Source organism: Kitasatospora sp. NPDC101801 (genome assembly GCF_044766665.1).
Lineage (GTDB): Bacteria > Actinomycetota > Actinomycetes > Streptomycetales > Streptomycetaceae > Kitasatospora.
Window position 1 is genome coordinate 162786 of the sequence record NZ_JBIWML010000007.1, and the last position, 56608, is coordinate 219393.

The 56608-nt window shown below is 73.4% G+C and carries 48 protein-coding genes; 36 read left to right on the plus strand and 12 right to left on the minus strand.

What is annotated here, in order from left to right; translation table 11 throughout:
- Positions 1 to 155 precede the first annotated feature (155 nt).
- From alr to ACIRPK_RS12380, 4 genes are all read left to right on the plus strand, one after another.
- Positions 156 to 1337: an alanine racemase gene (gene alr / locus ACIRPK_RS12365; protein ID WP_403036722.1), complete on the plus strand. Its 1182-nt coding sequence runs from the start codon at positions 156 to 158 to the stop codon at positions 1335 to 1337.
- A complete protein-coding gene (locus ACIRPK_RS12370; protein ID WP_403036725.1) occupies positions 1334 to 2419 on the plus strand; it encodes an alpha/beta fold hydrolase in 1086 nt (361 codons plus the stop codon). Before alr ends, ACIRPK_RS12370 begins: the two co-directional genes overlap by 4 nt.
- Positions 2416 to 2910: a tRNA (adenosine(37)-N6)-threonylcarbamoyltransferase complex ATPase subunit type 1 TsaE gene (gene tsaE, locus ACIRPK_RS12375; protein WP_403036728.1), complete on the plus strand. Its 495-nt coding sequence runs from the start codon at positions 2416 to 2418 to the stop codon at positions 2908 to 2910. Before ACIRPK_RS12370 ends, tsaE begins: the two co-directional genes overlap by 4 nt.
- A 96-nt stretch (positions 2911 to 3006) precedes the next feature.
- Positions 3007 to 3147: a hypothetical protein gene (locus tag ACIRPK_RS12380; RefSeq protein WP_403036730.1), complete on the plus strand. Its 141-nt coding sequence runs from the start codon at positions 3007 to 3009 to the stop codon at positions 3145 to 3147.
- A gap of 7 nt (positions 3148 to 3154) precedes the next feature.
- On the opposite strand, the gene ACIRPK_RS12385 is transcribed toward ACIRPK_RS12380, so the two are convergent.
- Positions 3155 to 3709 carry a hypothetical protein gene (locus tag ACIRPK_RS12385; protein WP_403036733.1) on the minus strand — a complete coding sequence of 185 codons (555 nt, stop codon included), beginning with the start codon at positions 3707 to 3709 and terminating at the stop codon, positions 3155 to 3157.
- A gap of 140 nt (positions 3710 to 3849) precedes the next feature.
- Here ACIRPK_RS12385 and tsaB point away from each other — a divergent pair, with 140 nt between their 5' ends.
- From tsaB to ACIRPK_RS12410, 5 genes are read left to right on the plus strand one after another with little or no spacing between them, the layout of a single operon-like run.
- The gene (gene tsaB / locus ACIRPK_RS12390; protein ID WP_403036736.1) at positions 3850 to 4494 is read left to right on the plus strand and encodes a tRNA (adenosine(37)-N6)-threonylcarbamoyltransferase complex dimerization subunit type 1 TsaB; all 645 of its coding nucleotides are present in this window, start codon (positions 3850 to 3852) and stop codon (positions 4492 to 4494) included.
- A complete protein-coding gene (rimI, locus tag ACIRPK_RS12395; RefSeq protein ID WP_403036739.1) occupies positions 4491 to 4973 on the plus strand; it encodes a ribosomal protein S18-alanine N-acetyltransferase in 483 nt (160 codons plus the stop codon). The genes tsaB and rimI overlap by 4 nt, the downstream gene beginning before the upstream one ends.
- On the plus strand, positions 4966 to 6045 hold the full coding sequence (tsaD, locus tag ACIRPK_RS12400) for a tRNA (adenosine(37)-N6)-threonylcarbamoyltransferase complex transferase subunit TsaD (RefSeq protein ID WP_403036741.1): 1080 nt from the start codon (positions 4966 to 4968) through the stop codon (positions 6043 to 6045). The genes rimI and tsaD overlap by 8 nt, the downstream gene beginning before the upstream one ends.
- Positions 6042 to 6305: a hypothetical protein gene (locus ACIRPK_RS12405; protein ID WP_403036744.1), complete on the plus strand. Its 264-nt coding sequence runs from the start codon at positions 6042 to 6044 to the stop codon at positions 6303 to 6305. Before tsaD ends, ACIRPK_RS12405 begins: the two co-directional genes overlap by 4 nt.
- A gap of 35 nt (positions 6306 to 6340) precedes the next feature.
- A complete protein-coding gene (locus tag ACIRPK_RS12410) occupies positions 6341 to 7204 on the plus strand; it encodes a polysaccharide deacetylase family protein (protein WP_403036747.1) in 864 nt (287 codons plus the stop codon).
- Here the strand turns inward: ACIRPK_RS12410 and ACIRPK_RS12415 are convergent.
- Positions 7180 to 8358 carry an SAM-dependent methyltransferase gene (locus tag ACIRPK_RS12415; protein ID WP_403036749.1) on the minus strand — a complete coding sequence of 393 codons (1179 nt, stop codon included), beginning with the start codon at positions 8356 to 8358 and terminating at the stop codon, positions 7180 to 7182. The genes ACIRPK_RS12410 and ACIRPK_RS12415 overlap by 25 nt on opposite strands.
- A 22-nt stretch (positions 8359 to 8380) precedes the next feature.
- A complete protein-coding gene (locus ACIRPK_RS12420; RefSeq protein ID WP_403036752.1) occupies positions 8381 to 8773 on the minus strand; it encodes a DUF6234 family protein in 393 nt (130 codons plus the stop codon).
- 249 nt (positions 8774 to 9022) lie between these two features.
- Here ACIRPK_RS12420 and groES point away from each other — a divergent pair, with 249 nt between their 5' ends.
- From groES to ACIRPK_RS12435, 3 genes are all read left to right on the plus strand, one after another.
- On the plus strand, positions 9023 to 9328 hold the full coding sequence (gene groES, locus ACIRPK_RS12425; protein WP_057231242.1) for a co-chaperone GroES: 306 nt from the start codon (positions 9023 to 9025) through the stop codon (positions 9326 to 9328).
- 99 nt (positions 9329 to 9427) lie between these two features.
- Positions 9428 to 11056 (plus strand): chaperonin GroEL, encoded by a 1629-nt coding sequence (gene groL / locus ACIRPK_RS12430; RefSeq protein WP_403036755.1) that lies wholly within the window; start codon positions 9428 to 9430, stop codon positions 11054 to 11056.
- Between the two features lie 375 nt (positions 11057 to 11431).
- The gene (locus tag ACIRPK_RS12435) at positions 11432 to 12433 is read left to right on the plus strand and encodes a LysR substrate-binding domain-containing protein (RefSeq protein ID WP_403036757.1); all 1002 of its coding nucleotides are present in this window, start codon (positions 11432 to 11434) and stop codon (positions 12431 to 12433) included.
- A 49-nt stretch (positions 12434 to 12482) separates the two neighbouring features.
- Here the strand turns inward: ACIRPK_RS12435 and ACIRPK_RS12440 are convergent, their stop codons facing one another.
- Complete coding sequence (locus ACIRPK_RS12440) at positions 12483 to 12809, minus strand: WhiB family transcriptional regulator (RefSeq protein WP_057231235.1); 327 nt, start codon at positions 12807 to 12809, stop codon at positions 12483 to 12485.
- A gap of 534 nt (positions 12810 to 13343) precedes the next feature.
- Between ACIRPK_RS12440 and ACIRPK_RS12445 the strand changes: the two genes are divergently transcribed.
- From ACIRPK_RS12445 to ACIRPK_RS12460, 4 genes are all read left to right on the plus strand, one after another.
- Positions 13344 to 13955, plus strand: coding sequence for a response regulator transcription factor (locus ACIRPK_RS12445; protein ID WP_014136228.1), 612 nt, complete (start codon positions 13344 to 13346; stop codon positions 13953 to 13955).
- 195 nt (positions 13956 to 14150) lie between these two features.
- Complete coding sequence (locus ACIRPK_RS12450; protein ID WP_403036761.1) at positions 14151 to 14780, plus strand: sigma-70 family RNA polymerase sigma factor; 630 nt, start codon at positions 14151 to 14153, stop codon at positions 14778 to 14780.
- 252 nt (positions 14781 to 15032) lie between these two features.
- Entirely contained in the window at positions 15033 to 16535 is a 1503-nt protein-coding gene (gene guaB, locus ACIRPK_RS12455; protein ID WP_403036764.1) for an IMP dehydrogenase, read from the plus strand.
- 151 nt (positions 16536 to 16686) lie between these two features.
- Positions 16687 to 17811: a GuaB3 family IMP dehydrogenase-related protein gene (locus ACIRPK_RS12460; protein ID WP_403036767.1), complete on the plus strand. Its 1125-nt coding sequence runs from the start codon at positions 16687 to 16689 to the stop codon at positions 17809 to 17811.
- A gap of 55 nt (positions 17812 to 17866) precedes the next feature.
- Here ACIRPK_RS12460 and ACIRPK_RS12465 read toward each other — a convergent pair whose 3' ends face one another.
- Positions 17867 to 18337, minus strand: coding sequence for a hypothetical protein (locus ACIRPK_RS12465; protein ID WP_403036769.1), 471 nt, complete (start codon positions 18335 to 18337; stop codon positions 17867 to 17869).
- Between the two features lie 171 nt (positions 18338 to 18508).
- On the opposite strand from ACIRPK_RS12465, the gene ACIRPK_RS12470 reads away from it, so the two are divergent.
- Entirely contained in the window at positions 18509 to 20092 is a 1584-nt protein-coding gene (locus ACIRPK_RS12470) for a serine/threonine-protein kinase (protein ID WP_403036893.1), read from the plus strand.
- A 1-nt stretch (position 20093) separates the two neighbouring features.
- Here the strand turns inward: ACIRPK_RS12470 and ACIRPK_RS12475 are convergent, their stop codons facing one another.
- Positions 20094 to 20594, minus strand: coding sequence for an SHOCT domain-containing protein (locus ACIRPK_RS12475; RefSeq protein WP_403036772.1), 501 nt, complete (start codon positions 20592 to 20594; stop codon positions 20094 to 20096).
- Between the two features lie 50 nt (positions 20595 to 20644).
- Here ACIRPK_RS12475 and ACIRPK_RS12480 point away from each other — a divergent pair, with 50 nt between their 5' ends.
- The 7 genes from ACIRPK_RS12480 to ACIRPK_RS12510 all read left to right on the plus strand — a co-directional run bounded on the left by ACIRPK_RS12480 (position 20645) and on the right by ACIRPK_RS12510 (position 31949).
- Positions 20645 to 21670, plus strand: a complete 1026-nt coding sequence (locus ACIRPK_RS12480) for a hypothetical protein (RefSeq protein WP_403036774.1) — start codon at positions 20645 to 20647, stop codon at positions 21668 to 21670.
- Positions 21671 to 21724: 54 nt separating this feature from the next.
- Positions 21725 to 23293: a protein kinase gene (locus tag ACIRPK_RS12485; RefSeq protein WP_403036777.1), complete on the plus strand. Its 1569-nt coding sequence runs from the start codon at positions 21725 to 21727 to the stop codon at positions 23291 to 23293.
- Positions 23294 to 23364: 71 nt separating this feature from the next.
- Positions 23365 to 24984 carry a succinic semialdehyde dehydrogenase gene (locus ACIRPK_RS12490; protein WP_403036779.1) on the plus strand — a complete coding sequence of 540 codons (1620 nt, stop codon included), beginning with the start codon at positions 23365 to 23367 and terminating at the stop codon, positions 24982 to 24984.
- 26 nt (positions 24985 to 25010) lie between these two features.
- Positions 25011 to 26777, plus strand: a complete 1767-nt coding sequence (locus ACIRPK_RS12495) for a GMC oxidoreductase (RefSeq protein WP_403036782.1) — start codon at positions 25011 to 25013, stop codon at positions 26775 to 26777.
- A 60-nt stretch (positions 26778 to 26837) separates the two neighbouring features.
- Entirely contained in the window at positions 26838 to 28406 is a 1569-nt protein-coding gene (locus ACIRPK_RS12500) for a hypothetical protein (protein WP_403036784.1), read from the plus strand.
- 743 nt (positions 28407 to 29149) lie between these two features.
- On the plus strand, positions 29150 to 30745 hold the full coding sequence (gene guaA / locus ACIRPK_RS12505; RefSeq protein ID WP_403036787.1) for a glutamine-hydrolyzing GMP synthase: 1596 nt from the start codon (positions 29150 to 29152) through the stop codon (positions 30743 to 30745).
- Positions 30746 to 30908: 163 nt separating this feature from the next.
- On the plus strand, positions 30909 to 31949 hold the full coding sequence (locus ACIRPK_RS12510; protein ID WP_403036790.1) for a Rieske 2Fe-2S domain-containing protein: 1041 nt from the start codon (positions 30909 to 30911) through the stop codon (positions 31947 to 31949).
- Positions 31950 to 31961: 12 nt separating this feature from the next.
- Here the strand turns inward: ACIRPK_RS12510 and ACIRPK_RS12515 are convergent, their stop codons facing one another.
- Positions 31962 to 32189 carry a hypothetical protein gene (locus ACIRPK_RS12515; protein WP_403036792.1) on the minus strand — a complete coding sequence of 76 codons (228 nt, stop codon included), beginning with the start codon at positions 32187 to 32189 and terminating at the stop codon, positions 31962 to 31964.
- Entirely contained in the window at positions 32186 to 33652 is a 1467-nt protein-coding gene (locus ACIRPK_RS12520) for a PspC domain-containing protein (RefSeq protein ID WP_403036795.1), read from the minus strand. Before ACIRPK_RS12520 ends, ACIRPK_RS12515 begins: the two co-directional genes overlap by 4 nt.
- A 133-nt stretch (positions 33653 to 33785) precedes the next feature.
- Here ACIRPK_RS12520 and ACIRPK_RS12525 point away from each other — a divergent pair, with 133 nt between their 5' ends.
- The 4 genes from ACIRPK_RS12525 to ACIRPK_RS12540 all read left to right on the plus strand — a co-directional run bounded on the left by ACIRPK_RS12525 (position 33786) and on the right by ACIRPK_RS12540 (position 39243).
- Positions 33786 to 35231, plus strand: a complete 1446-nt coding sequence (locus ACIRPK_RS12525) for a PspC domain-containing protein (RefSeq protein WP_403036798.1) — start codon at positions 33786 to 33788, stop codon at positions 35229 to 35231.
- Positions 35224 to 35913, plus strand: coding sequence for a LuxR C-terminal-related transcriptional regulator (locus tag ACIRPK_RS12530; RefSeq protein ID WP_403036801.1), 690 nt, complete (start codon positions 35224 to 35226; stop codon positions 35911 to 35913). The genes ACIRPK_RS12525 and ACIRPK_RS12530 overlap by 8 nt, the downstream gene beginning before the upstream one ends.
- Positions 35914 to 36022: 109 nt before the next feature.
- Positions 36023 to 38641, plus strand: coding sequence for a DNA helicase PcrA (pcrA, locus tag ACIRPK_RS12535; RefSeq protein WP_403036804.1), 2619 nt, complete (start codon positions 36023 to 36025; stop codon positions 38639 to 38641).
- A 194-nt stretch (positions 38642 to 38835) separates the two neighbouring features.
- Positions 38836 to 39243 (plus strand): cobalamin B12-binding domain-containing protein, encoded by a 408-nt coding sequence (locus ACIRPK_RS12540; RefSeq protein ID WP_403036807.1) that lies wholly within the window; start codon positions 38836 to 38838, stop codon positions 39241 to 39243.
- 72 nt (positions 39244 to 39315) lie between these two features.
- Here the strand turns inward: ACIRPK_RS12540 and ACIRPK_RS12545 are convergent, their stop codons facing one another.
- Positions 39316 to 40890 carry a DUF5691 domain-containing protein gene (locus ACIRPK_RS12545; RefSeq protein ID WP_403036809.1) on the minus strand — a complete coding sequence of 525 codons (1575 nt, stop codon included), beginning with the start codon at positions 40888 to 40890 and terminating at the stop codon, positions 39316 to 39318.
- A 422-nt stretch (positions 40891 to 41312) separates the two neighbouring features.
- Positions 41313 to 42611 carry an SWIM zinc finger family protein gene (locus tag ACIRPK_RS12550; RefSeq protein WP_403036812.1) on the minus strand — a complete coding sequence of 433 codons (1299 nt, stop codon included), beginning with the start codon at positions 42609 to 42611 and terminating at the stop codon, positions 41313 to 41315.
- 257 nt (positions 42612 to 42868) lie between these two features.
- On the opposite strand from ACIRPK_RS12550, the gene ACIRPK_RS12555 reads away from it, so the two are divergent.
- From ACIRPK_RS12555 to sucD, 5 genes are all read left to right on the plus strand, one after another.
- Positions 42869 to 43978 carry an AAA family ATPase gene (locus tag ACIRPK_RS12555; RefSeq protein ID WP_403036814.1) on the plus strand — a complete coding sequence of 370 codons (1110 nt, stop codon included), beginning with the start codon at positions 42869 to 42871 and terminating at the stop codon, positions 43976 to 43978.
- 54 nt (positions 43979 to 44032) lie between these two features.
- Complete coding sequence (locus ACIRPK_RS12560) at positions 44033 to 46549, plus strand: DUF5682 family protein (RefSeq protein ID WP_403036817.1); 2517 nt, start codon at positions 44033 to 44035, stop codon at positions 46547 to 46549.
- A complete protein-coding gene (locus ACIRPK_RS12565; protein ID WP_403036819.1) occupies positions 46546 to 47739 on the plus strand; it encodes a VWA domain-containing protein in 1194 nt (397 codons plus the stop codon). Before ACIRPK_RS12560 ends, ACIRPK_RS12565 begins: the two co-directional genes overlap by 4 nt.
- A gap of 352 nt (positions 47740 to 48091) precedes the next feature.
- A complete protein-coding gene (gene sucC, locus ACIRPK_RS12570; protein WP_403036821.1) occupies positions 48092 to 49264 on the plus strand; it encodes an ADP-forming succinate--CoA ligase subunit beta in 1173 nt (390 codons plus the stop codon).
- Between the two features lie 16 nt (positions 49265 to 49280).
- Positions 49281 to 50165, plus strand: coding sequence for a succinate--CoA ligase subunit alpha (gene sucD / locus ACIRPK_RS12575; RefSeq protein WP_403036824.1), 885 nt, complete (start codon positions 49281 to 49283; stop codon positions 50163 to 50165).
- 122 nt (positions 50166 to 50287) lie between these two features.
- Here the strand turns inward: sucD and ACIRPK_RS12580 are convergent, their stop codons facing one another.
- Positions 50288 to 51790: a sigma factor-like helix-turn-helix DNA-binding protein gene (locus tag ACIRPK_RS12580; RefSeq protein WP_403036827.1), complete on the minus strand. Its 1503-nt coding sequence runs from the start codon at positions 51788 to 51790 to the stop codon at positions 50288 to 50290.
- A 78-nt stretch (positions 51791 to 51868) separates the two neighbouring features.
- Here ACIRPK_RS12580 and ACIRPK_RS12585 point away from each other — a divergent pair, with 78 nt between their 5' ends.
- Positions 51869 to 53245, plus strand: a complete 1377-nt coding sequence (locus tag ACIRPK_RS12585) for a DUF6350 family protein (protein WP_403036830.1) — start codon at positions 51869 to 51871, stop codon at positions 53243 to 53245.
- 38 nt (positions 53246 to 53283) lie between these two features.
- On the opposite strand, the gene ACIRPK_RS12590 is transcribed toward ACIRPK_RS12585, so the two are convergent.
- A complete protein-coding gene (locus tag ACIRPK_RS12590; protein ID WP_403036832.1) occupies positions 53284 to 53961 on the minus strand; it encodes a hypothetical protein in 678 nt (225 codons plus the stop codon).
- Between the two features lie 405 nt (positions 53962 to 54366).
- Here ACIRPK_RS12590 and purN point away from each other — a divergent pair, with 405 nt between their 5' ends.
- Positions 54367 to 55005, plus strand: a complete 639-nt coding sequence (gene purN, locus ACIRPK_RS12595; protein ID WP_403036895.1) for a phosphoribosylglycinamide formyltransferase — start codon at positions 54367 to 54369, stop codon at positions 55003 to 55005.
- Positions 55002 to 56582 carry a bifunctional phosphoribosylaminoimidazolecarboxamide formyltransferase/IMP cyclohydrolase gene (gene purH / locus ACIRPK_RS12600; RefSeq protein WP_403036834.1) on the plus strand — a complete coding sequence of 527 codons (1581 nt, stop codon included), beginning with the start codon at positions 55002 to 55004 and terminating at the stop codon, positions 56580 to 56582. Before purN ends, purH begins: the two co-directional genes overlap by 4 nt.
- Positions 56583 to 56608: the final 26 nt, after the last annotated feature.

Consider the following 56608-nt stretch of genomic DNA (forward strand, 5'->3'; position numbering starts at 1 on the left):
CGGAGCACCTGCCAAAGGGCCGGCGGGCCCGCGCGGCGGAGCCGCACATCAGCACAGCCCCGGGCCCCTGGCTGCCGCACCATGTGCCCGAACCTGACGGCGTAGCCGTGTGCCAATGGCGGGGCATATGGGGCGGTCTGGGAGACTGATACGCGATGACGACTGCGAACACGACCGGGACGGCCCTGCTCACCGATGGGGTCCGCGCCGAGGCGACCATCGATCTGGCCGCCCTGCGCGGGAACCTCGCTGCGCTGCGCGAGCGCACCCACGGCCCCGAGCTGATGGCGGTGGTCAAGGCGGACGCCTACGGCCACGGCGCCGTTCGCTGTGCCCAGGAGGCGGTGGCAGCGGGGGCCCGCTGGCTGGGGACGGCGACGCCGGAAGAGGCGTTGGCGCTGCGGGCGGCGGGGATCGGGGCGGACCGGGCCCGGGTGCTGTGCTGGCTGTGGACACCGGGCGGGCCGTGGGCGCAGGCGTTGCGGGCCGAGATCGACATCTCGGTCAGCGACCGATGGGCGTTGGACGAACTGCTCGTGGCCGTCCGGGACACCGGGATCACGGGCCGGGTGCACCTGAAGGCCGACACCGGCCTCGGCCGGAACGGCTGTCAGCCCCGGGACTGGCCCGCCCTGGTGGCGGCGGCCCGGGCGGCCGAGGCGGAGGGCCTGCTGAAGGTGGTCGGCGTGTGGTCGCACTTCGCCGCCGCCGACGAGCCCGGCCACCCCTCGATCCGGCTCCAGCTGGACGGCTTCGCGGCGGCGCTGGCCGTGGCCGAACGGGCCGGGCTGCGCCCGGAGGTGCGGCACCTGGCGAACTCGCCCGCGACCCTGCTGCTCCCGGAGTCGTACTACGACCTGGTCCGGCCCGGGCTGGCGATGTACGGGCTCTCGCCGGTGCCCGAGGTCGGCGGTCCGGCGGACTTCGGGCTGCGTCCGGTGATGGCACTGACCGCCAGGCTCGCCCTGGTGAAGCACGTGCCCGGCGGACACGGTGTCAGTTACGGCCACCACTACACGACTTCGGGGGAGACCACGCTCGGCCTGGTGCCGGTCGGCTACGCGGACGGCATCCCCCGGCACGCCAGCGGCACCGGGCCGGTGCAGGTCGGCGGCAAGTGGTACACGGTGGCCGGCCGGGTGGCGATGGACCAGTTCGTGGTCGACCTCGGCGGGGACACCGCCCGGGTGGGCGACGAGGTGCGGGTGTTCGGCAACGGCGAGCACGGTGAGCCGACCGCCGAGGACTGGGGCCGGGCCTGCGGGACCATCTCGTACGAGATCGTCACCCGGATCGGTGCGCGGGTGCCGCGGCGCTACCTGGGGGCGTCGTCGTGACCGAGCGCGCGCCGGGAGTGGGCCGGGCGGCCGGGCTGATCGGGATCTCGGTCGGTCTGCTGGCCGCCGGTGCCGCGGCCGGGGTCGCGGTGGAGCGGCTGACGGTGGGCCGGGCGACCCGGCGCCGGGCCCGCGAGGAGCTGGACGCCGCCGCCCCGTACGGGTCGCTGCGCGGCCGCCCGGTGAAGGTGGCGGCCGCCGACGGGACCGAGCTGTACGTCGAGCTGGACGGGGTCGAGGACGCGCCGCTCACGGTGGTGTTCAGCCACGGGTACTGCCTGAACCAGGACAGCTGGCACTTCCAGCGCGCCGCGCTGCGCGACAGCGCCCGGCTGGTGTTCTGGGACCAGCGCAGCCACGGCCGGTCCGAGCGCTCGCGGTCCTACCTGGCGGGGGAGCCGGCCGGCATCGACCTGCTGGGGGCGGACCTGGCGGCGGTGCTGGCCGCCGTCGCGCCGACCGGGCCGCTGGTGCTGGTCGGGCACTCGATGGGCGGGATGACCGTGATGGCGTTGGCCGACCGGCACCCTGAGCTGTTCCGGGACCGGGTGGCCGGGGTGGCGCTGATCGGCACCCTGGCGGCGGGCTGGGACGCCGTCCCGCTCGGCCTGCCGGTCGGGCTGGCGAAGCCGATGAAGCGGCTCGCGCCGGGCGTGGTGAAGCTGCTGGGCCGTCAGGTCGGCCTGGTCGAGGCGACCAAGCGGCTCGGCGCGGACGTGACGGCGCTGCTGTACCGGCGGTACTCGTTCGGGAGTCCGGACGTCGACCCCGGGGTGTCCCGGTTCGCCGAGCAGATGCTGGACGCCACCCCGTTCGACGTGGTGGCCGAGTTCTACCCGGCGTTCAGCGGGCACGACAAGCTCGGCGCGCTGGCCGCGATGGCCGGCCGCCCGGCCCTGGTGCTGGCCGGGACGAAGGACCTGCTGACCCCGCCCGAGTACAGCGAGGCGATCGCCGCCGCGCTGCCCGGCGCTGACCTGGTCCTGGTGCCGGACGCGGGGCACCTGGTGATGTTGGAGCGGCCGGAGCTGGTGGACCGTCACCTGACGGAGCTGCTGGCGGCCGCCGGAGCGAAGGAGTGACCGCGGTGATCACAGTGGAGACCCCCGAACGGATGAACCGGCTCGGGCGGGCGCTGGCGGGCGTGCTGCGCCCCGGCGACCTGGTGCTGCTCTCCGGCGAGCTGGGCGCGGGCAAGACCACGCTGACCCGGGGGCTCGGCGAGGGCCTCGGGGTGCGCGGCGCGGTCACCTCGCCGACCTTCGTGATCGCCCGGGTGCACCCCTCGCTGACCGGGGGGCCGGCGCTGGTGCACGTGGACGCGTACCGGCTCGGCGGCGGTCTGGACGAGATGGAGGACCTCGACCTCGACGTCTCGCTGCCGGAGTCGGTGGTGGTGGTCGAGTGGGGTGAAGGCAAGGTCGAGCGGTTGACGGACGACCGGCTGGAGGTCCGGATCGAACGGGCGATCGGTGCCGAGGCCGAGGACGACGCCGACCCGCGACAGGTCCGGCTGACCGGCATCGGCCCGCGCTGGGCGGACGTCGACCTGGCGGGGCTCGGTACGGTCTGAGTTTCCGACGGAGTGTCGGCAAGGTGTTGTCGGTGGGGTCCCCGGTGTGGTGGGATGGACCCTGCGGTTAGGTGTGCCTAACTAGGGAGACGCATCATGTCCAGCACGAAGCCCGCTCCGACGCCGGACCCGCAGGCCCCGATGCGGGCGCTGCTCGCGGCCGCCGCGGCCGCCCGCGCGGTCTCCACCCCGCCGAAGCCGGCGGCGGCCGAGTCCGGGGCGAAGAAGGCGGCCTGACCCCGGGTCAGGGGATCACCACGACCTTGGTGCCGTTCTGCGCGAAGTCCCAGAGGCTCTGGCTGTCGGCCCGGCCGGACCGGATGCCACCGGTCTTGGTCTTCGGATCGGCCGACGGGGTCGCCCCGTCCAGGGCCGCGCTGAAGCCGAACACCACGTTGTTCTGCTGGGCGAACCGGACCACGTGCTCGATCTGCCGCCCGTCGGTGCCGGTCCCGGCGGGCGTCCGGCTGTAGACCGTGTAGCTGCCGGCCGTGGGCTCGACCGAGCCCGGGGTGACCGGGAAGGCGGACTGGGTCGGCGGGGTCTTCTTCGGGTCGACCAGCCAGACGTAGTGGCTGCCCGCCGAGTAGACCACCCGGCGGCCGGTGCCGGAGGCGGCGGGCAGGGCGGGCGCCGAGGGGCTGGCGGCGGCGCTCGGGCTCGGAGCGGCGGACGAACTCGTGGCGGGCTTGGCCACGGGGGTCCGGGTCGCCGCGCCGTTGGCCTGGAAGGCCAGCAGGCCGACCGTCGCCAGTGCCGCCAGGGTCAGACCGGTGACCACCACTCCAGGACGTGACACGTCTGCTCCCGCCAGGCTCGTACCCGCTCGTGCTGTCCGCTCATCGTGCCAGGTCTGGTACGTCCGTCCGGACCGTCGTGGCCGTGTGTTCCGGCCCGGTATGAAATACCGACCCCCGCGCACCCCTTAACCTTGACCCCGTGCTGCTGCTTGCGTTCGACACCGCCACCCCCGCCGTCACGGCCGCCGTCCACGACGGCACCGAGGTGCTGGCCGAGGCCCACCAGGTGGATGCCCGACGGCACGGGGAACTGCTGATGCCCTCGATCGACCGGGTGCTGCGGGAGGCGGGTGTGGACAAGCACGCGCTGACCGGCATCGCGGTCGGCGTCGGCCCGGGCCCGTACACCGGCCTGCGGGTCGGCCTGGTCACCGCGGCCACCCTGGGCCACGTGCTCGGTCTGCCGGTGTACGGCGTCTGCACGCTGGACGCGATCGCGCACCAGGCCGAGGTGACCGGACCGTTCACGGTGGCCACCGACGCCAGGCGCAAGGAGGTCTACTGGGCCTCGTACGACGCCGACAAGCGGCGGACGGCGGGCCCCGAGGTGGGTCGCGCCGCCGAGCTGACCGCCGAGGCGGTCGCGGTCGGCGCGGGTGCGCTGCTGTACCCCGAGAGCTTCCCGCAGGTGACCGGGCCCGAGCACGTGTCGGCCGGCTGGCTGGCCGACTTCGCGGCCCGGGAGCTGGCGGCCGGGCGGGAGTTGCTGCCCAACGTGCCGCTCTACCTGCGGCGTCCGGACGCCCAGGTGCCGGCCGGCTACAAGGCGGTGCTCCCGGCATGACCGCCGCCCGGCTGCGGCCGATGCGCTGGTGGGACATCGAGCCGGTGATGGAGCTGGAGCTCCGGCTCTTCCCCGAGGACGCCTGGTCGCGCGGCATGTACTGGTCCGAGCTGGCCGACACCGGCCCCGGCGGGACCCGGCACTACACGGTCGCGGTCGACGAGGGCGGCGCCCTGCTCGGCTACGCCGGGCTGATGGTCGTCGGCGCCGAGGGCGACGTGCAGACCATCGCGGTCGCCGAGGACCAGCAGGGCGCCGGGCTCGGTGCCCGGCTGCTCGCCGACCTGGTGGCCGAGGCCGCCCGGCGCGAGTGCGCCGAACTGCTGCTGGAGGTGCGGATGGACAACCCGCGTGCCCAGCGGCTTTACGAACGCTTCGGCTTCGAGCCGGTCGGCATCCGCCGCGGCTACTACCAACCCGCCAACGTGGACGCACTGGTGATGCGTCTCGACAACCCCAAGGAGCCGGCCGATGGCTGACGAACCGTTGGTCCTCGGTATCGAGACCTCCTGCGACGAGACCGGCGTCGGGATCGTCCGGGGCACCACCCTGCTGGCCGACGCGGTCGCCTCCAGCGTGAACGACCACGCCCGGTTCGGCGGCGTGGTCCCGGAGATCGCCAGCCGGGCGCACCTGGAGGCGATGGTCCCGACCATCCAGCGCGCGCTGGACACCGCCGGGATCAAGGGCTCCGACCTGGACGGCATCGCCGTCACCGCGGGCCCGGGCCTGGCCGGCGCGCTGCTGGTCGGCGTCTCGGCCGCGAAGGCGTACGCCTGGGCGCTGGACAAGCCGCTGTACGGGGTGAACCACCTGGCCTCGCACATCTGCGTGGACCAGCTGGAGCACGGCCGGCTGCCGCAGCCCACGATGGCGCTGCTGGTCTCCGGCGGGCACTCCTCGCTGCTGCTCAGCGCGGACATCACCACCGACATCCGCCCGCTCGGCGCGACCATCGACGACGCGGCGGGCGAGGCCTTCGACAAGATCGCCCGGGTGCTCGGACTGGGCTTCCCCGGCGGCCCGGTGGTGGACCGGATGGCCCGGGACGGCGACCCGAAGGCGATCCGCTTCCCGCGCGGACTGAGCGGTCCGAAGGACCCGGAGTACGACTTCTCGTTCTCCGGCCTGAAGACCGCGGTGGCCCGCTGGGTGGAGGCCAAGCGGCGGGCCGGCGAGACGGTGCCGATCGCCGACGTGGCGGCCTCCTTCCAGGAGGCGGTCACCGACGTGCTGACCCGCAAGGCGGTCAAGGCCTGCAAGGACAACGGCGTCGACCACCTGATGATCGGCGGCGGGGTGGCGGCCAACTCCCGGCTGCGCGAGATGGCCCGGCAGCGCTGCGAGAAGGCGGGCATCGTGCTGCGGGTGCCGCGCCCGGGCCTGTGCACCGACAACGGCGCGATGGTGGCGGCGCTCGGCTCCGAGATGGTCTGGCGGGACCGCGCGCCGTCCTCCTTCGACCTGTCGGCCGACTCCTCGCTGCCGGTCACCGAGGTCTCCGTCCCGCACACCGATCTGCACGCGGCCGCGCACGAGGCGCTGCGGTGACCGTCGCGCAGATGTGGGAGGCCCGGGCCGTGGACGGTCGGGCCGGTGAACTCTCGTCCTGGGTGCGGGAGTTCGTGCTGCCCGCACTGCGCGGCTCGGCCGGGCTGGTGCGCACCGAGCTGTTCGCCGCGCCCGGCGACCGGGTGCTGCTGATCACCTGGTGGCAGGACGCCGACCCGGTCCCGGTCGCCGACCCGCCGGCCGGGCTGCTGGCGCGCCCCGTCCATCGGTGGGGGTTCACCAGCGAGCACGTCGAGTAGCCTTCCTGGGAGTTCGCTGAACGACGGGGAGCACGGTGAAGAAGACGTACGGGGTGGCTGCGCTGGCCCTGCTGCTGGTGGCCGGATGCGGCAGTGGAGCGGCGGAGCCCCCGGCGGCTCCGGCGGCCTCGACCCCCGCCGCCGGCAAGGCCGCTGACGCCGCGTCGGCCACGCCCTCGGCCACGCCCGTGCAGGCGGCGGGCAACTGGTCCAAGTGGGGCCTGACCGCCCTGCCCCCGGCCCCCGCCGCCCCGGCCGACAAGCCGGTGAAGCTGACCGCCACCGGCCCGGTGCCGGTCTTCAGCGAGGTGCCGACCAAGGACAAGGTGGTCTTCGTGACCATCGACGACGGGGCCGAGAAGGACCCGAAGTTCGTCGAGATGATCACTGACCTGAAGATCCCGATCTCGATGTTCCTGACCCGGGACATCGTCAAGGACGACTACGGCTACTTCAAGCCGCTTCAGGCGCTCGGCAACCACGTGCACAACCACACCACCGACCACGCCCAGCTCAGCAAGGTCTCGGCGGAGAAGCAGAAGTCCGAGGTCTGCGACGCCCAGACCGCGCTCACCCAGCAGTACGGCAAGGCCCCGCTGCTGTTCCGCCCGCCGTACGGCGACGGCGCGCACACCCCGCAGCTGAACACCTCGGTGCAGCAGTGCGGCCCGCGCGCGATCGTGCTCTGGCGCGAGTCGATGCAGATCCACGACATGCAGTACCAGGCCGCCGACAAGAAGCTCAAGCCCGGTGACATCGTGCTCGCGCACTTCCGGGGGCCCAAGGACCTCAAGGGCGAGACGATGACCGAGATGTTCGCCGAGCTGCTGCGCCGGATCCAGGAGCAGGGCTTCGCGGTGGCCCGGCTGGAGGACTACATCCAGGCCCCGACCGGCTGACCCAGCATCATCAGCGGGCCCCGGTCGGTCCGGCAGAGGATCACCGTGACGCTGTGCGGACCGCTCGGCTTCAGCTGCTTGCGCAGCTCCTCCGGGGTGATCGCGATGCCGCGCTTCTTGATCACCACGGTGCCGACGCCGCGCTCGCGGAGCAGCGCCTTGAGCTTCTTGACGTGGAACGGCAGTACGTCGGTCAGCTCGTAGGCGTGCGCGTACGGCGTCGCGACCAGCCGGTCCGAGGTCAGGTAGGCGATCATCGGGTCGATCAGCCGGCCGTCCACCTGCCCGGCCACCTCGGCCACCTGGTGGGCCCGGATCACCGCGCCGTCCGGCTCGTACAGGTAGCGCCCGACCGGCCCGGCCGCCGGGTCGGGCAGCTGACCGCCCGTCAGGGTGTGCGGGCCCGGCAGCAGGGTGGCCCGGTGCGGTTCGACGGCTCCGGTGCCGAACCAGAGCACCGCCTCCTTGACCTCCCCGTGGTCGGACACCCACTCCGCCTCGGCACCGGCGGGCACCAGCTCGTGCGGGATGCCGGGCGCCACCTTGAGCGCCCCGTACGGGGTCCGGCGGGCCGCGTCGACCGCCCAGGAGAGCGGCGGGGAGTACGCCTCCGGATCGAAGACCCGCCCGCGCGCCGTCCGGCGCGCCGGGTCGGTGAAGACCGCGTCGTACCCGGTGACGTCCACCTCGGTGACGTCCGCGCAGCGCACCTCGATCAGCCCGGCCAGGCCCAGTGCGGCGGCGTTCGCCTCGGCCACCGCGCAGGTCAGTTCGTCCCGGTCGACCGCCAGCACCGCGATCCCGGCCCTGGCCAGCGCGATCGCGTCCCCGCCGATCCCGCAGCACAGGTCGGCCAGCCGCTTCACCCCGAGCCCGGCGAACCGCTGTGCCCGCCACTCGGCGACGCTGCGGCGGGTGGCCTGCTCCACCCCGTTCGGGGTGAAGTACAGCGCGTCGGCGTCGTCGCCGAACTTCGCCCTGGCCCGCTGCCGCAGCCTGGCCTGTTCGAGTGCCGCGCCGACCAGCTCGGCCGGGTGCGTCCGGCGCAGCCGGGTGGCCAGCGCCAGCTCCTCGTCGGGCTTGAACTCCCGCAGTTCGGCGAGCAGCGCCTGCCCCTGGTCGGTCAGCAGGGCCCGGAACGATTCGATCTCCACGGGCCCATTCTGCCGCTCCGGGTCAGTTGCACCGGCCGCTGCCGCTGAAGCAGGGCTGGTAGTTCGAGGGGAGCGGCTCGGGCTTGGGGTCGTGGTCGTGCCGGTGCTGGTAGGCGTAGTTCGCCCCGCCGGTCAGCAGCACCGCGGTCAGCAGCAGCCCGTGCAGCACGGCGGTGACCCGCAGCCGCCCGCGCCAGGCGAGCGCCGTCACGGCCAGCAGCCAGAGGGCCAGCGCGCCGATCGTCAGGATCGGCGTCCAGTCGTACGGCTCCGGCCCGGCGTCCTGGTCACCCCAGTGCCGGAAGGCCAGCGAGACGAAGGCGAACCAGCCGCCCACTGCGGAGAGCAGCAGGAACAGGAACGCCGAGACGAGGTCCGTCGCGAGGTCCGGACGAGGGCGGGTGGCAGCCGGCATGGTGCCGATCCTGCCCGGCCGGGGCGGGCTCGCGCATGAGTACGGGTACTCGTTTCCGGCGGTTCTCCGGGCCACGCCGTTGGCACTCTGGTTGACTGAGTGCTAACGGCCGCCTATGGTCGTTCCTGGCACTCCCCACCGGGTGAGTGCTAACGCGATGAAGCGAGTCTGACCCCCGCGACGGCAGACCCGTTCCCATCGCCACCTACCTGAAGAACAACCCCGTAATCTCCGAAGGGGAGCTCGGACGTGACCGCCAGCAGCAAGGTTGCCATCAAGCCGCTCGAGGACCGCATTGTGGTCCAGCCGCTCGACGCCGAGACCACCACGGCCTCCGGCCTGGTCATCCCGGACACGGCGAAGGAGAAGCCCCAGGAGGGCGTCGTCCTGGCCGTCGGCCCGGGTCGCTTCGAGGACGGCCAGCGTCTCCCGCTGGACGTCGCCGTCGGCGACATCGTCCTGTACTCGAAGTACGGCGGCACCGAGGTCAAGTACCAGGGTGAGGAATACCTGGTCCTCTCGGCGCGCGACGTTCTCGCCATCATCGAGAAGTAAGACGTACCAGCCCGCCCCGGATTCTTGTCACCAGTGACAGGGGCCCGGGGCGCGGTTGTTGGCTCACGCCGTCAGTAGACCCCTTTAGGAAACGGAATCATGCCGAAGATCCTGCAGTTCGACGAGGACGCCCGCCGCTCGCTCGAGCGTGGCGTGAACAAGCTGGCCGACACCGTCAAGGTGACCATCGGTCCCAAGGGCCGCAACGTCGTCATCGACAAGAAGTTCGGCGCCCCGACCATCACGAACGACGGCGTCACCATCGCCCGTGAGATCGAGCTGGACGACCCGTACGAGAACCTTGGCGCGCAGCTCGTCAAGGAGGTCGCCACCAAGACCAACGACGTCGCGGGCGACGGCACCACCACCGCCACCGTGCTGGCCCAGGCCCTGGTCAACGAGGGTCTCCGGAACGTCGCCGCCGGCGCCGGCCCGGCCGCCCTGAAGAAGGGCATCGACAAGGCCGTCGCCGCCGTCTCCGCGCACCTGCTCGCCAGTGCCCGGGAGATCGAGGGCAAGGAGGACGTGGCTGCCGTCGCGTCCCTGTCCGCCCAGGACCAGCAGGTCGGCGACCTGATCGCCGAGGCGATCGACAAGGTCGGCAAGGACGGTGTCATCACCGTCGAGGAGTCGAACACCTTCGGCGTGGAGCTCGACTTCACCGAGGGCATGCAGTTCGACAAGGGCTACCTGTCGCCGTACTTCGTCACCGACGCCGAGCGTCAGGAAGCGGTCCTCGAGGACCCGTACATCCTGATCAACCAGGGCAAGATCTCCTCGATCCAGGAGCTCCTCCCGCTGCTCGAGAAGATCCTGCAGGGCGGCACCTCCAAGCCGCTGCTGATCATCGCCGAGGACGTGGACGGCGAGGCGCTCTCCACCCTCGTGGTCAACAAGATCCGTGGCACCTTCAACGCCGTCGCGGTGAAGGCCCCCGGCTTCGGCGACCGCCGCAAGGCCATCCTCGGCGACCTGGCCACCCTCACCGGTGCCACCGTCATCTCCGAGGAGGTCGGCCTCAAGCTCGACCAGGCCGGCCTGGACGTGCTGGGCACCGCCCGCCGCATCACCATCACCAAGGACGACACCACGGTCGTCGACGGTGCCGGTGACTCGGAGGCCGTGGCCGGTCGCGTCAACCAGATCAAGGCCGAGATCGCCAACACCGACTCGGACTGGGACCGCGAGAAGCTGCAGGAGCGCCTGGCCAAGCTGGCCGGCGGCGTCTGCGTGATCAAGGTCGGCGCGGCCACCGAGGTCGAGCTCAAGGAGCGCAAGCACCGTCTCGAGGACGCCATCTCGGCGACCCGCGCGGCGGTCGAGGAGGGCATCGTCGCCGGTGGCGGCGCCTCCCTCGTGCACGCCCAGAAGGTTCTCGACGGCGGCCTCGGCCTGACCGGCGACGAGGCGACCGGTGTCGCCGTGGTCCGCAAGGCGCTCGCCGAGCCGCTGCGCTGGATCGCCCAGAACGCCGGCCTCGAGGGCTACGTCATCACCCACAAGGTCGCGGAGCTGGAGGCCGGTCACGGCTTCAACGCCGCCACCGGCGAGTACGGCGACCTGCTGAAGGCCGGCGTCATCGACCCGGTCAAGGTCACTCGCTCCGCCCTGGAGAACGCGGCCTCGATCGCGTCCCTGCTGCTCACCACCGAGACCCTCGTGGTCGAGAAGCCCGCCGACGAGGAGCCGGCCGGCCACTCGCACGGCGGCCACGGCCACGCGCACTGACGTCCCGTCAGGTCTCACCCGAGGCCCGGCCCCCCGTTCCGACGGGGAGCCGGGCCTCCGGCGTTCCCGGGCGGCCCACGCTGTGGCAGTCAGGGGCTCGGGGCTGTGCTGATGTGCGGCTCCGCCGCATGGGCGACGCCGGCGGCACACGCTGCGGCAGCCAGGGGCTCGGGGAACTGCGACGCCCACCCCGGGACGGGAGCACAGTGCGGGAGCGGTCAACCCCGGGCGTGGCTGAGGTCTGCGATAGGTGCGGGTTCAGGCGAAAGTGCCTGACCCTGCACGCGGCGATCACGCTTTGGAGGCCGACGTCGCAGTTCCCCGAGCCCCTGAGGTGGTTGGCCATTCGCTCAAAGCATCGCTTATAACTGAGGCATGATCGAGGCCCGTCATCTCCGTGTCCTGCGCGCCGTCGCCCGCAGCGGTTCGTTCTCCGCCGCCGCCCGGGAGCTGGGCTGCACGCAGCCCGCGGTGAGCCAGCAGATGAAGGCGCTGGAGAAGTCGGTGGCGACCCCGTTGGTGGCCCGGTCGGGCAAGGGAATGCAGCTGACCGAGGCGGGCCAGGTGCTGTTGAAGCACGCGAACGGGATCCTCTCCGGCCTGTCGGCCGCCGAGGAGGAGGTGGCCGCGATCGCGGGACTGCGGGCCGGACGGGTGCGGTTGGTGTCGTTCCCGACCGCGAGTTCCACCCTGGTGCCGCCGGCGGTGGCCCGTCTGCGGGGCGCCCGTCCGGGGGTGCGCGTGTCGCTGGTGGAGGCGGAGCCGCCGGAGTCGCTGGCGATGCTGCGGGGCGGCGAGTGCGAGGTGGCGCTGGCGTTCCGGTACCCGGACTCGCACGGCGGGGCCGCCCTGCCCGCCCCGTACACCACCGCCCGGGAGGCGCGGGCCGAGGCGACCCTGGAGGCGGCCGCCAGTCTGGCCGCGAACGACTGGTCGGACCTGGTGGTCCGGCCACTGCTGGACGACCCGCTGATCGGCCTGCTCCCGATCGGCCACCCGTTGGCGGCCAGGGACGAGAGCAGGCCGGTGGACCTGGCGGAGCTGGCGGCCGAGCAGTGGATCGCGGGCTGTCCGCAGTGTCGGGGGCACCTGGTGGAGCTGTGCGCGGGGGCGGGCTTCGAGCCGCGGATCGACTTCGCCACCGACGACTACCCGGCGGTGGTCGGGCTGGTGGCGGCCGGGCTCGGGGTGGCGGTGCTGCCGGGCCTCGCGCTGGAGGCGGTGCGGCACTCGGGGGTGGCCGCGGTACCGGTGCGGGCCGCCTCGGGAGCCCCGGCGGTGCGGCAGGTGGTCGCGCTGACCCTGCCGGATCTGGCGGAGGTCCCGGCCGTGGCGCTGATGCTGGACCAGCTCGCCGGGGCGGCCGCCGACCGGTAGTCGGGGCGGGGTTCGATGATGAAACGTTTCTGCACTACCTGACGCGGGATCAGCGCCTGATCGTGGCCGGCAGGGTGAGCGGAACCTCGACCAGCCGGTTGCGCGAACGGCCCATCAGTTCCTCGCGCTCGTCCTCGGTGAGGCCGCCCCACACGCCGTACGGCTCGCGGACCGCCAGCGCGTGCGCCGCGCACTCGGTCCGGACCGGGCAGCGCATGCAGACCTCCTTGGCGCTTGCCTCGCGCGAACTGCGCGCGGCCCCGCGCTCGCCCTCCGGGTGGAAGAAGAGCGAACTGTCCACACCGCGGCAGGCGGCGGAGAGCTGCCAGTCCCAGAGGTCTGCGTTGGGGCCGGGGAGGCGGGAGAAGTCTGCCATGGCTCTTGTATCCCTTCATGGACTGCTGGAGGAGTCTCGGTCTGCGCGGCGAGGCTGCTCGGAGCCGGTATGGACACCTGGAAATATGACTTACGGCAACCACTGGGACAAGTCACTCACAGAGGTACACAACAGTCAATGACCGCACAGAAGCTATAAAACCGGACAAACGGGGCATGACGTTTGCAGGTACCGGCGTGGCATTCGGGTGGCGCCGGGGGCGTGAGCCTGTCCCCGAGGGCGCTGGTGGTGCGCGGCATGCGTGTGATCAGCACAAATGCGCGGCGTGTGCACCGCGATGCGGCTGATCGGTAACGGGTCGGCCACGTACAGTGGTGGAGATGGCCCTGAAAGCCGTAACTCATTCGAGTGACGGTCGTTGGAAGTGCGGAGGCGGTTAGCAGGCGCTGGACGTCGGGAACGATCGCGGGAGACCGTCGGTCCGACCGGAGTCCTCCGTCGTTCGGCCGTGTCGGAGAGATTCGTACCAGCCAGGAGGCTCAACGTGACGCGGATCAGCTGCGGAGGACGGTCATGACATCCGTACTCGTCTGCGACGATTCCCCCCTCGCCCGGGAGGCGCTTCGCCGCGCGGTGGCGACGGTCCCCGGTGTCGACCGGGTGACCACGGCGACGAACGGTGAGGAGGTCCTCCGCCGTTGGGTGGCCGACCGCTCCGATCTCGTCCTGATGGATGTCCGGATGCCCGGCCTGGGTGGGGTGGAGACGGTCCGTCGGCTGCTCTCGGCCGACCCGGGGGCCCGGATCATCATGCTCACGGTGGCCGAGGACCTGGACGGGGTCGCGCTCGCGGTCGCCGCCGGGGCCCGGGGCTACCTGCACAAGGACGCCTCGCGCGCCGAGCTGCGGGCCACCGTCACCCAGGCCCTGGCCGACCCGACCTGGCGGCTCGCCCCGCGCCGGCTGCGCAGCCCCGACATGGGCGCCGCACCGACTCTGACGGCGCGTGAGATCCAGGTGCTCGAAGGGATGAGCCACGGCCGGAGCAACGCCGAGATCGGGCGCGAGCTGTTCCTCTCCGAGGACACCGTGAAGACGCACGCCAGGCGGCTGTTCAAGAAGCTCGGCGCCTCGGACCGCGCGCACGCGGTGGCGCTCGGTTTCCGCTGGGGCCTGGTCCGCTGACCGGTCCTCATCGGCCCGGCGGCACTTGTGCTCGCTCAGACGTATGACGTTACGGTCCCGAGGCTGCACCATGGAGTAGTGGAGCACCTCGGGGACCAGCGGGCGGAGGCGGCGGTGGGGGAGGCGCATAACGTTCCGATGCACAACTCCGGACGCGGTGCCATGTTTTCCGCTCCGACCAGGCACCATGGACCGATGCGCGACGACGATCCTCCCCGAGTCGGCGGTTCGCCCTCGGCAGGGGTGGGCTCGGTCGAGCTGAGCTCCCTGGTCGCGGCGGCGGTGGCGGGCGAGGGCCCGGCCGTCGAGGCCCTGCTGGCGTACGTCCACCCGCTGGCCCTGCGTTACTGCCGGGGTCGGCTGGTCAGGCTGCCCGGCGGCGCCAGGCACCACGTGGACGACGTGGCCCAGGAAGTCTGTGTGGCCGTGCTCTGCGCGCTGCCCCGGTACAAGGACGAGGGGCGTCCGTTCGAGGCGTTCGTCTACGGGATCGCCGCGCACAAGGTGGCCGACCTGCAGCGGGCCGCGATGCGCGGGCCCGGTTCGACCGCGATCCCGCCGGACGACCTGCCGGAGCTGCCGGACGACGCGCTCGGCCCCGAGGAGCGGGCGCTGCTGAGCAGTGACGCGGCCTGGGCCAAGGAGCTGCTCTCCAATCTGCCGGCCCGTCAGCGCGAGCTGGTGCTGCTCCGGGTGGCCGCCGGGCTGTCGGCGGAGGAGACCGGGGAGGTGCTCGGGATGTCGCCGGGCGCGGTCCGGGTGGCCCAGCACCGGGCGCTCAGCCGGCTCCGCGCGCTGGCCGAGCTGACCGAGGAACCTTCCTGACCTGGAAGGGTTCCGGGCCCGGCGGCGTTGTCAAGGGGGCGCGAGTTCGGCATTCGGGATGCCAGTACCATGGGGTATCGGCGCCTGGGCAGGTCGCCAAAGTTTCGCGGGTGCGCGCGGGGTTCCGTTGGAGGTTCCTCCAGGGCCCGGGTGTCTTGGCGGTCTTAGCTGGTGCCGGTTCGAGAGCAGCGTGCCCGGCACCCTCACCGGGCGCGGCATCAGATCGACGGCCGCCACGGAAGGTCCCCACTCATGTCCTACAACGCCGCAGGCGTACCCGAGAAGTTCGCGATGCTCGGACTGACCTACGACGATGTCCTGCTGCTGCCCGGTGCCTCCGAGGTGCTCCCGAACCAGGTCGACACCTCCTCCCGGGTCTCCCGCAACGTCCGCGTGAACATCCCGCTGCTCTCGGCCGCGATGGACAAGGTGACCGAGGCCCGGATGGCGATCGCGATGGCCCGGCAGGGCGGCGTCGGCGTGCTGCACCGCAACCTGTCGGTCGAGGACCAGGCCAACCAGGTCGACCTGGTCAAGCGTTCCGAGTCCGGCATGGTGACCGACCCGATCACGGTCGGCCCGGAGACCACGCTCGGCGAGGCGGACGCGCTCTGTGCCAAGTTCCGGATCTCCGGGGTGCCGATCGCGGACGAGGCGGGCAAGCTGCTCGGCATCGTCACCAACCGCGACATGGCCTTCGAGTCAGACCGGCACCGCAAGGTCCGCGAGATCATGACCCCGATGCCGCTGATCACCGGCAAGGTCGGCATCTCCGGTGAGGACGCGATGGCGCTGCTCCGCCGTCACAAGATCGAGAAGCTCCCGCTGGTCGACGACGAGGGCCGGATCAAGGGCCTGATCACGGTCAAGGACTTCGTCAAGGCCGAGAAGTACCCGAACGCCGCCAAGGACGCCGAGGGCCGCCTGCTGGTCGGTGCCGCCGTCGGCGCCTCCGCCGAGGCCTTCGACCGGGCCCAGGCCCTGGTCGCCGCCGGGGTGGACTTCCTGGTGGTGGACACCTCGCACGGCCACAGCCACAACGCGCTGTCCTGGATCTCCAAGATCAAGTCGGCCGTCGCGGTCGACGTGGTCGGCGGCAACGTGGCCACCCGGGACGGCGCCCAGGCGCTGATCGACGCCGGCGTGGACGGCGTGAAGGTCGGCGTCGGCCCGGGCTCGATCTGCACCACCCGGGTGGTGGCCGGCATCGGCGTCCCGCAGGTGACGGCGATCTACGAGGCCGCGGTGGCCTGCCAGGCGGCCGGTGTGCCGGTGATCGGTGACGGCGGCCTGCAGTACTCGGGCGACATCGGCAAGGCGCTGGCCGCCGGTGCCGACACGGTGATGCTCGGTTCGCTGCTGGCGGGCTGCGAGGAGTCGCCGGGCGAGCTGCTGTTCATCAACGGCAAGCAGTTCAAGTCCTACCGGGGCATGGGTTCGCTGGGCGCGATGCAGTCCCGCGGCCAGGGCCGCTCGTACTCCAAGGACCGCTACTTCCAGGCCGAGGTCTCCTCGGACGAGAAGCTGATCGCCGAGGGCATCGAGGGCCAGGTCCCCTACCGCGGCCCGCTCTCCACGGTGCTGTTCCAGCTGGTCGGCGGTCTGCGGCAGACCATGGGCTACGTCGGCGCGGCCACCGTCGCCGAGATGGAGTCCAAGGGCCGGTTCGTCCGGATCACCTCGGCGGGGCTCAAGGAGAGCCACCCGCACGACATCCAGATGACGGTCGAGGCGCCGAACTACCACGGGCGCTGAGCCTTCGGATCACCACGGCAGGGCACCACCCGCGGCACTTCCGCAGGTGGTGCCCTGCCGTTTCGGGTGTCCATGGTGCGGTCGTGGCGAGGGCCACGTGGCCGAGTGCGGGATACTTGGGGCGACCAGCAAGCAGCAGGAAGGGCTCGAAGTGACTGAGATCGAGATCGGGCGAGGCAAGCGCGGCCGCCGGGCGTATTCCTTCGACGACATCGCCGTCGTCCCCAGCCGCCGTACCCGCGACCCGAAGGAGGTCTCGATCGCGTGGCAGATCGACGCCTACCGGTTCGAGCTGCCGTTCCTGGCGGCGCCGATGGACAGCGTGGTCTCGCCCGCGCAGGCCATCGCGATCGGCCAGCTGGGCGGGCTCGGGGTGCTCAACCTGGAGGGTCTGTGGACCCGTTACGAGGACCCGCAGCCGCTGCTGGACGAGATCGCCACCATCTCGGACGAAGCCCAGGCCACCCGTCGGCTGCAGGAGATCTACGCCGCGCCGATCGACCCCGAGCTGATCAAGCAGCGGATCAACGAGGTGCGTGACTCCGGTGTGGTCACCGCCGCCGCGCTCTCGCCGCAGCGCACCGCCGAGTTCTCCAAGGCCGTGGTCGACGCGGGCGTGGACGTCTTCGTGATCCGCGGCACCACGGTCTCCGCCGAGCACGTCTCGGGCGCGGCCGAGCCGCTGAACCTGAAGCAGTTCATCTACGAGCTGGACGTCCCGGTGATCGTCGGTGGCTGCGCCACCTACACCGCCGCGCTGCACCTGATGCGGACCGGCGCCGCCGGTGTGCTGGTCGGCTTCGGCGGCGGCGCCGCGCACACCACCCGGAACGTGCTGGGCATCCAGGTCCCGATGGCCACCGCGGTGGCCGACGTCGCGGCCGCGCGCCGGGACTACATGGACGAGTCCGGCGGCCGGTACGTGCACGTGATCGCGGACGGCGGGGTCGGCTACAGCGGCGACCTGGCCAAGGCGATCGCCTGCGGCGCCGACGCGGTGATGATCGGTGCCGCACTGGCCCGGGGCACCGACGCGCCCGGCAAGGGCTTCCACTGGGGCATGGAGGCCGTGCACGAGGAGCTGCCGCGCGGGAAGCGGGTGGACCTCGGCACCGTGGGCACCACGGCGGAGATCCTCACCGGCCCGTCGCACACCCCCGACGGCACCATGAACCTGTTCGGCGCGCTGCGCCGGGCGATGGCCACCACCGGCTACTCGGAGCTCAAGGAGTTCCAGCGCGTCGAGGTGACGGTCAACCCCGCGCAGCACCGCTGACGGTGCGTCGACGCCGAAGGCCCCCGCTCGACGAGCGGGGGCCTTCGGCGTCGCGTCACTTGGCGAACTTGGTGGTGTAGGTGTAGCCGAAGTACACCGCGAAGGCGTAGAACAGCACGTCGATGATGTCGCGGCCGTCCTTCCACACGTCGAAGGTGAGGTCCAGCCGACTGGTCAGCAGCTCGGTGACGGAGAGGCCGACCTCCTGGTGGCCGAACAGCGCCATCGTGAAGAGCTGGCCGAAGAACAGGCCGAGGACGCTGAGCACCGCGCCGGCCACCGGCAGCACCGGGTTCCGGCCGCCGAGCCTGCCGAGGGTGAAGGTGACGGCGGCGGCGATGCCGATCACGGCCCAGCCGATCTCGCGCTCGATCGCCTTGGCGACGAAGCCGTACGCCAGCCCGGCGACGATCGCGGCACCGAGGGCGGCGACGAGGGCGACGCCCGCCGCCTGCGGGGCGGCCGGGGCGGGCGCCGGGGTGGCCGGCGGGGCGGGCAGGTCGGCGTTGGGCAGGTTGGTGCTCATGATGGGTGTCCCGTGGGGAGAAGAAGTGAACGACGGCGAACGCTAGCAGTGCGGAAGTGACCGGGAACAGCCATTTTCGATCACGGGTCGAGTACGAACTCCGTTCTGCCCGGGGGCGGCTGACGCGCGGTCGGGGTGACACGACATGATGGGGGCTTGGCCGACCGCACTATGGGGGACGTGGCGATGACCGAGACCGGCGGACGTCTGTTGGGCGGGCGTTACCGGCTGACCGGAGTGCTCGGGCGCGGTGGCATGGGCACCGTCTGGCGGGCCGAGGACGAGATGCTCGGCCGGACGGTCGCGGTCAAGGAACTGCGGATGCACGACGGCGTCGACGAGCAGGACCGGCACCGCCTGGTGGTCCGGACCCTGCGCGAGGCCAAGGCGACCGCCCGGATCAGGCACACGGCGGCGGTGACGGTCTTCGACGTGGTCGAGGAGGACGACCGGCCGTGGATCGTGATGGAGCTGGTCGGCGGCCGCTCGCTGGCCGAGGTGATCAAGGAGGACGGCCCGCTGCCGCCGGTGCGGGCCGCCGAGATCGCCCTTGAGGTGCTCGGAGTGCTGGGCGAGGCCCACGAGTTGGGCATCCTGCACCGGGACGTGAAGCCGTCCAACGTGCTGATCGGCGACGACGGCCGGGTGGTGCTGACCGACTTCGGCATCGCCAGCGTGGAGGGCGACACCTCGGTCACCTCCACCGGCATGCTGGTCGGCGCGCCCTCCTACATCTCGCCTGAGCGGGCCCGGGGCCAGAAGCCCGGACCGCCGGCCGACCTGTGGTCGCTGGGCGGCACGCTGTACGCGATGGTCGAGGGCCGGCCCCCGTACGACCGGGGCTCCGCGCTGGCCACCCTGACGGCGGTGATGACCGAGCCGCTGGCCCCGCCGGTGTGCGCCGGGCGGCTGTTGACGCCGCTGATCGAGGGGCTGTTGGAGAAGGACCCGGCGCTCCGGGTGGACGCGGCGGCGGCCCGGGTGGTGCTGCGCCGGGTGGTGGCCGAGGGGACGGTCCGGGCGGAGTCCACCACCGAGGTGGCGGCGATACCGAAGCCGGCACCGTCCCGGCGGACCCTGCTGGCGGTGGCGGCGGTGTTGGTGGTCGCGGTGCTGGTGGCCGGTGCGCTGATGTGGCAGCCGTGGAAGAAGAAGGGCGGCGGCTCGGCGGACACGGCGAAGACGCCCGCCGTGGCGAGCGGCCCGGCCGCGTCCGGTGGGGCGGCGGCCGCTCCGGCGGCGGCCTCCCCGGGGGTGTCCACGGCTCCGTCCGCCGCCGCGCCGACCCCGGCCGCGCCTCCGCTGCCGACGCCGGGTCAGCCGGCGGGCTATCGGGAGGTGCGCAGCCCGCAGGGCTTCAGCATCAAGGTGCCTGACTGGCTCAAGGACGCCGGCATCGACGGCGCCCAGCACACCTTCCGGGGCAACGGCAGCACGCTGATCGTGGAGTGGACCGACCGTCCGAAGGCGAGCGCGCTGAAGGAGTGGCAGGCGAGCGATCGGAACGCCAAATTCCCCGGCTACAAGAGCCTGGGCACCCAGGGCCTCACCTACCGCTCGTGGACCAACGCGGCCGACTGGGAGTGGACGTTCGACGGGCAGAGCGGTACCCGCCAGCACTCCCTGGACCGGGGCTTCGTGACCGGCAAGTACGGCTACGCGATCTACTGGACCACCCCGGACGCGACCTGGTCGGCCGCCGATCCGGTGCAGGCCCGGCAGGTGTCCTTCGACAGCTTCCAGCCGGCCGGCTAGCTCAGTCCGCCAGCAGCTTGGCCTTGGCCAGCGCGAACTCCGCGTCGGTGAGCGCCCCTGCGGTGCGCAGGGCGGCCAGCCGCTCCAGGCTGTCCAGCAGGTCGGGGGCCGGGGCGTGGTGGCGGTCGCGGGCGGCCCGGGCGGTGCCGCGGAGCTGCTCGGCGAAGAACTCGGCCTTGCTCACGTCCTCGAAGCGCTGGGCGCCGGTGAGGGCGACCACCTGGAGGATCTCCCCGTTCAACCGGCTCCTGGTGACGGTCACGTCGGTGACGCCCTCCAGCGGAACCGGGAGCGGGGGCTTGCCGTCCTTCAGGAAGAGCAGGCGGTGCGTGGTGAGGACCAGCGCACCCTTGCGGAAGTGGTCGGGGTGCCGGCCGGCCGTGGCGGCGACGGGCAGTTCACCGGGCAGAGCGGCCTGCTGCACCGAGTGCAGGGCTGAGCTCTTGTTGTTGTCGCTGCCCAGGGCGCCGAAGGCCACGTCGATCAGATCGGTCCAGTCCATGCTTTCGAGGGTAGCCCGCGTACTGTGGCACCCCTAGGGAGGGACGACGCATGCTGGCCCCGGGGCAGGTGGTGGGCGGGCGGTACCGGGTGACGGACCGTCCGATCGGTGCTGCGGTGCGGGCGGTGGAGCTGCACAGCGGTGAGCTGACCCGGCTGGCGGCGCTCGACCTGCCGGAGCTGTTGAACGAGGAGGACTGGGACGCCGAGCCGTGGACGGGGCTGGCCGAGCGGCTGGCGGCAGGGCTGGCGACGGTGCCGGTGCACCCCCGGCTGCTGCGCGGCTTCGGGGCCTTCGTCGAGGGGCGGCGGCTCTGGGTGGCGGAGGAACTGCCGGCCGGGGTGCCGCTGGCGGAGCTGACCGAGCGGCCCTGGCCGCCGTACCGGGTGGCGGAGTTGGCGGCGGACCTGGCGGGCGCGCTGGGCGCGCTGCACCGGGCCGGTCTGGTGCACGGGAACGTCTCGGCGGATTCGGTGCTGATCGGCGAGGACGGGGCGGCGCTGCTCGGCGGGCTGCTGGCCGGGGCCGCGGAGGAGGGCTTCTGCGGCGCGCTGGGCGGCCCGGTGGCGCGACGGGTGTACGAGGCCAGGGCGGTGCTGCTCGGGGTGCGGGCCGAACGCTGGGCGCCGGTCGGCGGGGCGGCCGGTGACGGTTGGGCGCTCGGGGTGCTGATGTACCGGCTGTTGACCGGCCACGCACCGTACCCGGAGCGGGAGTTGGGCGAGCTGCTGGCGGCGGTCCGGGACGGGCGGGCGGCTCCGGCGGACGGCTGCGGGCCGCTCCGCCCGGTGGTGGAGGGCCTGTTGGCCGGGGGGCTGACGCTGGGACAGCTGCGGTCCTGGCTGGCCGGTTTCCTGGCCGGGGCGCCGGAGCCGTTCGAGCGGGTGACACCCCTGCTGCCGGTGGTCCGGCCGCGCGGCCCGATGGTGCGCAGGCCGCGGGCGAAGGTCCCGGTGGTGACCGGGGGACGGTCCGGACGGCGGGTCCCCCCGCTGCTGCTCGGCCCGCTGCTGGTGGGTGGAGTGCTGGTGCTGCTGGCAGCAGCCCTGGCGGCGGTGGTCGCGTTCGGCGGCTGATCTAACCTGTGCAGGGAACGTGAATCGAACGCCTGGTACGGGGGAGCAGCCACTGTGGACGCAGGGGACGGGCAGCGGCTGTTGGCCGGCAGATACGCGCTGGGCGAGCGGCTCGGCCGGGGCGGGATGGGGACCGTCTGGCAGGCCAGGGACGAGCTGCTCGACCGCGAGGTGGCGGTCAAGGAACTGACGGTCAGCCACCTGCCGGAGGAGGAGTTGGAGATCCTCCAGTCCCGGATGAAGCGCGAGGCCAGGGCGGCCGCCCGGATCAAGCACCCCGGCGTGATCACCATCCACGACGTGCTGGAGCAGGACGGCCGGCCGTGGATCGTGATGGAGCTGATCGACGGCCGCTCGCTGGCCGATGTGATCAGCCAGGACGGCACCCTGACGCCCCGGGAGGCGGCCGAGGTCGGCACCCAGGTGCTGGCCGCGCTGCACCGGGGGCACCAACTCGGCGTGCTGCACCGCGACGTGAAGCCCGCCAACGTCCTGCTGGAGCACCACACCGGCCGGGTGGTGCTGCTGGACTTCGGGATCGCCACCTTCGAGGGCTCGGCCGAACTGACCAGGCCGGGGGACCTGGTCGGCTCGCCGGACTACCTGGCGCCGGAGCGGGCCCAGGGCGAGCGGCCCGGCCCCGCCTCGGACCTGTGGGGGCTGGGCGCGACGCTGTACGCGGCGGTCGAGGGGACCTCGCCGTTCCGGCGCAGCTCGCCGATCACCACGCTGGCCGCCGTGGTCGGCGACCCGCTGCCGGAGCCGCGCCGGGCGGGCGCGCTCGGCCCGGTGCTGGCGGCCCTGATGGCCAAGGACCCGGCCGACCGGCCGGGCGCGGACCAGGCGCTGCGGATGCTGGCGGAGGTGACGGCCGGTCACACCGTGGAGATCAAGGCCGCACCGGCGGTCCGGCCGCAGGTGGAGCCGACCCAGTCCGTCCCGGTGGTGGACCGGTCGGAGCCGGCCGAGCAGGTGGCCGCGCCGGAGCCGCCGACCGAGCGGCTGACCCGCCGTCGGTTCTGGCCCCGGGTGCTGGTGGCCGGGCTGGCCACGGCGGTGCTGGCCGGGGGCGTCACGTACGCACTGACCAGCGGGACCAAGGGCGGTGCGGCGGCGCAGGAGCAGGTTCCGCCGACGCCGGGCGCCTCGGTGCCGGCGGTCGCGCCGAAGGGCTACCGCTGGGTGGACGACCCGGCCGGGTTCCGCTTCCTGCTGCCGACCGAGGGCGGCCGGTGGGAGCGTTCGGCGGAGAACAACCAGATCTACTACTCGCCGGACCCGGTGACGAACCGGCAGCGCTACCTGCAGTTCGCGGTGGCGGTCGGTCAGTCGCTGGAGCCGATCGCGCACTTCCGGGAGATGGAGCAGTCGGTCAGCAAGGTGAGCAAGGACTACCGGCAGATCGAGCTGACCAAGGTGGACGTGAACGGGTCGGTGGGCGCCGTCTGGGAGTTCACCTACACCAAGGACGGCAGCCGACGACACGTCAAGGACGTGGAGTTCCGGGACGCCAAGGGCACCTCGTACACCCTGCTGGTGGCCACCCCGGACGTCGACAAGGACTGGGTCGCCGGACAGCGGATCCTGACCACGGTGTTGAACGAGTTCGTCCCGACCCGATAAAGATCTGCCACAGATAGTTTCCTGTTACCGACGGGTACCGTTCGGGGCCCCGAGCGCCTAGGCTGCGCCCCATGACGGACATCACGGCAGTCGGACAGACCACCGGACGCAACCCCGCCGCCCCGGGCGCGGCCCGGACGGTCGCCTCGGCGGTTCCGGCGGCGCTGGTCGCCCGGCTCGCCCAGGGCGTCACCGCGACCGGGGAGCCCGAGCTGGTGCACACCACCGCCCCGCTCACCGGCGAGCGGCTGGCCACCCTGCCGCAGTCCACCCCGGCCGACGTCGAGGTGGCGTACCAGCTGGCCCGGCGGGCCCAGAAGGCGTGGGCCGCGCTGCCGGTCCGGCGCCGGGCCGGGGTGCTGCTGCGCTTCCACGACCTGCTGCTGAAGCGGCAGGACGAGGTGCTGGACCTGATCCAGGCCGAGACCGGCAAGGCCAGGCTGCACGCCTTCGAGGAGGTGCTCGGCGCCGCGCTGGCCGCCCGGCACTACGGCCGCAAGGCCCCGTCCTACCTGCGCGACCGCCGGCGCGGCGGTGCCATGCCGGTGCTCACGCACACTGTCGAGGCCCGCCGCCCGAAGGGCGTGATCGGCCAGATCTCGCCGTGGAACTACCCGTTGGAGCTCTCGGTCGGCGACGCGCTGCCCGCCTTCGTGGCCGGCAACGCGGTGGTCAACAAGCCGGACACGCAGACCGCGCTGACCGCGCTCTGGGCCCGCGAGCTGCTGATCGAGGCCGGGCTGCCCGCCGACCTCTGGCAGATCGTGATCGGCGACGGCCCGGTCATCGGCCCGGCCGTGGTCGAGCACGCCGACTACGTCTCGTTCACCGGCTCCACCCGGACCGGCCGCGAGGTGGCCCAGCGGGCGGCCGCCCGGCTGATCGGCGCCTCGCTCGAACTCGGCGGGAAGAACGCCCTTTTGGTGCTCGCCGACGCCGACCTGGACAAGGCCGCCGAAGGCGCCGTCCGGGCCTGCTTCTCCTCCGCCGGGCAGCTCTGCATCTCGATCGAGCGGCTCTACGTGCACCGCTCGGTGGCCGAGGAGTTCCTCCGCCGGTTCGCCGAGCGGACCAGCGCGCTGCGGCTCGGCGGCGGCCTGGCCTACGGCGCGGACATGGGATCGCTGGTCTCCGACCGGCAGTTGGAGACCGTCACCCGGCACGTCGAGGAGGCCGTCAAGGCCGGCGCCACCGTGCTGGCGGGCGGTCAGGCCCGCCCCGACCTCGGCCCGCTGTTCTTCGAGCCGACCATCCTGGACGGGGTCACCCCCGGTATGGCGGTCTGTGGCGAGGAGACCTTCGGCCCGGTGGTCTCGGTCTACCGCTTCGACACCGAGGACGAGGCGGTCGAGGCGGCCAACTCGACCACGTACGGCCTGAATTCGAGCGTCTGGACGAAGGACGCCCGGCGCGGCCGGGCGATCGCGGCCCGGCTGCACACCGGCACCGTCAACGTGAACGAGGCGTACGCCGCCGCCTACGGCTCGGTGGCCGCGCCGATGGGCGGCATGGGCGACTCCGGGCTCGGCCGCCGGCACGGCTCGGACGGCATCCTGCGCTACACCGAGGCGCAGACCATCGCCACCCAGCGGATGCTGCCGATCGCCCCCTCGCTCGGCCTGGACGACGAGAAGTTCGCCGCGATGTTCACCACCAGCCTGAAGGCGCTCAAGGTCCTGCGGTTCAAGTAGTGCCAGCCCTCTAGGAGTTGCAGCTCATGACGCAGGACGCTTTCGACTACGACGTGGTCGTGGTCGGCTCGGGTTTCGGTGGGTCGGTGGCGGCGCTGCGGCTGACCGAGAAGGGCTACCGGGTCGCGGTGCTGGAGGCCGGCCGGCGGTTCGGCCGGGACGAACTGCCGAAGAACTCCTGGGACACCAGGAACTACCTCTGGGCCCCCGCCCTCGGCCTGTACGGCATCCAGCGGATCCACCTGCTGGCCAACGTGCTGGTGCTGGGCGGGGCCGGGGTCGGCGGCGGTTCGCTGAACTACGCGAACACCCTCTACGTCCCGCCGAAGCCGTTCTTCGAGGACCGGCAGTGGAAGCACATCACCGACTGGCAGGAGGAGTTGGGCCCGTTCTACGACCAGGCCCAGCGGATGCTCGGGGTGCGCACCAACCCGACCGTCACCCCCTCCGACGTCCACCTCAAGGCCGCCGCCGAGACGATGGGCGTCGGCGACACCTTCCACCTGGCCCCGGTCGGGGTCTTCTTCGGCGACGGCCGGGACGCCGACGGCGAGGCCAGGGTGGCGCCGGGCGCCGAGGTCGAGGACCCGTACTTCGGCGGTGCCGGGCCGAAGCGGAAGTCCTGCATCGAGTGCGGCGAGTGCATGACCGGCTGCCGGCACGGGGCGAAGAACACCCTGACCGAGAACTACCTCTACCTGGCCGAGCGGAACGGCGCCGAGATCCACCCGCTCACCACGGTCGCCCGGCTGCGCGAGATCGAGGGCGGCTTCGCGGTCGACGTCCGGCGCACCGACTCCCGCTCCAAGGACCGGGAGAAGGCGGGCGCCCGGACCGTCACCGCCGCCAAGGTGGTGGTCGCGGCCGGCACCTACGGCACCCAGACGCTGCTGCACCGGATGCGCGACACCGGCCACCTGCCGGGCATCTCGGCCCGGCTGGGCGAGCTGACCCGGACCAACTCGGAGGCGCTGGTGGGGGCTTCCACCACCGACCGGCGGTACGGCGAGCGGGTCGACTTCACCAAGGGCGTGGCGATCACCTCCTCGATCCACCCGGACGAGAACACCCACATCGAGCCGGTCCGGTACGGCCGGGGCTCCAACGCGATGGGCGCGCTCAGCGTGCAGCAGGTCCCCGGGGTCGGGCGCGGGCCGCGCTGGCTGCGGTACGCCGTCACGGCGGCCACCCACCCGGTGATCTTCGCCCGGTCGATGAACCAGCACCGCTGGTCGGAGAAGACCATCATCGGCCTGGTGATGCAGTCGCTGGACAACTCGATCACCGTCTCGCTGAAGAAGTCCGGCCTCGGCAAGGGCAAGCTGACCTCCCGGCAGGGGCACGGCGCACCGAACCCGACGTACATCCCGGCCGCCGAGGCGGGTGCCCGGGCGCTGGCCGAGTCGATCAACGGCTTCGCCGGCAGCACGGTCGGCGAGATCTTCGACATCCCGATGACCGCCCACTTCCTCGGCGGCTGCCCGATCGGCGACAGCCCCGAGCACGGCGTGGTCGACCCGTACCACCGGCTCTTCGGTCACCCCGGGATCAGTGTGGTGGACGGTTCGGCGATCTCCGCCAACCTCGGGGTCAACCCCTCGCTCACCATCACCGCGCAGGCCGAGCGGGCGATGTCGATGTGGCCGAACAAGGGTGACGCGGACACCCGGCCCGCGCAGGGCGAGGAGTACCGGCGGGTTCCGGCGGTCGCCCCGCACGCCCCGGCCGTCCCGAAGGGGGCCTTCGGCGAGCTGCTGATCCCGGTGCCGAAGGTGCCGAAGCGGCAGGCTTGACGGCTGGTTGACACCCGATCAGGGGCGGTGGGATAAACGGCCCCTGACGAGGGGGGACGAATGACGGTCTGTGAGGGGTGCGGCGCGGCCTCGGCCGCGGGGGCACCGCGCTGCGCGGCGTGCGGGCGTTCGTTCGCGATCGGCGAGGTCGAGTTCGGCGGCGGTGGCCTCACCGCCCCGTCGCAGCAAGGCAGTTGGGGCGCCGGGGTGGTGGTCGAACCGTCGCGCCGGCCGGCCGTGCTGCGCTGGTTCGTCGAGGCCGACTGGCGCCCGGCCCTGCGGGTGGTGGCCGGCCCGACCGCGCTGCTCCTGGTGGCCGCGCTGTTGCTGGCGTTCGGCCTGGACAGCGGGGTGAGCACCGGTTTCGGCACCCGCTTCGGGGTCGGACTCGCCGTCGTGCCGGCCGCCTTCGGCGGCCCGGTCACCACCGGCTCGCAGATCGGTGGCGGCAGCTTCGCCCCGGAGCTGGTCAGCCGGGTCCAGGTACTGCCGATGACGGTGACGCTGCTCTGGGTGCTGGCGTTCGGCCTCGGCCTCCGGGCGGACCGGCGGCGCCTGGCCCCCGGGCAGACCGGGCGCGAGCTGTTCGCCCGGGCCGCGCGCCCGGTGCTGCTGGCCGTCCTGGCCATCGCCCTGCTCGGGCTGCTCGCCGGGGCCGACGACAGCCCGGGCCGGCCGTCCGGCACGGGGGCGGGGACCGAAGCCGGGGCCGGCCTGCTCGGGTGGCTGTTCTCGTACGGCTACGCCGACCACGTGGTGGTCTCGGCGGGCACCGGCTGGGCCGTGCTCGGCACCGCGCTGCTGGCCGGGCTGACGGCCGCCGCGGTGTACGGCGCGGACAACTGGCGTCGGCTGGCGGGCGGTTGGGCGGCGAGCGGCGCGGCGGCGGGCCGCGCGCTGCTGGGGTCGGTGGGCGCGGCGGCCCTGGTGGCACTGCTGCTGGCCGGGGCCCGGCTGCCGCTGGAGGTGACGCTGGTCGGCCTGGCCGTGCTGCCCAACGCGGGGCTGGCCCTGCTCGGGTTCGGCTCCGGCGCGACGGCGGGCTTCCGGACCGAACGCAGCGGGATGGCGGGGTACGACCTGCGGACCGCCGAGAACGACGGCTTCTCCCTCTTCGACCTGGGCGGGCAGAGCGGACACTGGCGGTGGACGGTGCTGCTCGCGCTGGCCGGGGCCGCGCTGCTCGGCTGGACGGTGCGCCGGTTCGACCTGGCCGGACGGGTGCGGGCGGCGGGCCTGTACTGGGCCGGGGCGAGTCTGCTGACGGCGGTCGGCGGGATGGTCCAGCAGAGCTCCTTCCGGCTGCCGGGGCCGCCCGGGCGGGAACTGGGCTCCGAAGCCCGGGAGCTGGCCGAGCTGACCTCGCGGACCACGCTCGGGCTGACCCTGGGCTCGGTCCTGCTGGCCCAGCTGTGCTGGACGGTGCTGGGCGCGTTCGTGCTGCCGGCGCTGCTCGGCCGGCGGCGCGGCCGGCCGGCCGCCGCCCCGGTGACACCCGGTCAGGGGGCCGGTCCCGGCCCGGTGGTGGTGCCGCCCAGACCCACGGCCGCGCCCGTCGAGGTGCCGCGGCAGCCCCCGCACCTGCCGTTCGCCGGTGAGGTGCTGGACTCGCACGCGTCGGACCGGTAGCCGGACGGGCAAAGGGCCCCGCGGGGGAACGGGGCCCTTTGTCGTTCAGCACACGGCGTCAGGGCGGCGCCGGTGCTGCGGTGACGGCGCCGGGGGATGAGCGCCGTCCGGAAGGATGGTCCGGGTGCGGGGCGGTCCTTAACGGAGCGTGATGTTCAGGCTGACGACAGGTCAACCCCGCACCCAGCATCGTGCTGGACGGAGCCCCGGGTCTGCAACCGGTTCGACGCAGTTCGGTACAGTCCGTCTCGTACTCGGTCGGACCGGCGTACCCTGCCCGACGGTTCGGATGCGGGCGAGTCGGGCCGGAAGGTCGACTACGCTCCGTAGTAGTGGCTTGTTGGGACGGGTCGGGAGCTCCGGAGGTACGGCGGCCGGAGCCCGGCGTCCCGGACGTCGGCCGCCGTACCTCTTTCACTGGTTTCAGTCGTGCCCGGGCGGCTGTCCCCTGCCGATCCGGTCACACCACCCGCGCACGGTCCCACGGCGAGCCGTCCCCGACAGGGGAGCGGCGCGCCACGCGCGCCGGTGGACTGAGAGATCCACGCGCATGGGTCGGGTTTCGACCGCCCGGCCGGCTCCGCGCCTGGCAGGCGCGACCCGGAAGGTGCGGTCGTCAGGAGCAACGATCCTGCGCGGCGCCGGTCACGCCGGGCGGTGCGGGCATGCGGGTGAAACAGGGCCGGTGCGGCGGCCGGTAGAATCGGCAGTGACACCCCCACACCGCTGCCGGAAGGCCGTCCGTGTCCTCTGCTACTCCCGACCAGTCCGCTGCCGAGCTCGACACCGTGCTGGTGGTCGACTTCGGCGCCCAGTACGCCCAGCTCATCGCCCGTCGGGTGCGTGAGGCCCGGGTCTACAGCGAGATCGTCCCGAGCACCATGCCGGTGGCCGAGATGCTCGCCAAGAACCCGAAGGCGATCATCCTGTCCGGTGGCCCCTCCTCGGTCTACGAGGACGGCGCGCCCCGCCTGGACCGCGCGATCTTCGAGGCCGGGGTCCCGGTCTTCGGCATGTGCTACGGCTTCCAGCTGATGGCCATCACGCTCGGCGGCACCGTCGACAACTCCGGTGCCCGTGAGTACGGCCGCACCGAACTGCACGTCAGCAAGTCCGGCTCGACCCTGTTCGAGGGCACCCCGGCCGAGCAGTCGGTCTGGATGTCGCACGGCGACGCCTGCTCGGCCGCCCCCGAGGGCTTCACCGTCACCGCGTCCACCGACGTGGTCCCGGTCGCCGCCTTCGAGAACGACGAGAAGAAGCTGTACGGCGTCCAGTACCACCCCGAGGTGCTGCACTCCACGCACGGCCAGCAGATCCTGGAGCACTTCCTCTACCGGGGTGCCGGGATCGCGCCGAACTGGACCACCGTCAACGTGGTGGACGAGCAGGTCGCGCTGATCCGCGAGCAGGTCGGCTCCAAGCGCGCCATCTGCGGCCTCTCCGGCGGCGTGGACTCCGCGGTCGCGGCCGCGCTGGTGCAGCGGGCCATCGGTTCGCAGCTCACCTGCGTCTACGTGGACCACGGTCTGATGCGCAAGGGCGAGACCGAGCAGGTCGAGAAGGACTTCGTCGCCGCCACCGGCATCCAGCTCAAGGTGGTCGACGCCCAGGAGCGCTTCCTGACCGCGCTGGCCGGGGTCACCGACCCCGAGGAGAAGCGCAAGATCATCGGCCGGGAGTTCATCCGGGTCTTCGAGCAGGCCCAGGCCGAGATCGTGGCCGAGGCCGGCGAGCACGGCGAAGAGGTCGAGTTCCTGGTCCAGGGCACCCTGTACCCGGACGTGGTGGAGTCCGGTGGCGGCACCGGCACCGCCAACATCAAGTCGCACCACAACGTCGGCGGGCTGCCCGAGGACCTGCAGTTCAAGCTGATCGAGCCGCTGCGCAAGCTGTTCAAGGACGAGGTCCGGATGGTCGGCCAGGAGCTCGGCCTGCCGGAGGAGATCGTCCAGCGCCAGCCGTTCCCCGGCCCCGGCCTGGGCATCCGGATCGTCGGCGAGGTCACCAAGGAGCGGCTCGACCTGCTCCGCGAGGCCGACGCGATCGCCCGCGAGGAGCTCACCCTGGCCGGCCTGGACCGTGAGATCTGGCAGTGCCCGGTGGTCCTGCTGGCCGACGTGCGCTCGGTCGGTGTGCAGGGCGACGGCCGCACCTACGGTCACCCGATCGTGCTCCGTCCGGTCTCCTCCGAGGACGCCATGACGGCCGACTGGTCCCGCCTGCCGTACGAGGCGCTGGCGAAGATCTCGACCCGGATCACCAACGAGGTCAAGGACGTCAACCGGGTGGTGCTGGACGTCACCAGCAAGCCCCCGGGCACCATCGAGTGGGAGTAGTCCTCCCGCGCACCGAACGGCCGCGCCGCCGCCCCCGTACCGAAGGGGGTGGCGGCGCGGCCGTTCAATGCGCGGGGCCGTGCCACCGAAACGGCGGTGCAACGGGCAGAATCGGACCGGACCTGTCAGCAGTTGACGGGCCGTGAGCGAAGGGTGTCGGCACATGGCGGTGGGGCATGGTGGGCCGGAACAGTCGGGAAGAGCCGAACGGGCGGCGCAGCGGCGGGAGCTGGGCGCCCGGTACGCACTGCTGCCGCTCCGGCTGTTCCTCGGGCTGACCTTCGTCTACGCCGCCTTCGACAAGCTCTCGGACTCGCACTACCTGGCCGGGGCCGGTGACGCGGCCTCCTTCGTCTCGCAGACCACCGCCGTCAAGCCGCTCAGCCCGATCGGCTGGGCGCTCGGACCGGCTCTGGACCACCCCACGCCGTTCGCGCTGGCGATCGCCTTCGGCGAGCTGGCGGTCGGCCTGGGCACCCTATTCGGCCTCTGGGGCCGGATCGCGGCCACCGGCGGTGCGCTGATCAGCCTCAGCCTCTGGCTGACCGTCAGCTGGAACGTCGAGCCGTACTACCTCGGCAACGACCTGGTCTACCTGATGGCCTGGCTGCCGCTGGTGCTGGCGGGCACCCCGTACCTGTCGGTGGACGGCTACCTGGCCCGGCGGGCCGGCCGGGACCGCGGGCGCGGCCTGGCCGAGGACCAGGTCCGCCGCCGGGCCCTGGTGGACGGCGGCATCGCGGCCGTCGCGCTGGGCGGTGCCGGCCTGCTGGCCGGCTCGCTGACCGCCACCTTCGGCCGGGACACCAGGACCACCGCCGCGCCGGGCCCGACGCCGAGCGCGCCCGCCGCCTCGCCGGGCGCCGGCGGTACCACCGGCACCAGCGGCGGCGCCAAGGTGTCGGTCGCCGCCGCGAGCGTCCCGGTCGGCGGGTCGGCCCAGGTGAAGGACCCGGCCTCCGGGGACGCGGTCTACATCGTGCAGCCGAAGGCGGGGCAGTACTGCGGCTTCTCCTCGGTCTGCACCCACTCCGGCTGCGCCGTGGACGCCCCGAAGAACAACCAGATGTACTGCCCGTGCCACGGTTCGAGGTTCGACGCCACCACCGGCGCGGTGATCAACGGACCGGCGACCAAGCCGCTGCCCAAGTACACCGTCACCAGGAACGGCGACCAGCTGGACCTGGGCGCGGTGCAGTCCTGACGTCCCGCCGGCTCAGTCGGCGGAGTCGGCCGGCGGTTCCCCGGCCGGCCGGCCGCGCCGGGACATCGCGGTCACCGCGCCGGCCAGCCCGGCCGTGCCGAGCACGATGAAGGTGACCGGCAGCACGATCCGGGCGTTCACCGCGCGGTCGTTCAGCGAGGCGACCAGGTAGACCACCGCGACCACGGTGAACAGGGCGCCGGTGAGCAGCGAGTAGACGTCGAGCCGGTGCTTCTTCATGCCTGCACCACCGTCAGGTCGCCGAGGCCGAGCGTGAGGGTGAGGTCGAGCGTCCCCCTGGACGCCCGGCCGTTGGTCGGATGCAACTGGTACTCCAGGTTGTTGCCCGCCCCCGAGGACAGGCTGCGGTCGGCGACCCGGACGTCGCCCAGGGCCGTGTGCAGGGTCAGCCGGACGTCCACGTCGCCGGGCACGGTCACCCGGAGGTCACCGGCGCCGAGCCGGGCCGCCGTGGTGACGGTGCCGCCCGCAGGGTCGACCGCGGTCAGGTCGAAGGTGGCGTCACCCGCGCCGAGCCGGTACTCGGACTGCACCTGGGCGACCGAGGCGGGCGCCCAGACCCGGTCCCCGAAACTCCCCGCCAGGGTGACGTCCGAGCCGGACACCGCGGCCAGCGCGATGGTCAGCAGCAGGGCGGGCACGGTCAGTCCGCGGGCCCGGCCGTACCGGGCGCCGCACAGGATCACCACTCCGAGCGCCAGCAGCGCGGCCGCCAGCACGGTGGAGAGCCGCACCTGCTCGCCCTGACTCCGCATCAGCCACCAGGTCAGCGTGCCCGCCCCGCCGGCCAGCAGCAGCCCGGTCGGGCCCAGCAGGGACCGCTCCCGGCGCTTCCGGCACCGCGCCGTGGCCGCCGGCCCGGTCGGCGGCAGCGGCCCGGCCGGGCCGCTCTTGCGCAGCGGGTCGCCGGACGGCAGGTCGGTGCGCTGCCACCACGGCAGCGCCTCGTGCGGCGGACGCGGGGCCTGCGGGGCCGACGGCGGCTGGGGGAGCTGCCCGGCGTACGGGTTGCGCTCCGGGTGCCGAGGGTCCCAGAGGTAGCCGGACGGCCCCGGGGGCGGGGTGTCGGCCGGCACGGTGCCCGCGGACCGCTCCCTGGCGTGCTGCTCGGCCGCCCGCTCGCGCCAGTCGGCCGGGGTGCCCCCGAGGCCGTACGGGTGGCCGCCGTCGTCGACCGGCCGGTCGTACGGCCCGTCCTGGGGGTGGTGGAAGCGCCGGCCGAAGCGGCTCCGGCGGCGGCGTTCCGGGTCGTACCGGACGGCCAGCAGGATCAGGCCGCCGAGCAGCAGGATCGGGAAGAGCTGGCCGCCGTCGCCCATCGAGGAGAAAAACACCCCGGTGCCGATCACGGTCAGCAGCACCGCGCCGATCGACTGCCCGTCCACCCGGCCGGTCAGCACGCGCTGCAGCTCGGTCCGGCCCGGCCGGCCGTCGGTGGCCGGCTCGCGCGGCACGATCAGCCAGGCCAGTCCGTACAGGAACAGGCCGAGGCCGCCGGAGAGGCAGAGCACCGCGATCACCACCCGGAACACCACCGGGTCGATGTCCAGGTGCCGTCCGAGACCGCCGCACACCCCGGCCACCACCCGGTGGCGTTCGCTGCGGGTCAGCGGCGGGCGCTGCCGCTCCGGGTCGGCCGATGAGCCCGTCGGGCCCGGCGCGGTGATCTGGTCGTCCGTCATGTCCTCCATCCTGCTGGTCCGGCCGCTCGGGCCCAACCTTCCGGTGCCCGGTACGGACCCTGATCTCTCCCTGAGAAGGATCGGGGTGTCACCCTGATGCGCCGGGGGCGGCGGACGTGTGACCATCGGTGGCGTGGCAGCACCCGGCACCGACCCCAGACCCCTCGCACCCGACGGCCCGCGCGTCCCTGACGCACCGTCGGCCGACCTCGGGGTGGCGCCCCCGCCGTACCGCCGGCTCTACCGGAGCCCGCACGGGCGGATGCTCGGCGGCGTGGCGCACGGCCTGTCGCTGCACCTCGGCCTGCCGGTCACCTGGGTCCGGGTCGCCTTCGTGCTGCTGTTCTTCGCGCAGGGGATCGGGGTGCTGTTGTACGCGGCGTTCTGGTTCGTGGTGCCGATCGGCATCGGCCAGCCCGCGCCCGGCGGCGGGCCGCGCTGGGCGTACGTCAACGGCGGGTTCGTGCCTGCCGACGCGGTGGTCGGCGGCGCCGAGCTGCGCAAGGGCCGGCCGCGCCGGGTCGGCCGGCTGCGCGAGCTGCTGCAGCGCACCTTCCACGGCGAGACGGCGGTGGCCGGGGAGCTCGGTACGGACGCCCGGCCGACCCGGGGCGGGCTCGGCCAGCTGCTCGCGCTGCTGCTGCTGGTGGTCGGGATCATGGCGCTGCTCAGCGCCCTGCACATCCAGACCGCCAAGCCGTACGTCTGGCCGCTGCTCACCATCGGCGTCGGCGTCGCGCTGGTCTGGCGGCAGGCCGACGACTCGCGCTGGCAGCGCTGGTTCGGTCTGGAGGAGGGCACCAAGCGGCGGGCCGCGTACACCAGGGTCGGCGCCGGCGTGCTGCTGGTGGTCGCGGGCACCGTCGGCTTCCTGATCATCCAGGGTGGGGACTCCACGGTCTCCGCGGTGATCGAGGCCGCGCTCGCGGTGCTGGCCGGGGTGCTGGTGCTGGTCGGCCCGTACGCGCTGCGGCTGTGGCAGGACCTCGGCACCGAGCGGACCGCCCGGATCAGGGCGCAGGAGCGCGCCGAGATCGCCGCCCACGTGCACGACTCGGTGCTGCACACCCTGACCCTGATCCAGCGCAACGCCGACGACGCCAAGGAGGTGCTCCGGCTCGCCCGGGCCCAGGAACGGGAGTTGAGGCTCTGGCTGTACCGCCCGGAGGCCGCCGCCGAGGCCGCGCCGGACACCCTGGCCGAGCGGATCCGCTCGGTGGTGGCCGAGGTGGAGGACCTGCACGGGGTGGCCGTCGAGCTGGTCTGCGTCGGCGACTGCCCGATGGACGACCGGATCGCCGCCCAGATCCAGGCCGCGAGGGAGGCGACGGTCAACGCCGCCAAGTACGGTGGCGGGGGACCGGTCCAGGTCTACGCCGAGGTGGAGGGGCGCACGGTGTCGGTGTTCGTCCGCGACCACGGGCCCGGCTTCGACCCCGACAGCGTGCCGGAGGACCGGATGGGCGTACGGGAGTCGATCATCGGCCGGATGAAGCGCAACGGCGGCACCGCGAGGGTGCGGCCCGCGCCGGACGGCGGGACCGAGGTCGAGCTGGAGATGGAGAGAGCAGATGACTGACGCTGTGTCAGGGGCCGGGCCGGATCGGGTGGCCAGGGTCGTCCTGGTGGACGACCACCGGATGTTCAGGACCGGGGTGCGGGCCGAGATCGGCCGTACCGAGGTCACCGGCATCGACGTGGTCGGGGAGGCCGACGACGTCGAGTCGGCGATCCAGGTGGTGGCCGAGACCCGGCCGGACGTGGTGCTGCTCGACGTCCACCTGCCCGGCGGCGGCGGGGTCGAGGTGCTGCGCCGCTCCGCCCCGCTGATGTCCGACCCGAAGGGGGTCCGGTTCCTGGCGCTGTCGGTCTCCGACGCCGCCGAGGACGTGATCGGCGTGATTCGCGGCGGAGCCCGGGGCTACGTCACCAAGACCATCACCGGCACCGACCTGGTCAACGCGATCTTCCGGATCTCGGACGGCGACGCGGTGTTCTCGCCCCGGCTGGCCGGCTTCGTGCTGGACGCCTTCGCCGCCACCGACACCCCGCCGGTCGACGAGGACCTGGACCGCCTGACCCAGCGCGAGCGCGAGGTGCTCCGGCTGATCGCGCGCGGGTACGCGTACAAGGAGATCGCCAAGCAGCTCTTCATCTCGGTGAAGACGGTGGAGTCGCACGTCTCGGCGGTGCTCCGCAAGCTCCAGCTGAGCAACCGTCACGAGCTCACCCGCTGGGCGACGGCCCGCCGGCTGGTCTGACACCCGGCCGCTCCGCCCGCCTGCCGGTGTCCGGCAGGCGCGGGGCGGGGCGGGGGAGTGGGCCGTTTCCTCCGGAGGTGTCGGTGCGGGCCCATAGACTCGTAGGGCCATGACTAGCCTCTTTGACGACCTCCCGCTCCCCGGCTTCGAGCTTCCGTCCTCGGCCGGGTCGAAGCAGCCACCCGCAGAGCCTCCGTTCGCCGACGAGGAGCCGCCGCCGTACGACGACTCGTACGAGGAGGCGGTGCCCGACGGGCTGTTCCAGACCGACCACGCGGCGCAGTCCGAGCGGGACGCGTACTACCGGAACGGCGCGGCGCGGACGGTGATCGACCCGGCGCAGCTGCTGGAGGGGATGAACGACCCGCAGCGGGAGGCCGTGATCCACTCCGGCGGGCCGCTGCTGCTGGTGGCCGGGGCCGGGTCGGGCAAGACCCGGGTGCTGACGCACCGGATCGCCTACCTGCTCGGGGCGCGGGGGGTGCAGCCGGGCGAGATCCTGGCGATCACCTTCACCAACAAGGCCGCCGGGGAGATGCGCGAGCGGGTCGAGGCGCTGGTCGGGCCGCGGGCCCGGGCGATGTGGGTGTCGACCTTCCACAGCGCCTGCGTGCGGATCCTGCGCCGGGAGAGCAAGGTGCTCGGCTTCACGTCGAGCTTCTCGATCTACGACTCGGCGGACTCGCAGCGGCTGATGGCGCTGGTCTGCCGGGATCTGGACCTGGACCCGAAGCAGTTCCCGCCGAAGTCGTTCACCTCGAAGATCAGCAACCTGAAGAACGAGCTGATCGACGAGGAGACGTACGCCGACCAGGCGGCGAACCCGATGGAGAAGAAGCTCGCGGAGGCGTACCACCTCTACCAGCGCCGGCTGCGGGAGGCCAACGCGCTGGACTTCGACGACATCATCATGACCACGGTGAACCTGCTGCAGGCGTTCCCCGACGTGGCCGAGCACTACCGGCGGCGGTTCCAGCACATCCTGGTGGACGAGTACCAGGACACCAACCACGCCCAGTACATGCTGGTCCGGGAGTTGAGCGGTGGCGCGGTGGCCGCGCGGCCGAAGCGGACGGTGGACGGGGACTACGTGAACCCGGCGGCCGGGCGGCTGTCCGAGGTGCCGCCGGCCGAGCTGTGCGTGGTGGGTGACGCGGACCAGTCGATCTACGCCTTCCGGGGCGCGACGATCCGGAACATCCTCCAGTTCGAGGAGGACTACCCGAACGCGACCACCATCCTGCTGGAGCAGAACTACCGTTCCACCCAGACCATCCTGAGCGCCGCCAACTCGGTGATCGAGCGGAACACCGGCCGCCGGGAGAAGAAGCTCTGGACGGCTGGCGAGCACGGCGAGAAGGTGATCGGCTACGTCGCCGACGACGAACACGGCGAGGCGCAGTTCATCGCCGAGGAGATCGACCGGCTGACCGACGCGGGCGACGCCCGGCCCGGTGACGTGGCGATCTTCTACCGGACGAACGCGCAGTCCCGGGTGTTCGAGGAGGTGTTCATCCGGGTCGGCCTGCCGTACAAGGTGGTCGGCGGGGTGCGCTTCTACGAGCGCAAGGAGGTCCGGGACGTGCTCGCGTACCTGCGGGTGCTGTCCAACCCCGAGGACACCGTGCCGCTGCGGCGGATCCTGAACGTGCCCAAGCGCGGCATCGGCGACCGGGCGGAGGCGATGATCGACGCGCTCTCGCAGCGCGAGCGGATCAGCTTCGCGCAGGCGCTGGTGCGGGTGGACGAGGCGTACGGGATGGCCGCCCGGTCGGCCAACGCGGTGCGCAAGTTCAACGAGCTGATGGCCGGGCTGCGGCAGATCGTCGAGTCCGGGGCGGGCCCGGCCGCGGTGCTGGAGGCGGTGCTGGAGGAGACCGGGTACCTGGCGGAGCTCCAGGCGTCGACCGACCCGCAGGACGAGACCCGGGTGGAGAACCTCCAGGAGCTCGCCTCGGTGGCGCTGGAGTACGAGCAGGACCCGGGCGAGCGGCCGGAGGGCGACGACGAGGGCACACCGCCGGTCGGCTCGCTGGCGGACTTCCTGGAGCGGGTCGCGCTGGTCGCGGACTCCGACCAGATCCCGGACGACGAGGACGGTGCCGGTGTCATCACGATGATGACGCTGCACACCGCGAAGGGTCTGGAGTTCCCGGTGGTCTTCCTGACCGGCATGGAGGACGGGATCTTCCCGCACATGCGGGCGCTCAACCAGGTCAAGGAGCTGGAGGAGGAGCGGCGGCTCGCGTACGTCGGGCTGACCCGGGCCCGCGAGCGGCTGTACCTGACCAGGTCGGTGCTGCGCAGCGCCTGGGGGCAGCCCTCGTACAACCCGGCCTCGCGGTTCCTGGAGGAGATCCCGGCCGAGCTGGTGGAGTGGAAGCGCACGGGGGCGTCGGCGGTGCCGGCCTCGCGTGGGTTCTCCTCCTCGTCCGGCTCGGGATCGGGTTCGGGCTTCGGCTCGGGATCGGGTTCGGGTTCTGGGGCCCGGCGGTCGACGGGGGCGGCGAGTTCGCCGAAGGCGGGCTGGGGGCAGTCGGCCCGGCGGGTGACCGAGCGGGAGGCCGTCGCGCTGGTGGTGGGCGACCGGGTCACCCACGACAGCTTCGGGCTCGGCACGGTGGTGGCGACCTCGGGCGTCGGGGACAAGGCGCAGGCCACGGTGGACTTCGGGGCCACCGGGCGCAAGCAGCTGCTGCTGCGGTACGCGCCGGTCGAGAAGCTCTGACGCCTGCTCGGTGGTCGGTCGGCGAGCGGGCCGGGGCTCGTGGATGTTGTGATTTTCCCCTCCTCTGGGGAGGGGAATCCGTCGACGGGCCCCGGGAGCGCTAACCTCCCCTCAGATTGGTTATCGGTGGTTAACCGCGCGCGCCCGATCAGGTCGGCCGCCAGTGGTGGGACGACGTGGTCCAGGAGGCAGTCATGGGTGTGTCAGGGCCGATCCGTGTGGTCGTCGCCAAGCCGGGGCTCGACGGCCACGACCGGGGCGCGAAGGTGATCGCGCGCGCCCTGCGGGACGCCGGTATGGAGGTCATCTACACCGGCCTGCACCAGACGCCCGAGCAGGTCGTCGACACCGCGATCCAGGAGGACGCGGACGGCATCGGCCTGTCCATCCTGTCGGGTGCTCACATGACGCTCTGCGCCCGGGTGATCGAGCTGCTCAAGGAGCGGGACGCGGCGGACATCAAGGTGTTCTGCGGCGGGATCATCCCGGAGGAGGACATCATCGAGCTCAAGCGGATCGGGGTCGCGGACATCTTCACGCCGGGCACCCCGACCCGCGACGTGGTCGCCTGGGTCGAGGCGAACCTCCGGGTCGCGGGCTGAGCGGGCTGTCCGGTCGGCCTGAGCGCTGGGTCGGCCGGAGAGCTCGGCGAGCATGATCGCCTGATCGCTGGGTCAGCCGGAGAGCTCGGCGAGCATGACGGCCCTGAACCGGAGCGTCTCGGCGAGCCGGGCCAGGGTGTCCGACCAGGCCGAGTTCGGCGTCGCGTCGGCGGCCAGCGCGGCCACCGCCGGGGCGGTCTCCGGCGCGAGGGCGCGCTCGGTCATACCGAGCACCCCGCTGTGACTCCACGGGTACGCCCCCGAGGCGGCGGCCCGCTCCAGCGCCGCGACCACGGCGGTGCTCAGCGGCGGGGTCCAGGGCGTGGCGCAGGCGCCGAGCAACTGGAACGCCTCACCGAGCCCGTGGGTCTGGATGAACGCGGCCGTCCAGGCGGCCCGTTCGGAGGCCGGCAGCACGGCGAGCAGCCGGGCCGGGGCACCCGCCGTCGGTGCGGCCGCGGCCCGGGCCGCCCGGTCGCCGGCCCGGCGGGGAGCCGGACCGAGCAGCGCGCGGGCCCAGCCGACGTGCTGCTGACGGACCGCCGCCCGGGCCCACGCCTCGTGCAGATCCTCCGCCCAGTCCGGACCGGCCGGGTCGACGTCCGTGACCGGCAGCCGGAGCAGCTGCTCCGGGGTGAGCCCCGTCCCGGTCGTCCAGTGCGCGAGCGGGGCGGCGGCGATCACCTCGCCGAACCACCAGGCCCGCTGCCCCCGGCCGGTGGGCGACTTGAGCGGTATGCCGTCCCGCTGCATCCCGGCGTCGCACTCGGCCGGCGGGCTGACGCACAGTCGGGCGCCGTCGGCCTGCTCCAGGCGTACGGCGGCCCGGGCGCGCTCCGCCATCCGAATGGCCAGGGCCGACTCCGGCAGGGTGGAGAGCAGTTCGGCGGCGGTGGCCCGGACGTTCTTGCTCCGGTCGGCGAGCACCGCCTCCAGGAAGCTCTCGTCGGCCGGGGACAGCCCCTCGTGCAGGGCGTCCAGGAAGAGCAGCCGGTCCTCGGCGCGCTCGGTGGCCCAGGAGCCGCTCAGCAGCTCCAGCGCGGCGGCCGGCTCGGTCCGGCGCAGTCGGGAGAGCAGGGCCACCCGCTCGGCGAACAGGCCCTCCTGCCACAGCTGTTCGTCCTGCCCGGAGCCGGTGACGGGCTGGTCGGTGGCGGTGCGGTGGACGTACTTCCAGTCCGGATTCTGCCCGGCGAGCCAACGGCCGAGCGGACCGGCCAGCGCCACCACGTCCGGGCGCAGCTCGCTGCGCGCCCGGGCGGCGTCCAACAGGGCCGGGACGGCCGCCGCCGGTGCCCGGTAGTCGTACCGGCGGGCGGCGGCGAGCCACTGGGGGAGCAGCTCGCCCAGGTTGGCGGTGCCGGTGTGGTGCCCGCCGAGCAGGACGGCCAGCCGGTGCACGGCCGCTGACGGCGGCTCAGGCCGCGAGTCGCCCCCGGCCGGCGTGGGCGGCTGCACCGCCGGATCGGGCCGGGCCCCCGCACGGCGGCGGACGGTCTCCATCGCCGCCAGATCCAGCAGCGCGGCGGCCGGATCCGACCGGTCCACCCCGGCGGCGGGCCCGGCCGGCGTGGGTGGCAGCGGACGGCGGTCGGTGCCGAGCAGGGCGGTGGTGTGCAGCTCCTGCCAGGGGTCGGTGATCGTCATCGAGAACTCCGTGAATGGTGAGGGCACATGGTGCGGCAGCCGGGGGCTCGGGGCTGTGCTGGTGTGCGGCTTGGCCGCGTGGGTGACGCGGGCCTTGTGGCAGGTGCTTCGGCCTCTACGGTCAGGGGCTCGGGGAACTGCGACGCCGGGCCCGGGGCGGGTTGAAGGTGCGGGTGTGGTCGACCCCGGGCGTGGCTGAGGTCTGCTTCAGGTGCGGGTTCGGGCGAAAGTGCCTGACCTTTCACGTGGTGATCACGCTCCGGAGGATGGCGTCGCAGTTCCCCGAGCCCCTGGGCCGTAGCCCTGAGCGGCCTGCTGAAAGGTCGGCGTCGCCCGCGCGGGGGAGCCGCAGATCAGCAGAGCCCCGAGCCCTTGGTGGTGCACCACGTGCCAGAGGGTCGGCGTCGCCCGCGCGGCGGAGCTCAGGTGAGCTGCGTGGCCCGACCGTTGGTGGGCCAGGCGGTGACGGGGGCGAAGCCGCGGTGGCCGGATTCGCCGAAGACGGTGAGGGGGAGGCCGCCCGAGACCGCGGCGAGGCGCCATAGCGCGGGCTCGGGGCAACTGCCGGCGCGGACGGCGATGCTGTGCTGTCCGTCCGTCAGGCGCCAGCCGTCGCTGCCGAGTACGGGCACCACGCCGGCGAGCACGGTCGGCCAGGACTCCACCCAGGGGTCCTCGGCGACCGCCCGGCCGTACTCGGCCACCGCCTGCCCGACCGACACGCCGTCGGGCACCGTGGCGTCCGGCTCCGGCTCGCCGTAGCGGGTGCCGAGCACGGCCCGCAGTGGCCGGGCACCGGGATGGAAGGCGAGCTCGGCCTCCAGCACCCGGCCGACGGGCAGGGCGAGTTCGGGGGCGCGGCCCGGCCCGCCGAAGGCGAGCAAGAGGGCGGAGCGGCCGGTCTTGGCGCCGCGCAGCCAGATCCGGCGGGTGGTGAGCCGGTCGTCGGCGGTGTCCCGGGAGCCGAGCACCAGCCAGCGGTCCCGGACGGTCGGCCCGGCCAGCAGCTCGGCGGTGTCGGTGGGGACGCCGACCCGGTTGCGGACGGTGGCGGCGAGCTCCTCGGGCAGCTGGTCGGCCCGGCCGACGGCACCCGCCAGCAGGTGCAGCAGCGCGTACTCGGCCAGCCGCCGGTCGCTCGGCAGGTAGCTCAACTCCCTTACCTGGGACGCCAGTCGGGGGGCCTGGGCGTCTACCATCCGGGCGGCCACCTCGTCCCAGTCGCCGGGCGGCTCGTCGGCCAGGCCGTGCCGGACCCGGTCGGCCAGCCGGAGCCGCAGCTCGGCCGCGCCGGCCGCGATCCGGGTGCTGCGGCGGGCGGCCCGGCGGGCGGCGGCGACCGGATCGGCCGGGGCGGCGGGGGTGGCGGCCGTGCGGCGGTCGGCGGCCTGCTGACGGCTGCTCAGCCACTCGGCGACCCAGTCGGGCGGGGCGGCCGCCGGGACCGCCTCGCCGCTGCCGCTCCAGAGCAGCAGCAGGCCCAGCGCGTGCTTGCACGGGAACTTCCGGCTGGGGCAACTGCACTTGTAGGCAGGCGTGGTGAGCTCGACGGCCGTGCGGTACGGCGTGCTCCCGCTGCCCTTGCACAGGCCCCAGAGCGCGCCCTCGCCCTGGCCGGTCGCGGACCAGGGGGTGGCGGCGGACAGCTTGCCGGCGGCCTTGCGGGACGGCTGGTCGGGGGCGAGGGACAGGACGTGCTCGGTGCTCCAGCGTTCCTCCATGGCGACGACGCTAGGAGGGGGCACTGACAACGGGGCGGGCCGTTCACTCGAACTGATGATCTGTCACTGCCCGGGCCGGAATTGTCAGTCCCGGGGTGCATGGTTGTTCTCGCAGCCCGGGAACGAAGGTTCGAACCGGGGCCTGTCCTCACTGGTAAGACGCCTGCGCCCAGTCACCCCGACCTCTCCGTGCCCTGCCACAGCCCTGCCCTCAGCCTGCCCTTGAGCCGGCCTGCGGCCGATCCGAAGGAGCCCTGATGACCACTCGCACGAGTGCCCCCGAGAGCAGCGAGGTGCTCCGCGAGCACGCCGAGGACGCCTTCGCCGCCGAGCTCGCCGCCCTCGCCGCGCAGGACGACCGGCCGCGCCCCGAGCGTTGGCGGCTCTCGCCCTGGGCGGTGGCCACCTACCTGCTCGGCGGCACGCTGCCGGACGGCACGGTGATCTCGCCCAAGTACGTCGGCCCGCGCCGGATCGTCGAGGTCGCCGTCACCACGCTGGCCACCGACCGCGCGCTGCTCCTGCTCGGCGTCCCCGGCACCGCCAAGACCTGGGTCTCCGAGCACCTCGCCGCCGCCGTCAGCGGCGACTCCACCCTGCTGGTGCAGGGCACCGCCGGCACCCCCGAGGAGGCGGTCAGGTACGGGTGGAACTACGCGCAGCTGCTGGCCAACGGCCCCAGCCGGGCCGCCCTGGTGCCGTCCCCGATCATGCGGGCGATGGCCGACGGCCAGATCGCCCGGGTCGAGGAGCTGACCCGTATCCCGGCCGACGTGCAGGACAGCCTGATCACCATCCTGTCCGAGAAGACCCTGCCGATCCCCGAGCTCGGCCTGGAGACCCAGGCCGTCCGCGGCTTCAACCTGATCGCCACCGCGAACGACCGCGACCGGGGGGTCAACGAGCTCTCCAGCGCGCTGCGCCGCCGGTTCAACACGGTGGTCCTGCCGCTGCCCGGCTCACTGGAGGAGGAGGTCGACATCGTCACCCGCCGGGTCGGCCAGCTCGGCCGGTCGCTCGACCTGCCCGTGCTGCCCGAGGGCGCGGAGGAGATCCGCCGGGTGGTGACCGTCTTCCGCGAGCTCCGGGACGGCGTGACCACCGACGGGCGGACGAAGGTGAAGACGCCCAGCGGCACCCTCTCCACCGCCGAGGCGATATCGGTGGTCACCAACGGCCTGGCGCTGGCCGCCCACTTCGGCGACGGCGTGCTCCGGGCGAGCGACGTGGTCTCCGGCGTCGCGGGCGCCGTGCTGCGCGACCCGGCCACCGACCGGGTGATCTGGCAGGAGTACGTCGAGGGCGTGCTCCGCGAGCGGGACGGTTGGAAGGACTTCTACCGCGCCAGCCGGGACAACTCCCGCTGACCACTGCCCGGCTCGGCCGCAGGCAGTAGACGACTCGTTCGAGGGGAGCACGGTATGAGCGACGCAGCGGTGACGTTGCTGGGCATCCGGCACCACGGCCCGGGCTCGGCCCGTGCGGTGGCCGCCGCGCTGGAGCGGCTGCGGCCGGACGTGGTGCTGATCGAGGGCCCGCCCGAGGCCGACGCCGTGGTCGGCCTGGCGGCCGATCCCGGCATGGTGCCGCCGGTCGCCCTCCTGGCCCACGCGGTGGACGATCCGGCGCGGGCGGCGTTCTGGCCGTTCGCCGCCTTCTCCCCGGAGTGGGTGGCGGTCCGGCACGCCCTCGACCGGGGCGTGCCGGTGCGGTTCATCGACCTGCCGGCGGCGTACGGCCTGGCGGCGGGTGCGGAAGTGCCGGGGGGCACTTCCGCGCTCGACGCCGAAGCGGCCGAAGCAGCCGCCGCACCGGGCATCGAGGCACCCGAAACCCCTGAGCCGGCAGGGGAGTTCGCGCTCGACCCGATCGGGCGGCTGGCCGCCGCGGCCGGGCACGCCGACTCCGAGAGCTGGTGGGAGGACGTGGTCGAGCACCGCGCCCCGTCCACCGACCCGGCGGCCGACGTACTGGCCCCGTTCGAGGCCGTCGCCGAGGCGATGACGGCGCTGCGCGAGCGCGCCCCCGTCAGCCGTCGGGACGAGCTGCGCGAGGCGTACATGCGCCAGGCGGTCCGCGCCGCCCGGCGGGCCGGCCACGCCCGGATCGCGGTGGTCTGCGGTGCCTGGCACGTCCCGGCGCTGAGCAGCATGCCGACCGTCGCGCACGACCGCGCGCTGCTGGCCGAGCTGCCGAAGAAGCTGAAGACCGAGATCACTTGGGTGCCCTGGACGCACCGCAGGCTCTCCCAGCACACCGGCTACGGCGCGGGCGTGGACTCGCCCGGCTGGTACCACCACCTGTTCACCGACGGTGCCTCGGGCGAGCGGAGTCCGGAGGGCCGGTGCCGGGCGCTGGCGCACTGGATGACCAGGGTGGCCGAGCTGCTGCGGGCCGAGGACCACCCGGTCTCCTCGGCGCACGTGATCGAGGCGGTCCGGCTGGCCGAGACGCTCGCCGCGATGCGCGGCCGCCCGCTGGCCGGGCTGGCCGAGACGCTGGACGCGGTCCGGTCGGTGATGTGCGACGGTTCCGACCTCGCCCTCGCCCTGGTGCAGGACCGCCTGGTGGTCGGCGACGCGCTCGGCGAGGTCCCGGAGTCCGCGCCGACGGTGCCGCTCCAGCGAGATCTGAGCAGGCTTCAGCGCAGCCTGCGGCTCAAGCCCGAGCCGGAGCCGCGCGAGCTCGACCTCGACCTCCGGAAGGCGACCGACACCGCGCGTTCGCTGCTGCTGCACCGGCTGCGGCTGATCGGCGTCGACTGGGGCAGCCCGGCCCGCTCCACGGTCAACTCGACCGGCACCTTCCGGGAGAGCTGGCGGCTGCGCTGGCAGCCGGAGTTCGCGGTCCGGATCGCGGTGGCCGCCCAGTGGGGCACCACGGTGGAGGCCGCCGCCACCGGCCGAGCGGTCGAGCGGGCGGCCCGGGCGACCGCCCTGCCGCAGCTCACCGAGCTGGTCGAGCACTGCCTGCTGGCCGGGCTGCCCGCCGCCCTGCCGGCGGTGATGCGAGCGCTCGCCGACCGGGCCGCCCTCGACACCGACGTGGCCCAACTCGCCGAGGCGCTCCCCGCCCTGGTCCGGGCGCTGCGCTACGGCGACGTCCGGGGGACGGACAGCGCCGCCCTCGAGGAGGTCGCCCGGGGCCTCGCCGACCGGATCTGCGTCGGCCTGCCGCCCGCCTGCGTCGGGCTGGACGCGGAGCAGGCCGGCGTCCTGCGCGGCCACCTGGAGAGCGTGCACGCCGCGATCGGCCTGCTGGAGACGGCTGAGCCGCCCCCGCCGTCCGGGCCCGCCTCCGCACCCGCCCCCACGCCCGCCGCCGACTCGCTCACCGAGCGGTGGACGGCCGCCCTGCGCTCGCTGGCACGCCGTCAGCCCCCGGCCCAGGCCGGTGCCGGGGCCGGCCCGGGGGCCGGGGTGCCGGGGCTGCTCCGCGGCCGGGCCACCCGGCTGCTGCTGGACGGCGGGCGGATCGACTCCGAGGAGGCCGGGCAGCGGCTCGGCCTGGCCCTCTCGCACGGCAACCAACCGGCCGACACGGCGGGCTGGGTGGAGGGCTTCCTGGCGGGCAGCGGCGTCCTGCTGCTGCACGACCCGGCGCTGCTCGGCCTGCTCGACCGCTGGCTGAGCGGCGTCCCCGCCGAGGCGTTCACCGACGTCCTGCCGCTGCTGCGGCGGACGTTCGCCGCCCTGGAGGCCGGGGTCCGGCGCAGCCTCGGCGAGCGGGTCGCGGCCGGTGTCCGGTCCGGTCCCGGGTCCGGTACCGCCGTCGGGCCCGGCTCGGCCGGGCCGCCCGCCGAGCTGGACCTCGACCGCGCCGATGCCGCCCTGCCGGTGCTCACCCTGCTGCTCGGCCTGGGCGGCACCGTCGCCGCCACCACGTCCCCCGCCGGGGCCCGGATCCCCCGTCAGACCGACCGCAGGAGTGCCGGATGACCACCCCTCAGCCCACCGTCACCCTCGGCACCCCGGAGCAGGAGCGGCTCCGCCGCTGGCGGCTGGTGCTCGGCGGCGACTCCGACGGCACCGGCTGCACCCTCACCGGCCGGGACGCCGCGATGGACGGCGCCCTCGCCGCCCTCTACCGGGGCGCCGAAGCCGCTGCGGGCACTAGTGCCGGCGGCCGGTCCGGCGCGACCCGGACGGCCGGTCTCGGCGGCTCCGCCCCGCAGGTGGCCCGCTGGCTGGGCGACATCCGGGAGTACTTCCCGACCTCGGTGGTGCAGGTGATGCAGCAGGACGCGATCACCCGCCTCGGGCTGGAGCGGCTGCTGCTGGAGCCCGAGATGCTGGAGGCCGTCGAGCCGGACGTGCATTTGGTCGGCACCCTGCTCTCGCTCCGGCACGCCCTGCCCGAGACCACCAGGGAGACCGCCCGGGCCGTGGTCGGCAAGGTGGTCGCCGATCTGGAGCGCCGACTCGCCGACCGGACCAGGGCCACCCTCGGCGGCGCCCTCGACCGCAGCGCCAAAGTCAACCGCCCCCGCCACCAGGACATCGACTGGGGCCGCACGATCCGGGCCAACCTGACCAACTACCTGCCCGAGTACCGCACCGTGGTGCCCGAGCGGCTGGTCGGCTACGCCAGGGCGCAGCGCGCGGTGAAGAAGGAGGTGATCCTCTGCGTCGACCAGTCGGGCTCGATGGCGCCCTCGGTGGTGCACTCGGCGGTGTTCGGCGCGGTGCTGGCCTCGATGAAGAGCCTCTCCACCCGCCTGGTGGTCTTCGACACCTCGGTGGTGGACCTGACCGAGCAGCTCACCGACCCGGTGGACGTGCTGTTCGCCACCCAGCTCGGCGGCGGCACCGACATCAACCGGGCGCTGGCGTACTGCCAGTCCCGGATCACCCGGCCGGCCGACACGGTGGTGGTGTTGATCAGCGACCTCTACGAGGGCGGCATCCGGGACGAGATGCTCAAGCGGGTGGCGGCGATGAAGGCGTCGGGCGTTCAGTTCGTCGCGCTGCTCGCGCTCTCCGACGAAGGGGCCCCGGCCTACGACCACGCGCACGCCGCCGCGCTGGCCGCGCTCGGTGCGCCGGCCTTCGCCTGCACGCCGGACGCGTTCCCGGAGATCATGGCCGCCGCGATCGAGCGCCGTCCGCTGCCGATCCCGGAGGGCTGACGGAGTATCGGGGCGGATTCACCCGGACGTGCGACGGCCGGGCCGCCGGGTCAGCGCCCCCGGCGGGCCCGCGCAAGGGGCGGTGAGCTGGGCGGGCGGCGCGCCCGGGGGCACCCGCTGTGACGGTTCTCACCAAAGCCGACCGGGCCCCGGGCGAAACACTCCCGTCGTCCGGGGATAACCTGCCACACGGACGTGACGCGCGTGTTGATTGACGTGTGCGCCCGTGGCTGTGTGGGCCGCAAGGCCGTATCTCTGCGTACCCGCCCAGCCTCGACGACCCGCAGCGAAGATCCTGCCGTGGCACGCTCGTAGAGACACAATCCGCGACCACGAACAAGGACGAACACACGTGGACCTGTTCGAGTACCAGGCGAGGGACCTCTTCGCCAAGCACGGTGTACCCGTGCTTGACGGGGACGTCATCGAGACCCCCGAAGCCGCTCGTGCCATCGCCGAGCGCTTCGGCGGACGCGCCGTCGTCAAGGCTCAGGTGAAGGTCGGTGGCCGAGGCAAGGCCGGCGGCGTCAAGCTCGCCGCCGACCCGGCCGACGCCGTCGCCAAGGCCGAGGCGATCCTCGGTATGGACATCAAGGGCCACACCGTCAACAAGGTGATGCTGGCTCAGACCGCGGACATCAAGGAGGAGTACTACGTCTCCTTCCTGCTGGACCGCACCAACCGCACCTTCCTGGCCATGGCCAGCGTCGAGGGCGGCGTGGAGATCGAGGTCGTCGCGGAGGAGAACCCCGACGCGCTCGCCAAGATCCCCGTCGACGCCAACGAGGGCTGCACCCCGGAGAAGGCCGCCGAGATCGTCGCCGCGGCCAAGTTCCCGGCCGAGATCGCCGACCAGGTCGCCGACGTGCTGGTGAAGCTCTGGAAGGTCTTCATCGCCGAGGACGCGCTCCTCGTCGAGGTCAACCCGCTGATCAAGTCCGGCGACGGCAAGATCATCGCGCTCGACGGCAAGGTCTCGCTGGACGAGAACGCCGAGTTCCGTCAGCCGCACCACGCCGAGCTCGAGGACAAGGCCGCCGCCAACCCGCTCGAGGCGGCGGCGAAGGCCAAGGGCCTCAACTACGTCAAGCTCGACGGCGAGGTCGGCATCATCGGCAACGGCGCGGGTCTCGTCATGAGCACCCTCGACGTGGTCGCGTACGCCGGTGAGAACCACGGTGGCGTCAAGCCCGCCAACTTCCTCGACATCGGTGGCGGCGCCTCCGCCGAGGTGATGGCGAACGGCCTGGAGATCATCCTGGGCGACACCGACGTCAAGTCGGTCTTCGTCAACGTCTTCGGCGGCATCACCGCGTGCGACGCGGTCGCCAACGGCATCGTTCAGGCGCTCGCGCTGCTCGAGGAGAAGGGCGAGGCGGTCACCAAGCCGCTGGTCGTCCGCCTCGACGGCAACAACGCCGAGCTGGGTCGCAAGATCCTGACCGACGCCAACCACCCGCTGGTGCAGCAGGTGGACACCATGGACGGTGCGGCCGCCCGCGCCGCCGAGCTGGCCAACAAGTAAGGAAGAGGACTACATCATGGCTATCTTCCTCACGAAGGACAGCAAGGTCATCGTCCAGGGCATGACCGGCTCCGAGGGTATGAAGCACACCCGCCGGATGCTCGCCTCGGGCACCCAGATCGTCGGTGGCGTGAACCCGCGCAAGGCCGGCACCACGGTCGACGTCGACGGCACCGAGGTGCCCGTCTTCGGCTCCGTCGCCGAGGCCATCGAGAAGACCGGTGCCGACGTCACCGTCATCTTCGTGCCGCCGAAGTTCACCAAGGACGCGGTCGTCGAGGCGATCGACGCCGAGATCGGCCTCGCGGTCGTCATCACCGAGGGTGTCCCGGTCCACGACTCGGCCGCCTTCTGGGCGTACGCCGGTTCGAAGGGCAACAAGACCCGGATCATCGGCCCGAACTGCCCCGGCCTGATCTCGCCCGGACAGTCCAACGCGGGCATCATCCCGGCGGACATCACCACCACCGGTCCGATCGGCCTGGTCTCCAAGTCGGGCACCCTGACCTACCAGCTCATGTACGAGCTGCGGGACCTCGGCTTCTCCTCGGCCGTGGGCATCGGTGGCGACCCGGTCATCGGCACCACGCACATCGACGCCCTCGCGGCGTTCGAGGCGGACCCGGAGACCAAGATCATCGTCATGATCGGTGAGATCGGCGGCGACGCCGAGGAGCGTGCGGCGGCCTACATCGCCGAGCACGTCACCAAGCCGGTCGTCGGCTACGTCGCGGGCTTCACCGCCCCCGAGGGCAAGACCATGGGCCACGCCGGCGCCATCGTCTCGGGCTCCTCGGGCACCGCCCAGGCGAAGAAGGAGGCCCTCGAGGCCGCCGGAGTCAAGGTCGGCAAGACGCCGTCCGAGACCGCCCGCCTGGCCCGTGAGCTGATCGCCAAGTAAGACCCGGCAATCGCCACGGAGGCCCCCCACCCGAGTCCGGGTGGGGGGCCTCCGGCGTTCCGTCAGGCCGGCGTCCGGTCCGATCACCGGGCCGGCGGCAGCGGTCGGCGGCCGCGCCCGGCTCAGCGGTCCGGCAGCTCGACGCGGAGCGCGGCGTCGGCCCCCGGCGGGACCGGGCAGAGCCGGAGGCCGGAGCAGGGCGCGGCAGGGACGGCCACCGGCAGCGGCGGCAGGGGAGCCGGGGCAACGGGTGCGGCAGCAGACCCGAGCCCCTGGCCGACCGGCCGCGCAGCCGTCGCCGCTCCCGTCGCTCCCGTCGCCCCCGCCGGGGCCACCGGGGCGGCCTCCGGGGCGGGCCCGAACGGCACGGGCTGACCCGGTGTCGGGCCGCACCAGTGACTGCGCAGGCCGGGCCCGGCCCGCACCACGCCGTCGGTCGCCGGGGCGGCGGGGCCGGCGCTGCCGCTGTCGGCGGTCGAGCAGACCTGGCCGGGGCCGAGCTCGGTGGACCGGAACAGTTCGCCCGGACCGTTGCCGGTCAGCGTCGCCACTATGGCGGCCGTCATCGCCAGGGTGACCGCTCCGGCGGCCGCCGCGGCCAGGCCGGCCCGGGTCCGGCCCCGGGCGGTGAGCAGTCGTGCGGACGGTGCCCTGGGCGCGGGGCAGCCGCGCACGGCCGCCTGGTGCAGCAGGGCGCCGAGCCCGGGGCCGAACCCGGGGTCGGCGGGGTCGGCCCCGACCAGGGCGGGAACCGTCCGGGCCAGCGTGGCCCGGGCGCTGAGCACCCGTCCGGTGGCTGCGGCGGTGCTGGACTGCACCTCGACGGCCACCTGGCCGGCGGGCAGCCCGAGGGCGTCGTGCAGCACCAGCGCACGGCGCTGCGGCCGGGTCAGCCGTCCGAGCGCCTTCAGCAGGTCCCGGTCGCGAGGGGTCAGCCGGTCCTGGTCGGGCGCCGACGGTACGTCGGGCATCGGGTGCACCCGGATCTGACGGTGTGGCAGCCGGAGCAGGTGGGCCCGGCGCGGCCCGCCCCGGTGCCAGACCGCCTGCGCCGTCTCGAAGGCGTACTCCCGGACCCAGCCCTCCGGGTCCGGCAGCGCGCCCACCTCGGCCCAGCGGCGCCCGGCGGCCGACAGCGCCAGGTGCACGGCGTGCACGGCCCGGTGCCGGCAGGCGGTGAGCAGGAAGGTCTGCTGCACCAGCCGGGTGTGGGTGAGCGAGCAGAGTTCCTCGAAGGTCTCCGGACGGGGCTCGGCGGCAGGCGGCGGCGCGGCCGCCTCGGCGACGTGCGCGGGGCGGGTGGCCGTCGTCGGGGCAGTGGTGGCGGGCGGGGCGTCGGCGGGCGGAGCCGCAGGCGGCGCGGCGGCGGTGAGGGCGGTGGCCTCCGCGCGGGTGCGGACGCCGAGCTTGCGCATCGCCCGGTGCAGGTGGGTGCGGGCGGTGCCGGGGGAGATGCCGAGCTGTTCGGCGATCGCCCCGGTGTCCAGGCCGGCGGCCAGCAGGGCGAGGGCCTGGGTCTCACGAGGTGTCAGCAGCCGCAGCAGTTGGGTGGGATCGGCATGCGGGCGCGCCGGTGCGGGGGAGGTCACCGCACCGCCCGGGGCAGGCGGGCTGAAAGTAGACACATAAACAGATAATCCGGGACACGGCGGAGCTTCGCCTCTTAACGGGGCACAACGGGTGATCTTGGGACGATGAGGCCCATGACTCAGCTGATGGGCCGTCCGATCCTGGGCCTTCCGGGCGAACTGGGAGTCCGCCCGTTCCTCGCCGACCTGCTCACCGGTGTCCGGGCAGCGCTGCTCACCCTGGCGGTGATGGCCGTCCCGGTGCTCGCCCTCTGGGTGCTCACCCCGTACGCGGACGACACCGCCGCCGGCGCCGGGCGGCTGGCCTGTGCGCTCTGGCTGCTCGGCCACGGCGCCCCGCTGACCAGGGGGGCGACCGAGGCCCCGGTGACGCTGACCCCGCTGCTGCTCACGCTGTTCAGCACGGTGCTGCTGGTCCGCACCGGACGGCGCCTCGGAGGGCGCGAACGGTTGCACTGGCGCGCGCCGTTGGCGGTGTGCGCCGGGTACCTGGCGGTCGCGCTGGCCGCGGTCGCCGAATGCTCCGGCGCTGGTGCGTTGCGGTCGGTCCCGCTGCTCGACCTCCCGGCGGTCGGGATGCTGGTGGCCGGTTCGGTCGGGGCGGGCCTCTGGTCGGTGGCCGGTGGCCGGGCTGCCCGGCCCGGCCGGTGGTCGCACCGGTGGTCGGCCAGGTGGTCGGACCGGCGCCCCGACTGGGCCCGGCTGCCGGATCGGGCCCGGGTCCCCGACTGGGCCCGCCCGGTCGGCGGAGCTCCGGTGACGCTCCGGGCGGCCGCCGCGGGCGGGTTCGGCCTGCTGGCGGCGGGCGGTGTGGTGCTGGCCGGAGCGGTGCTGCTCGGCCCCGGCGCGTCCGGCCGGTCGACGACCGGCTTCGGCGGTGGGCCCGCCGCGGCCGGCGGGCTGACCCTGGCCTGTCTGCTGCTGGTGCCCAACGCCGTGCTCTGGGCGGCCTCGTTCGCGCTCGGCCCCGGCTTCGCGGTGGGCAGCGGGACGGTGGTGGCGCCGACCGGCGCCCGCGTCGGGGCGGTGCCGGACTTCCCGCTGTTCGCCCTGCTACCGGAGACCGGCGGGGCCGCCTGGTGGCCGGTCGTCTGCGCGCTGCCGCTGCTGGCCGGGCTGGTCCCGGCGCTGCTGATCGGCCGGACGGCGGCCGAGGCCCGCTGGCACCCGGTGGCCACCATCGGCTCGGCCGTGGGCAGTTCGCTGCTGACCGGGCTCGGCGCGGGCGTCTGTGCCTGGCTGGCGGGCGGTGCGCTGGCCGGGGGCAGGATGGCGGAGCTCGGCCCGGTGCCCTGGCTGGTCGCCCCGATGGCGGCGGCCTGGCCGGCCCTGGTCACCGTGCCGGGTGCACTGCTCGCCCGCTGGTGGGTGGCCCCGCCGTTCTGGTGGCTCGACCTGACGGGCCGTCGGCTCTGCCTGGCCCGGCGGGCCGCCGGCCAGGGCCTGACCTGGGCGGCGGACCACCTGCCGCCCCGGCGGAAGGACCACTGAAGCGCCGTCGGGGCCCGGCGGCCCCGCCCGGCGCGCGGTCAGCGGTTCTGGTTGTACAGGTTGACCAGGAAGTCCGGAGCGAGGTCGTCGCAGCTGTCCCTGGCCTGGGTGGTCAGCGCCTCGCTGACGCAGCTCACGTAGTCCTGGTAGTACAGCGTGACGCCGAGCGAGGCGAACACGAACAGGATGGTCACCCCACCGGTGACCAGCCCGCCGATCGCCGCCGGCGTCTGCGGCCGGACCGGCTGCGGGCCGTGCTGCGGCCGGGGCTGGGAGCCGGGCTGCGCGGGGCTGCCGTCGGTGGGCTTCGGCCGGGGCGAACGCAGCGCGCTGATCCCCCAGTACGCGGCCAGGGCGCCGAGCAGCAGCGCCACGTACGGAATGCCGAGTACGACGCAGAACAGGCCGCCCATGCCCGCGCTCAGCGCGTACCGGGAACGGCGCTGGACCGGGTCGTTCGGGTCGAACTTCGGTGCGGCGGGCTGCTGCTGGGGCGACCAGCCGCCCTGGTAGCCGGGGCTCCAGGGGTGCGGCGGCGGCACCTGCGGGCGGCCGTCCGGCCCGTCGGACCCGTCGGCGGGGTCGTCGGAGCCACCGGAGCCGTCGGAGGAGCCGTTCGGCTGCTGCGGGGCGCGCGGCTGCCAGGGCTGGTCGGGGGCATCCGCCGGCGGCGGCGCGAAGGGGTTGCGCTCGCCGGTGTTGTCGCCGCTGCTCATCGGTCAGCCAATCCTTCGTCGAGTGGTCGGGCCTGCTCAATGATCCCGCAGGGGTGTACGAGAATCACACGGGTATGGCGAACCCGGATCACGTGGCGTTCCGGGGGCGCCCGCGAGCCCCGTTCCGGCCCGCGGTGTGGCCCGCGCCTCAACTACGCGCGTAGCGTCGCCGTCGGGTTACGGGGGGCCTCCGACCAGCCGTTATCGTGGTGACGGTCAGCAGTTCGGAGCAGCCCCGCCGTCTCCCGACGCGACCTGTCCGCACCCTGTAGTGGCCCCACCGCCGGTGGATGTACCAGCAAGGGGGCACCTCCCGGCCGGAGGCTGGGGGAGCAACGACGTACGGAGAATCGCGCAGTGGCCGCCGCTTCCGCCCAGTCCGCCCGCAGTCAGGCCCGTAGTCACATCTTCCCGCCGCGCACCCCGGGCCCGGCCCGGCTGGTGGTGCTGGTCTCCGGCTCGGGCACCAACCTGCAGGCTCTGGTCGACGCCGTCGCCGACCCGGCCTTCGGCGCCGAGATCGTCGCGGTCGGTGCCGACCGGGACGCCATCGCCGGGCTGGAGCGGGCCGAGCGGGCCGGTCTGCCGACCTTCGTGCACCGGATCAAGGACCACGTCGACCGCACCGCGTGGGACACCGCGCTGACCGCCGCGGTCGCCGGACACCGCCCGGACCTGGTGGTCACCGCCGGGTTCATGAAGATCCTCGGCCCGGAGTTCATCGCCGCCTTCGCCGGACGGATCGTCAACACCCACCCCGCCCTGCTGCCCGCCTTCCCCGGCGCGCACGGGGTGGCCGACGCGCTGGCGTACGGGGTGAAGGTGACCGGCTGCACCGTCCACCTGGTGGACGGCGGCGTGGACACCGGACCGATCATCGCCCAGGGCGTGGTCCCGGTCGAGGAGACCGACCACGCCGACGGCGGGGACGCGCTGCACGAGCGCATCAAGACTGTCGAGCGCCAGCTGCTCGTCGACGTCGTGGGCCGCCTGGCCCGCGAGGGTCACCGTATCGAGGACCGAAAGGTATGGATTCCGGCATGAGTGCCAGCTCCACCACGCCCCCCGTCTCGGAGAACATCCGCCCGATCCGCCGCGCGCTGATCAGCGTGTACGACAAGACCGGTCTGGAGGAGCTGGCCCAGGGCCTGCACGCCGCCGGGGTCACCATCGTCTCGACCGGTTCCACGGCCGGCCGGATCGCCGCCGCGGGCGTCCCGGTCACCGAGGTCTCCGAGCTGACCGGCTTCCCGGAGTGCCTGGACGGGCGCGTGAAGACGCTGCACCCCCGCGTGCACGCCGGTGTCCTCGCCGACCTCCGCCTGGAGTCGCACCGGGCGCAGCTGGCCGAGCTGGAGATCGAGCCCTTCGACCTGGTCGTGGTGAACCTCTACCCGTTCACCGCCACGGTCGCCTCCGGCGCCACCCCCGACGAGTGCGTCGAGCAGATCGACATCGGCGGCCCGTCGATGGTCCGCGCGGCGGCCAAGAACCACCCCTCGGTCGCCGTCGTGGTCGACCCGGCTTGCTACGGCGACGTGCTGACGGCGGTTCAGGGCGGTGGCTTCGACCTGTTGACCCGCAAGCGGCTGGCCGGCACGGCCTTCGCGCACACCGCCGCGTACGACGTGGCGGTCGCCTCCTGGTTCGAGGGCTCCGGCTACACCGAGAACGAGGAGTCCTTCCCGGCCTTCCTCGGCTCCGCGTACGAGCGCGAAAACGTGCTCCGCTACGGCGAGAACCCGCACCAGCAGGCGGCGCTCTACACCGACGGCACCGGCGGCCTGGCGGGCGCCGAGCAGTTGCACGGCAAGGAGATGTCGTACAACAACTACGTGGACACCGACGCCGCCCGCCGGGCCGCGTACGACCACGCCGAGCCGGCCGTGGCGATCATCAAGCACGCCAACCCGTGCGGCATCGCGACCGGTGCGGACGTCGCCGAGGCGCACCGCAAGGCGCACGCCTGTGACCCGCTGTCGGCGTTCGGCGGGGTGATCGCGGTGAACCGTGCGGTCACCGTCGAGCTGGCCGAGCAGATCGCCGAGATCTTCACCGAGGTGGTGGTCGCCCCGGCGTACGAGGACGGCGCGGTCGAGGTGCTGGCCCGGAAGAAGAACATCCGGGTGCTGCGGGCCGCCGAGGCCCCGGCCAACCGGGTCGAGGTCCGGCCGATCTCCGGTGGCGCGCTGCTCCAGCAGGTGGACCGGATCGACGCGGCCGGTGACGACCCGTCGGGCTGGACGCTGGCCACCGGCGACGCGCTCGCCGCCGACGAGCTGGCCGAGCTGGCCTTCGCCTGGCGGGCCTGCCGGGCCGTCAAGTCCAACGCGATCCTGCTGGCCAAGGACAACGCCTCGGTCGGCGTGGGCATGGGCCAGGTCAACCGGGTCGACTCGGCCAAGCTCGCGGTCGAGCGGGCCGGCGAGCGGGCCCGGGGCTCGTACGCCGCCTCGGACGCGTTCTTCCCGTTCCCCGACGGTCTGCAGGTGCTGCTCGACGGTGGCGTCAAGGCCGTGGTGCAGCCCGGTGGTTCGGTCCGCGACGAGGAGGTCATCGCGGCGGCGAAGGCGGCCGGCGTGACGATGTACCTGACCGGGACGCGGCACTTCTTCCACTGAGCCCGACCGCTGAACGCCGAGGCCCC

Bases quoted from the DNA above. Each gene is read 5' to 3' on its own strand.
- alr (WP_403036722.1), top strand. From the start codon at position 156: ATGACGACTGCGAACACGACCGGGACGGCCCTGCTCACCGATGGGGTC.
- ACIRPK_RS12380 (WP_403036730.1), top strand. From the start codon at position 3,007: ATGTCCAGCACGAAGCCCGCTCCGACGCCGGACCCGCAGGCCCCGATG.
- rimI (WP_403036739.1), top strand. From the start codon at position 4,491: ATGACCGCCGCCCGGCTGCGGCCGATGCGCTGGTGGGACATCGAGCCG.
- tsaD (WP_403036741.1), top strand. From the start codon at position 4,966: ATGGCTGACGAACCGTTGGTCCTCGGTATCGAGACCTCCTGCGACGAG.
- ACIRPK_RS12420 (WP_403036752.1), bottom strand. From the start codon at position 8,773: ATGCCGGCTGCCACCCGCCCTCGTCCGGACCTCGCGACGGACCTCGTC.
- groL (WP_403036755.1), top strand. From the start codon at position 9,428: ATGCCGAAGATCCTGCAGTTCGACGAGGACGCCCGCCGCTCGCTCGAG.
- ACIRPK_RS12435 (WP_403036757.1), top strand. From the start codon at position 11,432: ATGATCGAGGCCCGTCATCTCCGTGTCCTGCGCGCCGTCGCCCGCAGC.
- ACIRPK_RS12440 (WP_057231235.1), bottom strand. From the start codon at position 12,809: ATGGCAGACTTCTCCCGCCTCCCCGGCCCCAACGCAGACCTCTGGGAC.
- ACIRPK_RS12445 (WP_014136228.1), top strand. From the start codon at position 13,344: ATGACATCCGTACTCGTCTGCGACGATTCCCCCCTCGCCCGGGAGGCG.
- ACIRPK_RS12450 (WP_403036761.1), top strand. From the start codon at position 14,151: ATGCGCGACGACGATCCTCCCCGAGTCGGCGGTTCGCCCTCGGCAGGG.
- guaB (WP_403036764.1), top strand. From the start codon at position 15,033: ATGTCCTACAACGCCGCAGGCGTACCCGAGAAGTTCGCGATGCTCGGA.
- ACIRPK_RS12465 (WP_403036769.1), bottom strand. From the start codon at position 18,337: ATGAGCACCAACCTGCCCAACGCCGACCTGCCCGCCCCGCCGGCCACC.
- ACIRPK_RS12470 (WP_403036893.1), top strand. From the start codon at position 18,509: ATGGGGGACGTGGCGATGACCGAGACCGGCGGACGTCTGTTGGGCGGG.
- ACIRPK_RS12475 (WP_403036772.1), bottom strand. From the start codon at position 20,594: ATGGACTGGACCGATCTGATCGACGTGGCCTTCGGCGCCCTGGGCAGC.
- ACIRPK_RS12480 (WP_403036774.1), top strand. From the start codon at position 20,645: ATGCTGGCCCCGGGGCAGGTGGTGGGCGGGCGGTACCGGGTGACGGAC.
- ACIRPK_RS12490 (WP_403036779.1), top strand. From the start codon at position 23,365: ATGACGGACATCACGGCAGTCGGACAGACCACCGGACGCAACCCCGCC.
- ACIRPK_RS12495 (WP_403036782.1), top strand. From the start codon at position 25,011: ATGACGCAGGACGCTTTCGACTACGACGTGGTCGTGGTCGGCTCGGGT.
- ACIRPK_RS12500 (WP_403036784.1), top strand. From the start codon at position 26,838: ATGACGGTCTGTGAGGGGTGCGGCGCGGCCTCGGCCGCGGGGGCACCG.
- ACIRPK_RS12510 (WP_403036790.1), top strand. From the start codon at position 30,909: ATGGCGGTGGGGCATGGTGGGCCGGAACAGTCGGGAAGAGCCGAACGG.
- ACIRPK_RS12515 (WP_403036792.1), bottom strand. From the start codon at position 32,189: ATGAAGAAGCACCGGCTCGACGTCTACTCGCTGCTCACCGGCGCCCTG.
- ACIRPK_RS12520 (WP_403036795.1), bottom strand. From the start codon at position 33,652: ATGACGGACGACCAGATCACCGCGCCGGGCCCGACGGGCTCATCGGCC.
- ACIRPK_RS12530 (WP_403036801.1), top strand. From the start codon at position 35,224: ATGACTGACGCTGTGTCAGGGGCCGGGCCGGATCGGGTGGCCAGGGTC.
- pcrA (WP_403036804.1), top strand. From the start codon at position 36,023: ATGACTAGCCTCTTTGACGACCTCCCGCTCCCCGGCTTCGAGCTTCCG.
- ACIRPK_RS12540 (WP_403036807.1), top strand. From the start codon at position 38,836: ATGGGTGTGTCAGGGCCGATCCGTGTGGTCGTCGCCAAGCCGGGGCTC.
- ACIRPK_RS12545 (WP_403036809.1), bottom strand. From the start codon at position 40,890: ATGACGATCACCGACCCCTGGCAGGAGCTGCACACCACCGCCCTGCTC.
- ACIRPK_RS12550 (WP_403036812.1), bottom strand. From the start codon at position 42,611: ATGGAGGAACGCTGGAGCACCGAGCACGTCCTGTCCCTCGCCCCCGAC.
- ACIRPK_RS12555 (WP_403036814.1), top strand. From the start codon at position 42,869: ATGACCACTCGCACGAGTGCCCCCGAGAGCAGCGAGGTGCTCCGCGAG.
- ACIRPK_RS12560 (WP_403036817.1), top strand. From the start codon at position 44,033: ATGAGCGACGCAGCGGTGACGTTGCTGGGCATCCGGCACCACGGCCCG.
- ACIRPK_RS12565 (WP_403036819.1), top strand. From the start codon at position 46,546: ATGACCACCCCTCAGCCCACCGTCACCCTCGGCACCCCGGAGCAGGAG.
- sucD (WP_403036824.1), top strand. From the start codon at position 49,281: ATGGCTATCTTCCTCACGAAGGACAGCAAGGTCATCGTCCAGGGCATG.
- ACIRPK_RS12585 (WP_403036830.1), top strand. From the start codon at position 51,869: ATGACTCAGCTGATGGGCCGTCCGATCCTGGGCCTTCCGGGCGAACTG.
- ACIRPK_RS12590 (WP_403036832.1), bottom strand. From the start codon at position 53,961: ATGAGCAGCGGCGACAACACCGGCGAGCGCAACCCCTTCGCGCCGCCG.
- purH (WP_403036834.1), top strand. From the start codon at position 55,002: ATGAGTGCCAGCTCCACCACGCCCCCCGTCTCGGAGAACATCCGCCCG.